The organism is Tsuneonella litorea (assembly GCF_025154015.1).
GTDB classification, from domain to species: domain Bacteria; phylum Pseudomonadota; class Alphaproteobacteria; order Sphingomonadales; family Sphingomonadaceae; genus Tsuneonella; species Tsuneonella litorea.
The window spans coordinates 113,151-169,668 of sequence record NZ_JAOAMV010000003.1; the positions used below are offsets into that span (position 1 = coordinate 113,151).

Below are 56,518 nucleotides of genomic sequence, written 5' to 3' on the forward strand. Positions count from 1 at the left end.
GCCAGCCGGGGCATCCCCTTGCCGTCCCATTCCGCCATGTTGCACCGGGCGCATTCGCGCCTGTCGGCACGCCAGATCACCTTCCCGTTCCGGTCCTGGACGTAATCGACGAGCGTTGGCTGGTGCATTCGCCCGAAATTGGCGAGCGTGGCGTAGGCGTTGACCATCCGCTGCACGGTCGTGTCGCCGGCGCCGAGGGCGAAGGCGGGATAGTTCTCGTACTTGCCGATGCCGAGCCTTTCGAAGGTCTGGGTCACGTTCGGCATCCCGGCATCCATCGCGATGTGGACCGTCATCAGGTTGCGGCTCTGCTCGAGTCCCCAGCGCATGGTGTGCACGCCGCCGCCGCCGCCGCCGAAGTTGCGGAAGCATTTTTCCCCCAGCGCGGCGCCCTGGTAGAAACAGTAGGCCTGGTCGGGAACCTCGGTCGCGGGCGTCATTCCCTGATCGAGCCCGGTGGCGTAGACGAACGGCTTGATCGTCGAGCCGGGCTGGCGCAGCGCCTGGGTCGCGCGGTTGAAATCGGACAGGCGACTGTCGAACCCGCCCTGCATGGCAAGCACCCGGCCGGTCGCCGGCTCTTCGACGAGGAAGCCGCCGGACACTTCGGGCACGGTGCGCACGACATAGCCGTTGCCGCTGGGCGCGACCGCGATGACGTGTCCGGCCTTCAGGCCGTCTGGAAGGCCCGACAGCGGCGCGGTCTCGCCGCTCGAAAACCCGATCGTCGCATCAGATCCCGCGCGCCGGGTCACCACGCCGACCCGCCAGTCCCTGTAATTGATGCCGAGCGGCGATGCGGCAAGCTGGGACTGCCAGGTATCGTCGGACACGTCGATCGTCGCGAGCGGCCCGGCCCATCCCTTGCCCGAGCTGTAGCGCAGGATTCCGCCGCGCAGCGCGTCTCGCGCGGCTTCCTGGAGCTTCGGATCGAGCGAGGTGCGGACCCAGAGGCCGCCGGCGTAGACGCTGTTCCGGCCGTCCTCGGCGGTTTCCCCGAACTTGTCGATCAGTTCGCGCCGCACTTCCTCGAGAAAGTACCCGGCGTCGACCGAGGGGACCATCGAGCGCGACGGCTTGAGCCCGAGTGGGCGGGCCTTGGCGGCTGCCCCCTGTGCCGGGGTGATGAAGTCGTTCCTGACCATCTGGTCGAGCACGAAGTTGCGGCGCTCGATCGCCATCGCTTCGTTCTTCTTGCGGCCGTACCGCTCGGGCGCCTTGGGCAGGATCGCGAGGAACGCCATCTCGTGCAGGTCAAGCTCGCCCACGTCCTTGTCGAAGTAGGCCCTGCTGGCAGCCTGGACCCCGAAGCTGCGCCGCCCCAGCGGTATCTCGTTGAGATAGAGCTCGAGGATCTGCGGCTTGGTCAGCACGCCCTCGATCCGCCGCGCGAGGATCATTTCCTTGAGCTTGCGGGTGATCGAGTATTCGTCCCCGAGGAGGATGTTCTTCGCGACCTGCTGGGTGATCGTCGACCCGCCCACCGCGCGCTCGCCGGAACCGAATTTCGTCGCGTAATCGATCGCGGCGCCGATCGTGCCGGTGATGTCGACGCCGCCGTGGGTGAAGAAAGTCTTGTCCTCGGCGGCGAGGAACGCCTCGATCAGTTCCTTCGGAAAATCCGCGTACTGGAGCTGGACCCGGCGTTCGCGGGCATAGGAATGCACGATCTCGCCATCGCTGCCGCGCACCATCGTCGGCAGCGGCGGCTGGTAATCGACCAGTGTTTCGGCATCGGGGAGACCGCTCGACAGCACGGCCCACCCCGCCACGAACACCAGCAGCCCGGCAGCGCCGAGACTGGAGAGCCAGCGAAACCAGCGCTTCGCCTGCCAGTTTTCGCGGAACCATGCCGCGATGCCGTGCGCATCGCGGCGGATGCGATACCGGAAATGCTCGAGTGTGGTCGTGTCGGCCATGATCGCCGGGGCCTTAGCACGGCGATTCCGCGGCGCGCCAGTGGCTTGCTCAGCCGGTGGCGGAGACCCGCGCGAAGTAGATGCGGATTGCCCGCCCGAGCACCTGTGCGAACTGTTCCCTACCCTCCGGAGAGGCCATTCGCGCGGCTTCGCCCGGGTCAGTGATGAACCCCGCCTCGTAAAGCACGCTCGGCACGTCCGGCGCGCGCAGCACCGCAAGCGATGCCGAGCGACGTGGCTGCGGGTGAAAGCGAAGGGTGCCCTGCCCCTCGCGGGCGATAAGGCGGGCGAATTCGGCGCTGTCGGCCTGCGTTCGGCGCTGCGCCAGCTCGACGAGAATCGTGCTGACGTTGTCGGTCTTGTCGCCGAGCGTGACGCCGTTCACGGTGTCCGCGCTGTTCTCGCGCGCAGCAAAGCGGGCCGCCGCCTCGCTCGACGCTGCGTCCGACAGGGTATAGATGCTCGCCCCGGTCACGCCGTCCACGTCGCCCGATGAATCGGCGTGGATCGACAGGAACAGGTCCGCGCCCAGCGCCCGGGCCATCGCGAACCGCTCTCCCAGGACGAGGAAGCGGTCATCTTCCCGCGTCAGCGCAACGCGGATACCGCCCTTGCGAACCAGCTCGTCGCGCAGCGCGTCCGCAAGGCCCAGCACGAGATCCTTTTCGCGCATTCCGCCTGCGCTCGCGCCGGGATCGTGTCCGCCATGGCCCGCGTCGATGACGACCAGCGGGCGCGATTTGTCCTGGGGGCCGTAGATGCGCGGCAGGTCGGCCTGCTCCCCGGTCGCCGGCAGTTCGAAGCGCAGCACGTAGTTGCGGCCGAGCACCGGCACCGGCAGTGTCAACCCGAACGCGAACAGGCCTCCGATGAGGATCATCGGCGCGAGGAACACCAGCCACAGTTGCGTGCGCAGCGACATCGACGCGAATGGTTAGGGACATGTCGCGCAAGCGCAATATGGTTGCTAGGCGAAACCCACGGTGCTAGCGTCCAAACAACCGGATAATCCGGACTTAAGCCGCCCGGCCGCGCCCCTTGCGCAGCCACCGGCCGTCCGGCCCGGCCTTCTTTTTTGCGGGATATTCTTTCCCGCCGAATACCAGGTTGATGCAAGCGATGAGCCTCCCCTCCCCGCAGATACCGTTGCCGCCCGAAGGCGGTCGACGGGCCGTGGCGGGCCGGGCCGCGCATTCGCAGCGCACGCGCATCCTTGCAGACACATCACCCCGGCCTGCCGCCTTCCAGCGCGCAGGCCGGTCCGCATTTGCCGACGGATCTCACTCTTCCGCCGGCGCATCACCAACAGTTCGCGCGCGCCTTTACCCTGCCGGCCCAGGCCGGCCCGGAACGGCGTGCGCACGGAGAATAATTCATGGCAACGCGCATGCTCATCGACGCGCGCCACCCGGAAGAAACCCGGGTTGCGGTACTGCAAGGTAACCGGATCGAGGAATTCGATTTCGAATCTGCCGAACACAAGCAGATCAAGGGCAACATCTATCTGGCGAAAGTGACGCGGGTCGAACCGTCGCTTCAGGCGGCGTTCGTCGACTTCGGCGGCAATCGCCACGGCTTCCTCGCCTTCAGCGAGATCCACCCCGACTACTACCAGATCCCCAAGGAAGACCGGGAGCGGCTGCTCGCCGAGGAGGCCGAGGCCGCCGAGGAAGAAGCCAAGCTTCGTGCCGAGGAGGAAGAGGAAGGCCACGCCCCCGGCGACGAATACGACGCCGAGGACGAAACCGGCGAATCCTTCGTCGAGGAGATCGCCGAGGACGGGGTCGAGGAAATCGACACCAGCGAGAAGGACGACGTCGCCACGATCGAGGACGGTCAGGTCGAGAACGGCGAGGACCAGTCCGACGAGGCCGAATCCGACGAGGACGAGGACGAGCAGCCGCGCGGCCGCGGCCGGGGCCGCCGCCAGGGCAAGGGCGCTGCCCGCAGCCGGGCCAAGGAAGTCGACGAAGTGCGCGCCAAGCGCATGGCGCTGCGCCGCCGCTACAAGATCCAGGACGTCATCCAGCGCCGCCAGGTGCTGCTGGTGCAGGTCGTCAAGGAGGAGCGCGGCAACAAGGGCGCAGCGCTGACGACCTACCTCAGCCTCGCGGGCCGCTACTGCGTGCTCATGCCGAATTCGAGCCATGGCGGCGGCATCAGCCGCAAGATCAGCTCGGCCGCCGACCGCAAGCGCCTGAAGTCCATCGTCAGCGACCTGTCGCTGCCCAAGTCGATGGGCCTGATCGTGCGCACCGCAGGCCTTTCCCGGACCAAGCCGGAGATCAAGCGCGACTTCGACTACCTCGCCCGCCTGTGGGACGAGATCCGCGAGAATACGCTGAAATCGACCGCGCCCGCGCTGATCCACTCGGACAGCGACCTCATCAAGCGCGCGATCCGCGACATCTACAACAAGGAGATCGAGGAAGTCGTCGTCGAGGGCGAGGCCGGCTACAAGTCGGCCAAGGAGTTCATGAAGCTCCTCATGCCGAGCCATGCGCGCCGGGTGAAGGCCTATTCCGACCCTGTCCCCCTCTTCCAGCGCTACGGCGCTGAGGACCAGCTGCGTGCGATGTACGACCCCATGGTCCAGCTCAAGAGCGGCGGCTACCTCGTGATCAACCCGACCGAGGCGCTGGTGTCGATCGACATCAACTCGGGCCGCTCGACCAAGGAACACGGGATCGAGCAGACCGCGCTTGCCACCAACCTCGAGGCGGCGCGTGAGATCGCCCGGCAGCTGCGCCTGCGCGACATGGCCGGCCTCGTCGTGATCGACTTCATCGACATGGAGTACAACTCCAACATCCGTAAGGTCGAGAAGGCGATGAAGGAGGCGCTCAAGAACGACCGGGCGCGCATCCAGGTCGGCCGCATCTCGGGCTTCGGCCTGATGGAGATGAGCCGCCAGCGCCTGCGCACCGGCGTGCTCGAGGCGACCACTCGCGAATGCCCGCACTGCGACGGCACCGGGCTCGTGCGCACCGCGTCTTCCGCCGGCCTTTCGGCGCTGCGCCTGATCGAGGACGAGGCCGCCAAGGGCAAGGGCACGGTCATCACCCTCTATGCGTCGACCGAAGCTGCGGTGTACCTGCTCAATTCCAAGCGCGCCGACCTCGCCGAGATCGAGGATCGCTACGGGGTTCGTGTCGAAGTCCTGCCCGAGGGCGAGGACGAAGGCGCGAAGATGCGGGTCGCGAGCAGCGGCCCGCGCCCGACGAGCGCGCCCAAGTTCGAACCGATCGTCGACGATGCCGATGACGAACCGATCGAGGACGATCTCGAAGAAGACGATGACGAGACCGAGGACGAGCCCCGCGCCGCACGCGGCCGGCGCGACAACGATGACGATCGCGGCGGGCGCAAGCGGCGCCGCCGGCGCGGTGGTCGCAATCGCCGGGATCGCGACGATGGCGAAGGCGCGTCCGACACGGAAGCGGGCGATGACGGGAGCGGCACGGGCGACGATCGCGACGGCGCACCGACCGACGAAGACGACGAGAACCGGCCGAAGAAGCGCCGCCGCCGGGGCGGACGTCGCCGGCGCGGCCGCGGCAAGGGCGACGGCGAAGGTACGGTGACGCAAAGCGAGGCCAATGAGCTCGAGGAAACCGTCGGCGAGCCGGTCGACGAGAGCATCTCCGTCGTTGCGGGTCCCGAAGATACGCCGCAGACCGCAGAAGCGGCCGCGGACGAGGCGCCGGCCAAGCCGAAGCGCACCCGCAAGAAAAAGGCGGAAACCCCGGCACCCGCTGACGCCGGGTCCTCCGAGGCCGAACCGGCCGTCGCCGAGGCCCCTGCCAAGCCCAAGCGCACCCGCAAGAAGAAGGCCGATGTCGATGCGGACACGCCGGCCGGGGACGATGCCGCGGTCGCCGTCGAAGCCCCCGAAGGGGATAAGCCAGCCAAGCCGAAGCGCAGCCGCGCCAAGAAGGCCAGGACCGAAGACGAGGCGAGCGCCGAGCCGGTGACGGATCCCGCTGCCGAGCCGCTTGCCGCGAACGATGCCGCCGATGACGAGGCCAAGCCCGCCAAGCGCGGCGGGTGGTGGCAGCGCACCTTCGGCGAGTAGGCTCAGCTGGACCCAGGCGTGAAAAACCCGCCGCCGGCCCACCCGAAGCAGGGGTGGTCGGCGGCGGCCGTCGCTATCTGCCGGTCAATTCAGGCTGGTCAGAGCGCGGACTTGCGCGCTAGCCCCCATTCCATCCAGCCCAGGATCCTGGGCGTCCTGGGCAGGTAGCCCCTGCCGAGCGGTTCGACCGCCAGCCCGCCCGCGCGCAGGGCGGCGCCGACCTGGCGCGTCAGGTGGCACCCGCCCGCGATCGCCGTCCACAGCGGTTCGACCCGCCCTTGCCAACGCGCCACCGCGGCATCCGGTGCGCGGCCGTGTTCGAGAAAGAGCAGCTTCCCCCCCGGTTTGAGAACCCGCCGCATCTCGGCGATCGCCTGCGCCTGGTCGGCAACCGAACACATCGTGAAAGTGCACACGACCGTGTCGAAACTCGAAGCCGGAAACGGGATGTCTTCGGCGACGCCCTGGCGTATGTCGGCCGACCACCCTCTCTCGCGCGCCGATCGGCGGGCGCCTTCGAGCAATGGCTCGCTGGGGTCGAACCCGGCGAATGCGGTCACGCGGCCGGCATCGTAGAAACGCTGGTTCAGGCCGCCTCCACAGCCAACCTCCAGCACGCTTCCTTCGGCAAGCGGGACGACCTCGGCCCGCAACCGCGCAATCGGCTCCTGCCCGCAGGCCAGCGTGACGAGCCGCGGCATCACGTAACTGTCGTACCAGCTGCGCAGCCCCATCGGGCCTCCGTGATCACGTGCGACCGCCGCCGCATCGTAACGCTGGCGCGGACGCAGGCAATCGGGCAAACGCGCGCACCGTGACGTCGCCCATCGCCACCCTCGTGCTTGCCGGATCGCGCCCGGGCCCCGATCCGCTGCTTGCGGGTACCGCCCTGCCGAGCAAGGCCCTGCTACCCGTCGGGGGCAAGCCGATGCTGGCGCACGTCCTCGGTGCGCTCGATGCATCGCCAGCGATCGGCACCGTGACTGTGGTGGCGCAGGATACCGCCCCGCTCGCGGCGAACGCGGCGATCGCCGCGGTGGCTGATGGTGTTCGGTGGCACGATTCGGCCGGATCGATCGCCGATGCAGTGGCTCAGGCGCTTGAACGCACCGACGGCGCACTGTTCGTCACCACCGCCGACAATGTCCTCCTCACGCCTGGCATCCTCGAGCAGTTTCTTGCCGATGGCGCGCGCGCTGACGTTGCGGTGGGCCTCGTCGAGCGGCGTCTGGCGGAAAGCGCTGGGCACTCGACTCAACGCACCTGGCTCAAGTTTCGCGGCGGGGCATGGTCGGGCGCAAACCTGTTCCGCCTGGGCGGTTCGCAGGTCGTGCCCCTGGTCGAATTCTGGCGCGCGCTCGAACAGGATCGCAAGAAAGGCCGCAAGCTGATCGGCGCATTCGGACCCGGTCTTCTGCTGGGCGCGGCATTGCGGCTGATCTCGATCCACGATTTTGCCGACCGGGTGGCGGCGCGTTTCGGCCTGTCAGGAAAAGTGGTCGCGCTCGATGCGGCCGAAGCCTGCATCGACGCCGACAAGCCGGCCGACATCCCGGTGATCGAGGCGATCCTCGCGCGTCGTCAGGCCGAGGCGAGCGCCTCGTCGACCGCCGCCAGCGCGAGCGACAGTTCTTCGTCATAGGGCATCGTCGCGTCGAGATCGACGATCCGCGCGCCGTTGAACTTCAACAAAGGAACGGTCTCGACCTTGCGTTCGATCAGTGCACGCACGTGGTCGGGCTTGCGCGCCATCACGGTGTCGACGTCGACATTGAGCCGGATCACGAGCGTGGGCACCCATATCGCCATCCCGGCATAGAGCGCCCGCTCGCGCTGCTGCATTTCCGCGATCGACGGATTGGGCGCTCGGGCGGCCATGATCGGGCCGTCGTGAAGGCCCGGCACCTCGAGCTGCGGATAGCGGTCGGTGACGATGGTCACGCCATTTCGCCGCTTCTCGAGCAGCGCATCGAACCGCGCCCGCCGCTTGCGCGAGCGGCGCATCGCGTAGCGCGCGGCGAGGATGCCGGGGATCGTGTCCTCGGGGTCGCGCAGCCGATCGGCGATGCCTTCCAGAAAACGCTGGAGCGGAGCACCGACGAGCGGCCAGCGCCCGATGGCCCTGCCCTGTTCGCCCGATCCCAGTCCGAGATAGCCCATCTCGGCAGGGCGGTCCCTGGCAACGTGCTCCAGGATGTCGGCGGCGAGCGTCGACTTGCCCGATCCGTCGCTGCCGACCACCGCGATCAGCGGGGCGAGCGTCTCTTCCAAGGGCAGTCTGCCCGCCATGAAGCTCAGCTCAGTTCCTTGAAGAACCCGATCATCTTGAGCCCGCCGATGATGAACCGGATCACCACCAGCGCGCCGTAGGCCAGGACCCACGGGCCGGTCAGTGCTTCGAGGTCGAAACCGGTACGCGCCCACCAGGTGAGGAACACGCCGGTCGCCAGCAGGAAAAGCTTGTTCTGTTCGCGCCAGATCATGCGCTTCCACCAGAAGGGGTATTTCGGGCTGACCCAGCCGTGCAGCCGCGGAAGCAGCGAGGGAACGTCCTTCGCCCATTCGGCGTGGGGAGCGCCGAACTTCTCGCGCAGGAACTCCTCCTCGTAGGTCGAGATCCGTTCGTAGACGAGAACCGCGATCAGGAACACGAGCGCGCCGAACACCCAGCTGCCCGACAGCATCGCGAGGCCCGTGAAGTTGACGATGCGACCGACGTAGAGCGGGTTGCGCACGAGGCTGTAGGGGCCGGTCGTGTTGAGCTCGCTCGCCTCGGCGGCGACCTTGGCGCGGCCCGAGGTGCCGAGCGCGGCCCAGCCGCTGGTGAACACCCGGATCAGCGCGCCGGCGCTGGCGACGGCCAGCGAAATCCAGAACCACGCGCGGTCGCCCGCATCGCTTGCAAACGGCCCCATGTCGCGGGTCACGAAGGCGATCAGCGTCGCGATCGCGATCACGATGTAGATGTAGGTGCCGCGAATGAAGAACAGGCGCTTGCCGCTGCCGGCGAGTTCGTGCTGGTACATGGGAAATCAGGTCTCGCATGGAGCGCCCGGCAAGCGGGCGGCGGGCGTGAATCCGCGCGCCCTTAGCGGGCGGGCGGGCACCGCGTCAATGGACCGGGGTTCCGGGGGGCACGAGCCGGAGATGGCGAGACATCTTGCCGAGCGATGCGCGGTCATCGAGCGGCAGGGCGATGCGGAGCGACGTCCAGATCGAAGCCAGCGCGATGACAACGATCGTCGGGATGGCGATCTCGTCCGGCAGTGCGGTCGCGATCTCGGCGACGACCCCGCCGAGCACCGCCACCGCCAGCACCTTCGCGGCGACGAAGGGAAACCGGCGGTCGAACGGATGCAGGCGCTCTGTAAAGAGAAGCTGCACCAGGGGGATGGTCGCCATCACCACGAAACCGACTGCCATCGCGAGGGTGATGCCGGTGAGCGGGTCGAGCGGCCCGATCACCTCGCGCCCGACGAGCACCGCCACGACGACCCCGAATAGGCTCGCGGTGATCTGGTGCTTGTAATGGGCGATGACCTGGAGCACCGGGAGCGAGATGCCGAGCGTCGCCTCGAACGCCCGCCCGAACACCAGGATCACGACCGCCGCCTGAGCGACGTCTGCCTGTTTCCCGAACAGGCTGAGGATCGAGTAACGCCCGCCGGCGATGACCGCGGCAAGCGGGAATGCGATCGCCACGATCACCCGCACGGCATAGCTGTAGATCGCGTTCACCTGTGCACGGTCGGTTCGCTCCGCGCTCGCAGTGAGCGGCGCCATGACATAGACGAAGGCGATGCGCACGAGCTGGACGACGCTCGACAGCTTGCGGGCGATGGTGAACAGGCCCGATGCGCGCGCGCCGGCCGCTCCGGGCAGCAACTGGTTCAGGATGAGCGCGGGCGAATCGCTGAAAATGCGCGCGACGATGTTCGACGGGAGGATCGAAAGCCCGGCCCAGAACGTGTGCCGCGCACACTCCCCCCACCACTCGCCCCGGAACAGCAGGTCCAGCCGGTAGTACCGGCGCAGCAGCCGGATGCAGAGGGCGGCCGTGACGATCAGCGACAGGATATGCGCGACGAACAGCCCGAAAAGCCCGTACCCCGCCAGGAAAAACAGGCTGGCGAGGCCGAGCCGGATGATCTGCTCCCAGACGATCCGCAGCCGGATTTCGGCCCCGAAGACCATCCGCGCACGCAGGGCCGAGGTCGCGATCTCGACGAAGGCCCAGAGCGGCAACGTCCATACGAAAGTGCGCACGGCGGGAACGAGCAGGTGCTCGTCCTCGACCGCCACATTCAGCATGGGAGCCAGGACCGGCGCGTAGAGCCATATCAGCGCCGCGACGACGACGCAGGGCCCCACCCCGAACAGCAGCGCGGTGCGCAGCGCCTCGGCGGCTTCCGCATCGGTCGCCGACTTGGGCACGGTGCGCTGCATGGCCGACGTCATGCCGAGGTCGAAGACGTTCTCGATGAGGTTCACCGTCGCCCACATCACGGCGTACATCCCGTAACCGGCGAGCCCGAACATGAGGACGTAGAGCGGCTGCGCGACGATCTCGACCACCGCTCCCATCCGCGCGAGTATCGTCGAGCCCAGCCCACGCGCGACGCGGCGGCTGTCGACAGTCTCGGCGACGGTTTCGGAAGGGCTGGCGCTCTGGCTCATTCGCAGCGCGCCCCTAGTGGCAAATCCATGGCAAGGGAAGCGCCGCCGGAGGGCCAGCGGCGGTTGCCGGCGGGCGTGGGCCCTTGCCCTCGCCCCGCGAGGCGCTAGATGGGGTGCACGTATCCGTTTCGGGACCTCGAGCGCCATGGCCACTTTCACCCTTCCGAAGAACTCGAAGATCACCGGCAAGGGCCGCCATCACACCGCGGACGGTGCGGGCCGCGTTCGCAAGTTCAAGATATACCGCTTCGACCCCGACAGCGGCGAGAACCCGCGCTACGACACGTTCGAGATCGATCTCGACGATTGCGGGCCGATGGTCCTCGACGCGCTGATCAAGATCAAGAACGAGATCGATCCCACGCTGACCTTCCGCCGGTCGTGCCGCGAGGGCATCTGCGGCAGCTGCGCGATGAACATGGACGGCAAGAACGGCCTTGCCTGCACCACCGCGATCGAGGACCTTAAGGGCGAAGTACGGATCACCCCGCTTCCCGCGATGGACGTGATCAAGGATCTCGTGCCCGACTTCAGCCACTTCTATGCGCAGTACGCCAGCATCCGCCCCTGGTTGCAGACCGTGAGCCCCACCCCGAGCGGCAAGGAGCGGCTCCAGACCCCCGAGCAGCGCGAGAAGCTTGACGGCCTCTACGAGTGCATCCTGTGCGCTTGCTGCTCGACCGCGTGCCCGAGCTACTGGTGGAACTCGGACAAGTTCCTGGGTCCGGCGATCCTGCTCCAGGCCTACCGCTGGCTCGCCGACAGCCGCGACGAGATGACCGGCGAGCGGCTCGACGCGCTCGAGGACCCTTTCCGCCTCTATCGCTGCCACACGATCATGAACTGCGCGAACGTGTGCCCCAAGGGTCTGAGCCCGGCCAAGGCGATCGCCGAGATCAAGAAGATGGAAGCCGAACGGCACATCTGACGCGTGGCGCACATTTGATGGCACTGCGCGACGAGGTATTCGAGCACGGTCCCGATCCGGAGAACCCGGGTTGGCGGAACTGGAACCTGAAGGACCAGACGCTGTTCAACGGGGCGGTGATGGGCAAGCTCGTCACCCGGATCGACGACGACGGACGCAGCCGCTTGCGGATGTTTCCCGAGCGGCGGCACGAGAACCTGCAGGGCATGATTCACGGGGCGGTCACCCTGTCGCTCATCGACATTTCGCTTTTCACCACGATGCACACGATCGGGACGGGTAACGCAGGGCCGTCGGTGACGATCGAGCTCTCCACCCAGTTCGTCGGTGCTGGCGACCCGCGCCGGCCGCTCGACGCGGTGTGCCAGATCGTCCGCGAGACGGGCAGCCTGGTATTCGTGCGCGGAGAGGTCGTGCAGGAGGACGACGCGGTCGCCTCGTTCTCGGGCATCGTGCGCAAGATGAAGCCGCGCCAGGCCCCCAAAACCCAGCCGTGAGCGGCTTGTTCGCCCGATACGAACGGCTCATCGCGGCGGGGGAACTCAGGCCGGACCCCGACCAGCGCCGTGCCGCCCAGCGACTCGCGCAGCTCGAAAGGGAGCTCGAGGCCGAGAAGCCCGGCGGGCTGTTCTCGCAGTGGTTCGCCCGCAAGGATGCGTCCCCCCGCGGGGTCTACATGTGGGGCGGCGTGGGCCGCGGCAAGTCGATGCTGATGGACCTGTTCGTCGATACGCTGGCGATCCCCGAGAAGCGCCGGGTCCACTTCCACGCCTTCATGCTCGAGGTCGACGCCATGATCCGCGAGGAGCGCGCGCGCGAGGCAGGCGACCCGATCGCCCCGGTGGCCGCGCGGATCGCGCGCGACGTGCGCTGCCTCGCGTTCGACGAGATGGTCGTCAACAATACCGCCGACGCGGCGATCATGGCCCGCCTGTTCACTGCGCTGATCGTCGACGAACGGGTGACCGTCGTCACCACCAGCAACCGGCCGCCCCGCGACCTCTACAAGGACGGCCTCAACCGCTCGCTGTTCCTGCCCTTCATCGCGCTGGTCGAGGACCGGCTCGACGTCGTTCCGCTCGACGGGCCGGTCGATTACCGGCTCGACCGGCTGGCGGGTATCGCGACCTGGCACAGCCCGATCGGCGCCGATGCCACCGCGCAGGTGCGCGAAGCGTTCTTCCGCCTGACCGACTACGCGCCCGAAGACGCCGCCAACGTGCCGAGCGGGGAGCTCGCCCTCGGCGGCGGGCGGACCCTCCACGTGCCCAAGAGCCTCAAGGGCGTCGCCGTCTTCAGCTTCAAGCGGCTGTGCGGCGAGAACCGCGGCGCGGCGGATTACCTCGCCATTGCGCGCGCCTACCACACGGTGATCCTGGTCGGCGTTCCCAAGATGGGTCCAGACAACCGCAACGAGGCGATCCGCTTCACCAAGCTGATCGATGCACTCTACGAGAACAACGTGAAGCTGTTCGTGACCGCTGCGGCCCGGCCGGATGCGCTCTACACCCGGGGCGACGGCGCGTTCGAGTTCGCCCGCACGGTCAGCCGGCTCGAAGAGATGCAGAGCGCAGACTACATGGCGCACGGTCACGGCGTAGAGGGTTGAACCCCAGCCCGAATGCCCCACATCTCGTACATTCCGGCGGCAACACCCCGCCGAGGCAGGCACGTTTCATGATCGATATCCGCACGCGCGAAAGTCTCGCGCATCGCAACCACGGGTGGCTCGACACCCGCTTCCATTTCAGCTTCGCCGACTACCATGACCCCGACCGGATGGGCTGGGGTCACCTGCGCGTGTGGAACGACGACCATATCGCGGCGCGCAGCGGGTTTCCGCCCCACCCCCATCGCGACATGGAGATCGTCACCTTCGTTCATTCGGGTGCGATCAGCCACCAGGATTCGCTCGGCAACCGCGGACGCACCGAGGCCGGCGATGTCCAGGTCATGAGCGCCGGCACCGGTATCACCCACGCCGAGTACAACCTCGAGGACGAAGCCACGACGCTGTTCCAGCTGTGGATCATCCCCGACCGCGCGGGCGAGCGCCCGAGCTGGGGCACGCGCGCGTTCCCGCGCGCCGACCGGTCGGGCGAATGGACCGTGCTGGCGAGCGGCACGCCCGAGGCCGACGACGCGCTTCCCATACGCGCCGATGCCAGGGTGATGGCGGCCACGCTCATGGCGGGGGAAAGCCTGCGCTTCGAGGCCGATCCCGCGCGTCATCAGTACCTCGTCGCGGTCGATGGCCGATACCGGGTGAACGGCCGGGAAGCGGCCGCGCGCGACGGGGTGGCGATTACCGGCGAGGAGGCGATCGAAGTCGAAGCGATCGAGGATGCCGAACTCGTCCTCGTCGATTCGCGCTGATCTGCGGCGCTAGGCGATCTTGAGCGCCGCCAGCGAGCGGTCGAGCATGAGCAACTGCCAGAGCAGCCTTGAATGGTCGGAGCGCCCGGAAATGTGCGCTTCGGCAAGCGCGGCGATCCGCTCGCCGTCGAACCAGCCGGTGCGCGCAAGCGTGGCGCCGCACCCGATCCCGCGCGCCTCGCTCGCGAGCGGGCCGCGCAACCACTGGGCGATCGGCGTCACGAAGCCCTGCTTGGGCCGATAGAGCACGCCGTGCGGCAGGTACCGTTCCATCGCGTGCTTGAGCAGCCACTTGCCCTGCCCTCCCCGGATTCGCATCCGATCCGGGAGCGCGGCGGCGAATTCCACGAGGCGGTGGTCGAGCAGCGGCTCGCGCGCCTCGAGGCTGACCGCCATGCTGGTCCGGTCGACCTTCGTCAGGATGTCGCCGGGCAGCCAGAACGCGAGGTCGGCATACTGCGCGCGGTCGAGCCCCGAGCGCGCGGGCGCCGAGCGCATGAGGTCGACCAGCGGCTGCTCCGCGCGATATTCGCCCAGCTCGCGCCGCATCGCTTCGCTGTAGAGCCCGGCACGCAGTTCGGGCGGGCTTATCGCCAGCGCGCGCGCATAACCTTCCTCGCCGCTTTGGGAGAGCGACATCAGGGTCGTCTTCGCCCGCAACGGGCGCGGCGCCCAGTCGGCCTTCGGCCATAGCGACCCCAGCGGTCCGAGGACCCGCCTGCGGACGCTCTGGGGAACGAGCGACCGCGCGCGTTCCTCCACCGCGTGGAACCGCTGTCGGCGGTATCCGGCGAAAGCCTCGTCGGCGCCGTCGCCCGACAGCGCGACGGTCACCGTCTCGCGCGCGAGTTGGGACACGCGCCAGGTCGGCAGCGCCGAGGCATCGGCGAACGGCTCGTCGAACATCGCCGCCAGCCGCCCGATCTCGGCGAAGTCGTTGCTGGCAACAATCCGCTCGCGGTGGTCGGTGTCGAAGCGTTCGGCGACCTCGCGCGCGTAACTCGTCTCGTCGAGCGCGGCCGTGTCGAACCCGATCGAGCAGGTGCGCACGGGATCCCGCGCGCTTTCGGCCATCAGCGCGACGACGGACGAACTGTCGACCCCGCCCGACAGGAACGCGCCGAGCGGCACGTCGGCCACCATCCGGCTCGTCACCGCCTCGCGCAGCCGGAACAGGAGCTCTGCCTCAAGGTCGGCGGCACTCTCGCGGCGGCGCTCGGCAAAGCTCACGTCCCACCAGCGCACCGGCGCGGCCGGGGGCGCGTCGTGCTTCAGAAGCTGGTAGTGCCCGGCGGCTAGCTTGCCGACGCCCTTCAGCATCGACCGGTGGTCGGGCACGTAACCCCAGGCGAGGTAATCCTCGACCGCCAGGGGATCGACCTCGCGCCGCAGCAGCGGGTGCGCGAGCAGGCCCTTCAGTTCGGACGCGAAGGCGAGGCTCCCGTCGCTCAGCAGCGCCGTGTAGAGCGGCTTCACCCCGAGCCGGTCGCGCGCGAGGAACAGCGCGCGCCTGCCAAGATCGTAGAGCGCGAAGGCGAACATTCCGTGCAGGCGGGACAGGCAGTCAGGACCCCATTTCTGCCACGCGGCGAGTATCGTCTCGGTATCGCCGTCGGTGCGAAACCGCGCGCCAGAACTCTCAAGTTCGCGCCGCAACTCCCTGAAATTATATATCTCGCCGTTGAACACGATCATCGCACCGCCATCGGCGCTGGCCATCGGCTGCGGCGAGCCGGCAAGATCGATGATCGACAGCCGCCTGTGCCCGAGAGCGACCCCCGGAGCGGCCCACACGCCCTCGCCATCCGGCCCGCGGTGCGCGAGCGCGTCGGTCATCGCCCGGACCCGCGCCGGATCGACCGGCTTGGGCGTGCCGCAATGGAATATCCCCGCAATCCCGCACATCGGCGGTGTGCCTAGACCACGAGGCCGAGCGCGGCAAAGCCGATTGCGAGCACCGCGAAGGCAGCGAACGCGACATGCGGCGCGGCGGCGAAGCGTTCGAGGCGCACCAGCGGATGCGCGGCCACTTCGTCAGCGGACATACCCGCATCGGCCGGGTCGCGATCGAAGTGCCGCCACGCGGCACCCATGACCGCGGCGATGACAAGGGCGAAGAAGACCCAGCCGTAGACAATGTGATCGAAGCCTCCGGCCCGCTCGGCCCCGACCCATTGCGCGACGTAGATCGTCCCCCAGGCCCGCAAGCCGTTGGCGACAATCGAGACGACTGCCGCGCACGCGACCAACACGATGCGCGGTCGCCAGCGGCGAAAGCCGGTCCACGCGGCAAGGGTCGTCAGCGCAACCATCGCGACGAGGAACTTCACCCCCGAACATTCCTCGGCGACGAGGAACCGGCCGCCAGGCGTGTCGATCGTCAGCCCGTCGATCACCGCAGGCACCCCCGACAGGTGCGTGACCGCCACGGCCAGTTGCGCAGTCACGTGCTGGAGCGGGGGGATGATCTCGTCGCCGAACGGGACGAGGGAGCCGGCGAACAGCAGCGGGAAGGCGAGGATCAGCGCCGCACGCAGCCCAAGCAACGCGACCACCGTGCCCTGAAACGCCATGATGACCCCGCCCTGCGCGACCAGGTTCACTTCCGCGCCGCGCCCGGCGAGGCATACGCACAGGCCCACGGCCAACCATACAAGACCCGGCACCCAGGTGCGCGGGACGATCTTCGCCAGCTCCTCGCGCCGCAGCCACACCAGCCAGGCGAGGATCGGCGGCACCAGCAGGACGTGATTGTAGGTATCGATATCCCACCACTGGTGCGCCATCTCGCGCCATTCGGGAAAGGTCAGCCCGAACAGCACCCCCCAGGCCGCTGCGAGCCGGGTCAGCGCATCACCCCAAGCCGAAGCCGGAGCGCGCGCGGGGGAAGCGGCCAGCTCAGGCTGCATCGCGCGCCGCCCCGGCCGTGGCAAGCAATCCGGCGAGCGGTGCGAGAGCGGCTTCCCAGCTTTTCTCTTCGACGACGAAACGGCGAGCGGCGGACCCCATGGCGCGCGCACCCTCGCCGTCGGCCAGCAGCGCAAGAACCGCTCGGGCGAGTCCCCGATCATCTCCCGCAATCGCGTAGTGCCTGCCCTCGACGCCGCCGATTCCGGTGGCGGCCTCGCCCGTCAGGACGACGGGCCGTGCCATCGCCATTGCCTCGAGAACCTTGTTCTGCACGCCGCGCGCGATCGCGAGCGGCACGAGCGCGGCGTCGGCGGCGGCGAGAAACGGGCGCACGTCAGGCACTTCGCCCCACACCCGGGTGCCGTTAACGCCCTCGAGCGCGCGCACGTCCGCGGTCGGCGCCCGGCCGACGACGTGGAAGCGCGCTTGCGGATGGCGGTCGCGTACCAGCGGCATCATCAAACGCGCCGCGCGGACCGCCGCGGCGATGTTGGGCGGGTAATCCATCTGCCCGGTGAAGACGAGATGAGGGCCCGCTTCGGACGCAAGCGCGGGATGCGGCCGCGCAGCGTCGGGGTCGAAGTATGCGGTGTCGATCCCGTTGCCGACCGCGCTGATTCTGGCTTCCGGCAGACCCACGCGCGCGCGCAGCAGGTCGGCTTCATTCTCGCTGACCAGCAGCGTCGCACCCGCCCGGGCCGCGAGCCGCGCTTCCTCGGCCGCCAGGAGCCGCCCTTCGCGCGCATCGATCCACCCGCGCGCGCCGCCGCGCTCGCGGGCGTAGGCTTCGAACTTGGCGGAATCGACGTCGCACAGGTCGACGATCACCCGCCCCGCGAAGTCGTCGGGGACATATTGCCCCATCTGGCCCGAGAAGACGAAGATCGTGTCGATAGGGCGCTCGGCGATCGTTCGGGCGATCCAGCGCCGCAGGTCCGGGCTGTCGAACGCCGTCAGGCTCACCGGCTTGCCGACCAGCATCGCGCGCACGCCCGCCAGCGGCAGGTTCAGCGGCCGCCGCGCGAGGCAGTGCGTCGTCGCGACTTCGGCCAGCAAGGGCTCGGCGGCGAAATCGCCGGCGCTCTCGCCCAGCGTCGCGACGTGGACGGGGCCAAGCGCGGCCAGTGCCCTCAGCAGATGGTGCGAGCGAATCTTGTCGCCGCGATCGGGCGGAAACGGGATCCGGTGCGCGATGAACAGAGTCTCTCCCATCACGCGAGGCCCCGCGCGATCGGCGGACCGAGGCGATTGGCCAGACCGAGCGGCAACCGCTTCCACAGCGCGATCTTCGCCGAATAGGCATCGCTCGTCGGGTCGACGTCGCGCGCCTCGCTGTCTGCCGCCGACCATGTGGCATAGGCAAGCGGCCGCGGTTCGAACCCCCAGTTCTTCTTGTAGGCAAACGCACCGCTGCCGGTCTTCGAGCGGCCGAAGTCGAAGGTGACGCAACCGCGCCCGCGGGCGTGACGCATCAGCTCGAAATACATCCGCTCGTTGGCTCGGGAAGCGCGCGCAGCGAAGGTGCCGCCGCCCCAGTACGGCATGACCGCGCCGGCGTGATAGAGACTCAGCACGCTGGCGACCGGAGCGCCGCCCAGGCGCAGCGTCAGGACGTCGCTCTCCAGCGCGTCGAGCACGGCATCGAACAGGCTGCGCGGAAATACCGGAGTGCCGAGGTTGCGCACGCTTTCGGCATAGACCGCGTAGTGCGCGGCCCGGTCGCCTTCCGACGTCCCGATCTCGACCGTGAAGTCCGTCGCCAGACCTTTGCGCACTTCGGCGCGTTGCTTGCGCGGGATGGCAAGCAGCTGTGCCTCGTCGTCGCCGGCGAGGGGGCCTGAAAATCCCGCGTGGCTGTCGCGTCGCACCGTCCAGCCCGCCGGTGCCGTGCCGCCGCGCAATTCGACCGAAGCGCACGAGCGCCGCAGGGCCAGCTCGCTCGCCGCCGAACAAAGACGACGGGCGGTTGCGGGCCGCAATGCCAGCGGTCCCCCGCCGACCGCGAACCCGCTCGACACCAGCGCGCGGGGAAACAGCGGGGAATGCACCTCGGTCAGCGGCAGCCAGCCAGTGGGGACGCCGTTGTCCAAGGCGATGAGGCCCATCGCCCGCTGACCCGTCCCCCGCTCGACCGCGTGCAGCCAGGCGGGCCGATGGAACGGCGTACCGCCCATCTCCCTCACGAACCGTTCGATGCGGGATACCTCGCCCGGATCACCGAGATCGGCGAGTGCCACCTTTTCGGCCGCATGGGCGAATGGCGCGTTCATGCCGCCAGGCTCGTCGCGCGGCTCGCCTCCCTGTGGGCGACCATGTCCATCCGGCCCCACTCGAATTCGTGAACCAGCGCGCGCAGCTTGCCGGCCATCTTGTCGAGGTTGGTATAGTGCCGCAGCTTCGACCGCATCGGCGCACCGGGCACACGGGGCTGTTCGGGATCGACTTCCCACGGGTGGAAATAGAACACCGCGGGGCGGCGTTCGGTGCGGTTGACCTGGCGGATCGCCCAGCGGCTGAAGGCATAGGGCAAAACGCGGAAGAACCCGCCCCCGCCCGCCGCGACGCGCTTTCCGCCGAGCATCGCGGTCGTCACCGGAAGCTCGATCAGCGGGCTCCAGGCAAGCGGCTGAAACGCGAAGCGCGGGGCCTCGCGCCAACCGTAGTGGTCGTGCGCGACCGGGGCGACCGACGAGCTGTAGGCATAACCCTGCTCGGCCAGTTCCATGTACACCCACGGCGTGCGCTGGTCGATCGAAAAGCTCGGCGCGCGGTAGCCGGTGACCTGCGTGCCGGTCACGTCTTCGAGCACCTTGCGCGCCCGGGCGATGTCTTCGCCGAAGCTCTTGCGATCCAGCGTGTGGACGCGCGCGTGATCCCAGCCATGGCTGGCGATCTCGTGACCCGCATCGGCGATCCGCCGCATCAGCTCGGGATTTCTCTGGGCAACCCAGCCGAGAGTGAAGAAGGTCGCCCTGGCATCGGCCTCGGCGAACAGGTCGAGCACGCGCAGCACGTTGTCGGCGACCCTGAGCGGCAACCGCTCCCAGCTGTCGCGCGCGATCACGTTCTCGAACGCGCCGACCTGGAACCAGTCCTCGACGTCGACCGAGAGGCCGTTGACGATCTTGCGTGAAGGGACGGTCAGCACCGCCATGTCGGCAGCTCTCCCGTCAGGCCGCGGCGCGCGGCGTTTCGCCCTCGAACCAGTCGATCAGCAGGGTAAGGACCTGACGTACCGCCTCGTCCTGCTCGGCGACGCGGGCCTCGAGCGCGGCAAGGCGCCGCTTCCAGTCCTCATCCCCGACGCTGGCGGCCGGCCGCGACTTGGCGAGGTCGGCAATCGCCTTCTGCAACTCCGCGATGCGTTCGTCGCGCTCGGCGAGCAGCGCCTCGACCTTCTTCCGCGGCGCGGGAGGCGGAGCGAATGCGTGCTTGACCGGCCCTGGCGCGGGTGCCGCCTCGATCTTCGGCAGCGGCTTGGGCGCAGCCATCGGGAAGGTGCTCTCGTCCTGCATCTCCTTGCGGATCGAGGACAGCATCGCCGCGTCGAGCCGCGTGCGCTGCTCGACGGCCCCGAGCAGCAGAAGCCGGCTCATCATCTGGTTGACCCTGCGCGGAATGCCGCCGGTCGCTTCGTGGAGGTCGGCGAACACGCGCTGGTCGATGGCCGGGTTGCCGGTCCAGCCGACGCACTTGAGGCGGTGGGTGACGTAGGGTTCGATTTCCTCGCGGTCCATCGCCTCCAGGTGGTGCGCGGCGATGACCCGCTGGCGCAGCTGTTCGAGCTGGTCGTGCTCGGCGAGCACCTGCTTGAATTCGGGCTGGCCGAGCAGCAGCGTCTGAAGCAGCGGGTGCGCGCCAAGCTGGAAGTTCGACAGCATCCGCAATTCCTCGAGCGCCTCGACGCTGAGGTTCTGCGATTCGTCGACCACCAGCAGGCAGCGGCGGCCGGCGCGCGCCTCGTCCTGCAGGAAGCCCTCGATCGCGGCGAGCGCTGCCGCCTTGTCGCTGCCGCCCAGTTCGATCCCGAAGGCCTGCGCCGCCGAGAGCACCATTTCCTCGCCGTCGAGGTTGCTGGTGACGATCTGCCCGACGGTCAGCTGGCTCGGATCGATCTTGCGCATCAGGTGCGCCACGAGGGTCGACTTGCCCGCCCCCACTTCGCCGGTAATGACGATGAACCCCTCGCCCTGCGCAAGGCCGTAGCCGAGGTAGCTCAACGCCTTGCGATGCGTGTTGCTCTCGAAATAGAAGTTCGGATCGGGCGTCAGCTGGAATGGCCGGGCCGTAAGACCGTAGAAATCGTCGAACATCGTCTTCTCTCGTTTTCCGTTCCGGTCGTCGTCAGAAATCGTAACGCAGGCCGAGCAGCGCGGCCGCGGTGGCGAGGTCCTGTCCGGCGGCATCGCTGTCGAAGCGGTCGACGCTGACCGCGGCGTTGGCCGAAAGCCCTTCGACCAGGTACCGGCGGTAGGCCGCAGCCGCGCCCAGCACGGTCGCGTCGCCGGCGCCCGCGAACCCGCTCCTGAGCCACTGGACGCGCGAATTGACGGTGAAGCTGTCGCGCGGACCGAGCTGGCCTGTGAGATAGCTGGCGATCCAGTAGCTTTCGTCCACCACCCCGTTGGCGGCGGCCAGCACGGTGCCGGGCGCGCCGATGAACTTGCGCCGATCGTATCCCGCGCCAATCCCGCCGGTCATGCGGCCCAGCCGCTGCGAGACGCTCGCCTGCACGCCCCGCCCGCGGAACACGGCGGAGCGCACCGAGCCGAGCACGCCGGTGAGGCAGTTGCCTCCCTCGAGGCTGCTGACACATCCCTGCAGATCGCCGGTGACCGGGTTGCGGATCGCGGCGAAATCGGTTGGCAGCGCGGCCAGCGCATTGGTCAGCTGGCCGCCGAAGCCGGTGATCCCGTCGTAGACCGACAGGTTCACCGACGTCCGGCTGTCGGGCGCCCAGGCAAAGCTGCCGTAATAGGTCGTGGAATCGTAGCGCCGGCCGACGTGTGCCTCGGCCGCGGTGCGGCTCGAGGGGCGCCAGACGACGCCGACATCCCAGATCAGTCCCGAGACGTCGTAGGCAAGGCGGCGCGGGGATGACGTGTCGGTAACGAAGCGGCCGTCGGCGCCGATGACCGGGTTGCCGGCCCCGTCGCGCACCGCGTCGCGGTTCGATATCTCGACGTCCTCGTAGCCGAGCCCCCCGACCACCGCGAGGCTCGGGCCGAGCGGCACGGTCACATCGCTCCGCCAGTGCAGGTCCCGTACCCGGCTGTCGAGGTTGGTGGTGTCTTCCTGGTAGAAACCGGCACCGACCCCGATGCCGACCGGCAGCGGCGCGCCGGGACGCAGACCGGCGTGGACATTGGCGCTCTGCACCACGCTTTCGTCGAACACGTCGATCCGCGGCGCGCCCGGCGCCGCGACGATCGCATCGGGGGCTTCAGCGCGGGCATAGCCGACCCGGTAGTTTGCGTTGATTTCGGCCTCGCCCGCGCTGGTGTGCAGCGTCGGCCCGGCATAGGCCGAATAGATCCGGCTTTCCGAAGGGCCGCGGTAGGCCGAAACCGCGCTGCCGCCGCCGCTGGCATCGACCCGCGTGCGGGTAGCGAGTGCGCCGGCCTCGACCGTGAGGGCCTGGGGAACGACCGCGGCGTACCCCCGCGCAATGCCGCTCAAGGTCGCGCTGTCGGACACCCGGTCGCCATACCCGAACGTGCGTTCGTAGCGGACCGAGGCGGCCACGCCGTTGTTGCGGCCCTGTACGCTCGCATCGACCCCGACGGCTACCTGCGAATAAGTAACGGTGTCGTCGCCCGGAGAAAGTTCGGCGGCGAACACCTGGTTCGCCTCGATGTACGGATCGACGCGCGCGCTCTGGCGGTCTCCGCCTTCGCGGGGTGCTTTCGCGTGAGCAGGCATCGCGGCAATAGCCACGGCGCTCGCGAGCAGAATGGATATGCGTTTCATGGGTTTATCCCCCGTACCCATAGTACGTCCCGAACCTTCGGCCGCTGGGGCTGAAGTGCGCCGCGTTGAGCAGGAGCTTGATGTCGGGACAGGCGCCGAGCAGCTGCACGGCATCTTCGAGCGCGCTCCGCCCGGTCCGGTCGGCCCGGCACACGAGCAGCGCCTGCCCCACGTGCTTGGCGAGTTCGGCGGCCGGCGAGGCAGCCAGCGCCGGCGGGCTGTCGAACACGACCATCCGGTTCGGCGCGCCGCGCGTCAGGCGGTCGAGCACCTGGGCGGTGCGCGCGCTGGCGAGGAACTCGCTGTCGGCGTTGCTCTGTTCTCCGGCAGCCAGCACGAACAGGCCGGGAATGTCGGTGGCAAGGACGAGGTCCTCGACCGCCAGCGACGGATCGGCCAGCGCGTCCATCAGCCCGCGCCCCTTGGGCAGGCCGAGCGTCGAGAGCACCGACGGCTTGGCGAAATCGGCATCCACGAGCAGGACTTCCCCGTCACGCTCGCCCGCCATCGCGATCGCCAGGTTCACCGCGCAGAATGTCTTGCCCTCGCCGGGGTGCGGCGAAGAGACGAGCACGCGGCGCGCGGACGGATCGGCTGCGGCCTTTGCGGCGGCAATAACCTGCCGCTTGACGATGCGGAACTCCTCCAGCAGCGCGGTCGCCCCGTCTTCGGGCACGATCATCCCGCTGTCGGCCAGCTTCGCGCGGTCGATTGCGTGACGCGGCCCGCCGAAACGGACCGGCTGGTCGATCACAGGCGAAGGCGCCCGCGCCGGCGATACGACGGGCAACGGCGCATCGTGCCCGGCCTCGGGCTCGACCGGGCCGGTCTGCGGTTCGGTGGCGACCGGCGCTTCGGGCTTGACCGCCCTTGCGCGCTTCATCGCCGGTTCTTCGAGCCGTGCCGGCATTTTTGCCGGGCGAAAGGGCGTCAACCCGAAAATCCCGCTGGCGCGTTCGAGCAGCGAGCCGGAACCGGCGCCGGATGCTTCGTCGTCAGGCTTGCCGGGAAGCGGGATCTTGGTCTGTTCGGTCATCTCGCTCGTCCCCTCACGCGACCATGCCGCGCTGGACGAACTCGATCCCCAGCAGCACCACGAACAGTCCGGCGAGCGCCCCGCTGCCGGCGTAGAACATCTTCATCCGCTTCGCCCGCAGCGCCCTGGCACCGTCCGACAGCGTTTCCGAAATCGTCCCGAGCACCGGCAAGTCGAGCGCGCGTTCGAGCGCCGCCGCGGTGGCGAAGGTCGACCTGACCTGGGTCAGTCCAAACGCGGTGCCGATCCCCGCGGCAATGCCGGCGAGCAGCACGCCGAACAGCAGCAGCGGGCGGTTCGGCGAAGCCGGCTGGCGCGGCGTGGTGGGCGGGTCGACGACGTCGAACTTGAAGCTCGACCGCTCGCTTTCGACCTGTCCGCGCAGACGCATCTCCTCGCGGTCCTGCAGGAGCTCGTCGTATTTCTTCTTGAGCACGTCGTAATCGCGGCTGATCCGGTTCGCCTCGGCGGATACCGCCGGCTCGCTGGCCTGGTCGGCCATCGCGCCGCTGATCTCCGACTGGAGCGCCGCCTTGCGGGCGAGCAGCGCCTGCACGTTGGCCTCGCGCTCCGCCTTGATCGAGACGAGCGAGCTGTAGGCGGGGTTCGGCGCGCCGGCCGCGACGTTCGCCCCGCCGTTCTTCTGCAGCAGCGCAATCTGGCGCTTCAGCGCGACGACGTCGGGATGGCTGTCGGTAAGGCCGCGCGCCTGCATCGCCGCCAGCTGGCCCTGCGCCTGGCTCAGGGCGCTGCCGTCACCCGGACCGGCGAGCGTACGCGGGGTACCGGCGAGCTGGCCGCTGATCGCGGCGAGCGCGCTCTGCGCGGCGGCGAGGTCGGCCTCAACCCCGCGCAGTTCCTGCCGGGTCCCCGACAGCCGGCCGGCGATCGCGGTCGATCCGCCGACGAGCTCGGGGTGCTCGGCCTCGAACTGCGAGAGCTTGGCCTCAGCCGCTTCGAGCTCGACCTTCCGCTCCTCGAGCTGCTGGTCGAGGAACACCACCGTGTCGGCCACTTCGCCGCGGTTGCCGGCGATGTTCTCCTCGCGGAATATATCGATCAGCTTCTGGACCACGCTCTGCGCGAGCTTGGCGTTTTCCGCATCGGAGAACTTGCGCTGGCCTACCGTCGCGGTGATCGTGAACAGGTTGTCCTCGACGCTCTCGACCTTCACGTCCTCGGCCAGCGAGGCGACCGCCTTGTCCATCTCGCGCTGGCTGGCGATGTTGCGTCCCAGGTCGGTCCCGCGGATCACCTTTTCCAGGTTGACCGCGCCCGCGAGCGTCTTCTTGACCCGCTGGATCTCGTCCGCGCCGCCGTTGGCGATCTTGAGCTGGTCGGACAACACGTCGTCGAGCTGGACGTAGATGCGGGCTTTCGATTCGTAGGCGTTAGGGATCATCGCCACCGCGATCCACCCGAGCAGGCAGACGCCCCACGCCACGCCGAGCACCAGCCAGCGCCGGTACCAGGCAGAGTGCGCGGCCGCGCGCAGTTCCTCGAAGACCTCGTTCATGTGCGGTCAGGCCTCTTCAGAACATGCTTTCGGGGATGATGATCACGTCGCCCGGCTGAAGCATGACGTTTGCCTCGCTCGCGCCGCGCTTGAGCAGGTCGCCGAGGCGCAGGCCGTATTCCTTCTGGCGGCCCGCCTGCTTGTCGAAGCGGATCAGCTTGGCCTTGTTGCCCGCGGCGAATTCACTGAGCCCGCCGACAGCGATCATCGCGTCGAGAACGGTCATGTTTGCGCGGTAGGGAATGCTCGCGGGCTTCTCGGTCGCGCCGACGATGCGCACCTGCTGGCTGAAGGTGCCCGCGAAATTGGTCACGATCACGCTGACGATCGGATCCTCGATGTACTGCGACAGCTGGAGGCGGATGTCTTCCGACAGCATCGCGGGGGTCTTGCCCACGGCGGGCATGTCGCTGACCAGCGGCGTGGTGATGCGACCGTCGGGGCGAACCTGGATCTTCTCCGCGCTGAGTTCCGGATTGCGCCAGACGCTGACGGTCAGTTCGTCGAGCGGCCCGATCACGTAATCCTCGCCCGGCCCTTCCTGCATCGCGACGAACGATGCGGGCGGCAACTGGTTGCCGCCGCCTGTCGCGCACCCGCCGAGCGCGAGCGCGGCAAGCATGGTGCCGGCAAGAAGGCGTGGGGAAATGGATTCCAGCATCGATGCATCCTCGAATTCGTGTCGCGCAGCCGCGGTGCATCGTCCGGGAGCGACCCGGTGCACCGCACGAGCGCAGGTACCGGCGGCCTGTGTCGCCGAAATTGGTGAACATACCGTTAGGTTTGAGAGGCCTTGCGAGGGCCGGTCCCGGATCGGGACAGCGCGCGCGTAAAGGTTAAATCAGCAACTCGCGCGCCGGTCCCTGACCCAGGAAGCTGGCGGGCGAAGCGCTGGCGCCATACGCCCCGGCGCAGAACACCGCCACGAGATCGCCCACTTCGGCGCGGGGCAGCATGGCCTTGTCGGCCAGTCGGTCGAGCGGGGTGCAAAGGCAACCGACGACGTTCGCTTCCTCGTTAGCCTCTTCACCGAACCGCGTGGCGATCGCGACCGGGTAGTTCCGGCGCACGACGGTGCCGAAATTGCCCGACGCGGCGAGCTGGTGGTGCAGGCCGCCGTCGGTGACGAGATAGGTCTCGCCGTGGCTGTCCTTCCGGTCGACGATTTCGCACAGGTACACCCCGGCTTCCCCGACGAGGTAGCGGCCCAGTTCGATGCACAGCTGAGTGCCAGCAAGCGTGTCGGGAAGCGCCGCGAACCGCTCGGCCAGCCGCTTGCCGACCAGCGCGAGGTCGACCGGCGTGTCGCCTGCGAAGTAGGGAATGCCGAGGCCCCCGCCCATGTTGAGCCTGGGAAGCGTCCCCTGCCCGATCGCGCGCGCCAGCCGGTCGGCAAGGTCGAGCACGTTGCCCTGCGTCTCGGCGATCGCTTCGGCGTCGAGGGCCTGGCTGCCGGTGAATATTTGCAGTCCCCGCCAGTCGGCCCCGGCAGCAATCATCGCGCGCGCCAGTGCCGGCACGCGTTCGGCATCGATCCCGAACGGCTTGGCGCCCCCGCCCATCTTCATGCCCGATCCGCGCAGTTCGAAATCGGGATTGACCCGGATCGCGATGCGCGGCTGCCTGCCCAGCCGCTCGCCGATCGAAAGGGCGCGGCGCGCTTCGTTCTCGCTTTCGCAGTTGAGGGTGACGCCCGCTTCGATCGCGGCCTCCAGTTCGCGGTCGCGCTTGCCCGGCCCGGCAAAGCTGACCAGCGCGGGATCGATGCCTGCTTCGGTCACGAGGGCAAGTTCACCGCCCGAAGCGATGTCGAAGCCATCGGCAAGACCCGCCATGTGCTCGAGAACCGGGCGCCACGCATTGGCTTTCACCGCGTAGTGGATCGCCAGCCGGTCGGGCATCGCGGCGCGAAGATCGGCCATGCGGTCGTCCATGTGCCGCCTCGAATAGACGAACAGCGGGGTGCCGCCCGCCTCGGCCACGAGTTCGCGCGCCGTCCTGCCCCCGATGGCGAGTTGGCCGTCCTTCGCCGCGTAGCCGTCCGGTATCGGTCCGAGCGGCTTCATCCGGCCATCTCCGCGGCAAGCGCGTTGCGGTCGAGCTTGCCGTTCGGGTTGCGCGGCATCGCGGCATAGGACCGGATGATGCGGGGGAGCATGAAGTTCGGCAGCAATGCGGCGAGCGCCTTGCGCAGGGCGTCTTCGTCAAACGCGCCGACCGGGCGCACGGCGAGGCATACCGCCTGTCCCAGCCGCTCGTCGGGCACGCCGATTGCGACCGCTTCAGCGGCCAGGCCGGTGGCGATCGCGGCGTCTTCGACCTCCTGCGGGCTGATGCGGTTGCCCGCGCTCTTAATCATCGCGTCGCGCCGGCCGACGAAATAGAGCAGCCCGTCGGCCGCGCGGCGCACGCGGTCGCCGGACCAGACCGCCATGCCGCCGTACCGGGACGCTTCGGGCGCGGGCCGAAATCGCTCGGCGGTGCGCGCTTCGTCCTGCCAGTAGCCCAAGGCCACGAGCGGCCCGGCATGGACCAGCTCGCCCTCCACGCCGTCGCCAGCGACCGTGCCGTCGTCGGCGATCACCAGGATCTCCGCGAACGGTATCGCCTTGCCCATCGAGGTCGGGTGGCTGTCGACCAGCGCCGGGTCGAGATAAGTCGAGCGGAACGCCTCGGTCAGGCCGTACATCGGGAACAGGCGCGCCTGCGGAAAAATCCGCCGCAGCGCACGCACCAGCGGCTCGGTCAGCGCGCCGCCGCTGTTGGTCAGGCGGCGCATCGAAGCGACGGCGTCTTCGGGCCAGTCGATCTCCGCGAGCTGGACCCACAGCGGCGGCACCGCCGCCAGTGTCGTGACCCCGTGGCGGGCACACGCCTTCACCACGTCGCGCGGCACGAGGTAATCGAGCGGCACCACGCAGCCGCCCGCATACCATGTGCTCAGCAGCTGGTTCTGCCCGTAATCGAAGCTCAAGGGCAGCACCGCGAGCGTGACGTCGTCCGCCGCCATCCCGAGGTAGTGCGCCACGCTGACCGCACCGAGCCACATGTTGGCGTGGCTCAGCACCACGCCCTTGGGCTTGCCGGTCGAGCCGCTGGTATAGAGGATCGCGGCAATGTCGTCGGGGTCGTGATCCGATGGACCGAGGGGGTCGCACCCCCGCGACGCTTCGAGCAGGTCCTCTTCCGCCAGCACCCCGCAGCCGGCCGGCGCGTCGCCGTCCTCGAGGCTCGCGAGCCGCGCCTTCGTGCCCACCAGCAGCACCGCGCCACTATCGGCCAGGATGTGCGCGACCTGGAGGCGCTTCAGCAGCGGGTTGATCGGCACGTGGACCATTCCCGCCCGGGCGCAGGCGAGCGGCAGCAGGCAGGTCGCCTCGCCCTTCGCCGCCCAGCTCGCGATCCGGTCGCCGGGCGCGGCGCGTCCCGCCAGCCAGGCGGCGATCTGCCCGACACGGGTTCTTAAGTCCTGATGGGTAAGCGTGCCCCCGCGCAAGACCAGCGCCGGCGCTTCGCCCTCGCCCCGTTCGGCGAGATGATCGAGCGGCCGGGGCCGGGGATCGGGCGCGAGGGACATGGTTACTCCGAAGGGCGAAATGGCGTCGAGCGCGGTCAGCTATCACGGCACGGTTAACGTCTTGCAAGCCGCCGTTGCGGATTGCGGACCGTTCGACCGCGCCGAATGGTTCGCGCTGCTTGCAGAGGCGGGGCAGGAACCGCTGGTCGCGCAGGCGGGCGACGTCTCGCTCATGCTGACCCTGGCCAACGGCCGGATCGAGCCACTGCGCAACTGGTACGCGTTCACGTGGCGGCCGCATGGCGACAATCCGGTGCTGCTCGCGGCGATCGCGCAGGCGCTGCGCAGCCGCGCGCACCGCGTCACGCTGTGGCCCGTTCCCGACGAAGACGGCAGCGCCACGCGGCTTTCCCAAGCATTCCGTACAGCGGGTTGGCGCGTTTCGGTCGAGCATTGCGACCGCAACCACGTGCTCGCGGTCAGTGGGCGCAGCTTCGCCGAATACTGGGCCGGCCGGCCTGGCCCGATGCGCACCACGCTCAAGCGCAAGGCGAAAAAGGTGTCGGTGTCGATCCACGACCGGTTCGATACCGCCGCCTGGGCCGACTACGAGTCGATCTATGCCGAAAGCTGGAAACCCGAAGAAGGCGATCCGGTACTCCTGCGCCGCTTTGCCGAGGCCGAGGGCGCGACGGGCCGTATCCGGCTCGGCGTGGCCCATGCGCCCGATGGCGAGCCCGTCGCGGCGCAGTTCTGGACGGTGGAGAACGGCACCGCGTACATCCACAAGCTGGCCCACCGCGAGAGCGCGAGGCCGCTTTCGGCCGGAACGACGCTGAGCGCGGCGCTGTTCGAGCGGGTGATCGATCGCGACCGGGTGGACCTTATCGACTTCGGAACCGGCGACGACGCCTACAAGCGGGACTGGATGGAGATCGACCGACCGCGGTATCGGATCGACTGCCTCGACCCGCGCCAGCCGCGCGCCTGGCCGGCACTCGCCAAGCGTATGCTTGCGCGCGCAATGCGCGGTCGCTAGGGCGCAGCCCGCGATTTCGTTAGGGGGAACAGCCCGGATGACCGAAGGCCACCATCTCGCGCCGAGCCGCAGCGCGATCGACGCGCAGCTGCGCGCGATCCTGGGCGACGTGCTGGGCCTCGATGCGGAGCGCGTCGCCGGCTTCGACAGCGACACCGGTCTGTTCGGCCACCTCCCCGAACTGGATTCGATGGCGGTCGCCGGCCTTCTCACCGAAATGGAAGATCGCCTCGACATCGTCATCGACGACGATGACGTCGACGGCGAAATGCTCGAAACCTACGGCGGCCTGCTGGCCTTCGCCGAGGGCAAAGCCGCCGCCGCGTGACCCCGTTCGAACTCGTCGACTGGCCGTGCCCCGCCCCCGGCGGCGGCACGCGCGAAGAAATGGCGCTGGCGTTCGACAAGCGCCGCGAGAACCGGCTGCTCGTGCTGCCCGCGTGGTTCGACGAGGCGAACAAGCTGCGCCGCCTGACGGTCGAGGTCATGCGCCGGCTCGATCTGGCGGGCATCGATTGCGTCCTGCCCGACCTGCCCGGCTGCAACGAGAGCACGGCAAAGCTCGCAGACCAGACGCTGGCAAGCTGGCGCACGGCCGCCGCCGCGGCGACTGAACACTTCGCCGCCACGCACGTGCTGACGGTGCGCGCGGGCGCATTGCTCGCGCCCGAGGGACTTCCCGGTTGGCGCTACGCCCCTGTTGGCGGCCGGCCGGTCCTGAGGGCCATGCTGCGCGCGCGCACGATCGCGGCGAAGGAGGCGGGCCGGAGCGAGCGGACGGAGGACCTGCAGGCGATGGCCCGCAGCGAGGGAATCGAGCTTGCCGGGTGGCATGTGGGGGCAGAAATGTTCCGCGAACTCGAAGGCGCAGAAGCGCCGCCCGGCTTGGCCGAGATCGAGCAGGCGGCGCTCGGCGGTCCCGCCCTCTGGCTGCGCGCCGAACCGGACGAGGATGCGGCGCAAGCCGATGCCCTCGCCGCCATGGTCGCAATCGGGATGGCCGGGGCATGAGCCGGCTCCAGCTCACCTTCAACTGCGAGGGCACGACCCTCGCCGGTACGCTCGACACCGCACCGGGTACGAGCGGCCTGCTGATCGTGAGCGGCGGCAACGAGGTGCGCAGCGGGGCCTTTTCGGGGCAGGCGGCCTTGGCAGCCCGGATAGCCCGCAAGGGTTTCCCCGTGTTCCGCTTCGACCGGCGCGGGGTCGGCGACAGCGGAGGCGAAAACCGCGGCTTTCGCAAGAGCCGCAAGGACATCGAGGCCGCGCTCGCGGCGTTTCGCGCGATCGCGCCCACCGTCGACCGGGTGGTCGGGTTCGGCAACTGCGATGCCGCCAGCGCGCTGATGCTGACCGAAGGCGCGGGGTTCGATGCGCTCGTCCTGTCGAACCCGTGGACGATCGAGGAAACGGGCACGGTGCCACCCCCGGCCGCGGTGCGCGCGCGCTACGCCGACAAGCTCAGGAACCCCAGAGAAGTGCTGCGGCTTTTCAGCGGGGGGGTGAACCTTGGCAAGCTGGCACGCGGAATCGTGCAGGCTGCCCGGCCCGGCGCACCCCGGTCGACGCTCGCAAGGGAAATCGCCGCGGGGCTCGCCGCGTTCCAAGGCCCGGCAAGGATCGTCCTGGCAAGCGCCGACCGCACCGCGCAGGCGTTCGAGGCCGGTTGGCCGCAGGAGGACGAACGCGTCGTGCGGTGTGCCGGAGCCACCCACGCCTGGGTCGAACCCGATGCGAAGGTCTTTCTCGAAGGCGAACTGCTGGCGATGCTGCGCGGCGCCTGACGGTCAGTCCCGCACGAACAGGCTCGCCAGCTCTACGTGGGTCGACCAGCGGAACTGGCCCACAGGGCGCAGCTCTGCCAGCCGGAAGCCCGCGTCGGCGAGCGTCCGCGCGTCCTTGGCCCAGCTCGACGGATTGCAGCTGACATAGACCACGCGGCCCACCCCGCTCGCGGCGATCCGGGCGACCTGCTCGCGCGCACCGGCCCGTGGCGGATCCAGCAGAACCGCGTCGAAGGCATCGATCTCGCCCGGCTGCAGCGGATTGCGAAAGAGGTCGCGGTGGTGGGCCGACACGCGCCCCGCGTACCGGGCGGCGGCCGCCCGACAGGCGAGATGCGCGTTACGCGCCGCTTCGTAAGTGGCGACCGGCCCGTCGAGGGCGAAGGCGAACGTGCCGAGGCCGGCGAACAGGTCGGCGACCGGGCCGCTTCCCGCCAGCCATTCGCGGGCCGCGCCGACGAGCGTCGCTTCACCGTCGCCGGTCGCCTGCAGGAACGCGCCCGGCGGCAGCGCGACGGGCGTGCCGCCCAGCGTCACGGTGACAGGTTCGGGTTCCCACACCGGTTCAGGCCCATAGCCCAGGTCGACTGTCAGGCGGGCGAGGCGGTGTTCATGCGCGAATCCAAGCGCCGCCTCGGTCGCCTGCAATCCCTCCATCGCGTACCCCTTGAGCCCGCAATCGACGCCCTGGTCGGCGAGCGTCAGCTCGACATCGACCGCCCAGCGGCCCTTCTGCGCTCCCAGCATCCGCCGCAGCGGCGCGACGAGGGCGAACAACTCGGGCCGCAGGACATCGCATTCCGCAAGGTCGACGATCCGGTGCGAACCGGCCTCGCGGAAGCCCAGAACGATCTTGCCGCCCGCCGGTTGCGCATGAAGTGTCGCGCGTCGGCGGCTGCGCGGCGGCGAGAGGTGCGTTTCGCCCAGTACGCCGGATTCGAGGTCCTGCGAACGCGCGGCGTGAAGCACGCGGTCGCGCACGAACGCCGCCAGCACCGTCTCGTCGAGGTGCTGGAGCTGGCAGCCGCCACACGGTCCGAAGTGGCGGCACGGCGGTGGGACGCGGTGCGGTCCCGGCTGCAACGTGCCGTCAGGCAGCACGACGTCACCCGGCGCGGCGAGCGCGACGTGGCGCCCGCTTGCCGTGACGCCGTCTCCCTTTGCGGCGACGCGAACGATTTCTTCGCTTTGGATCACAGGAATCGTGCGTACGCGCTTGATAAACAACGAACAAGGTCATCGGCCGTCAGGTCCGGACCAGCCTCTCGCGCGGCTTGGGCATGAAGCCACACGGCCTCACCGCCCGCCGCGAACGGCGCGCGGCCGGTGGCAAGGCGGCTCACCGCCAGCCCCGCCAGCACGTCGCCGGTGCCCGCGCTGGCAAGCCAGCTGGGGGCGGCGGGAAAGAACGCGCGCCGCCCGTCAGCCGCCGCGAGCACGGTGTCAGGGCCTTTCGCCAGCACCGTCAGGCCGGTCACCGCGGCGAGCGCGCGGGCGCGTTCGAGCTTGCCCTCCGCCGTGACGCCAAAGCAAGCGCACAGCCGCGACAGCTCGCCTTCGTGCGGGGTCAGGAGAAGGCGCGAGGGATCGACCCCCTCGAGCAGGTCGTCGTCGAGCAGGTGCAACGCATCGGCATCGAGCACGGTTGGCGTTCCTGCCCCGAGCACCGCCCCCAGCCGCTCGCGTGCCGCCTCGTCCCGACCGAGGCCGGGTCCGACCAGAAGGGCCGACCAGCGCGGATCGCCCAGTGCGCTCGAAAGATCGCTGTCGTCCACGACCAACGCCGCAGGCGCGGCCGGATGCGAGTGCGCCGAGAGCAGCCTCACGTAACCCGCTCCGCCCCGCATCGCCGCGGTGGCCGCGAGCATCGCGGCACCCGGCATCGCGCCCGCCACCACCCCTGCCAGGCCGCGGGTGTACTTGTGCGCGCCCCGTGCGGGCGAGGCGAAGCTCGGGCGGGGAAATACCGCCGCGGCGCTTTCGACCTGCTGCACGCCGATCTCGACCAGCCGGGTTTCCCCAATCCGGTCGAGCGCGGGCATGAGGAAATGGGCGGGCTTCCACGCGCCGAGCGCTAGCGTCAGGTCGTACCGTTGCACGTTGCCGAGCAGAGCCCCGCCGTCGGTCGCGACTCCGCTCGGCAGGTCAATCGCGACGGTGAAGGCATGATGCGCGGCGAGCTCTGCCAGAAGCAGCGCGTGCTCAGGCGACAGGGGCCGCGTCAGCCCCGATCCGAACAGGCAGTCGACCAACACGCCGCCGTGAATCCTATCGCCCGAAGTCGCGACGCGGCCCTGCCAGCGCGCGCGCGCGTTGCGGGCGGCGTCGGTCTTCGGCTCGATCGGGGCGACCACGCCCACCTCGATGCCGCGCGCGCGGAGCGTTTCAGCGATGACGTAGCCGTCGCCGCCGTTGTTGCCGGGGCCGCAGAGCACGGTTACCGGGCGCCCTGCCGCCACGCGCCAGATCCATTCCGCCGCGCCGCGCCCTGCGCGCAGCATGAGCGCGTCGACCGAGACGCCGTGCGCGATCAGCGCCTCTTCGGCCGCGCGCATCTGCGCGGCGGTAAGGACCTGCTCACCGGGCCGCATCGATGTCCGCCGGGAAGCGATAGCGGTCGGAGCCGACGGTCACCTGGAGGATCGGAGGATCAACCTCGAACGCATTGACGGCATCGTCCGCCCCGGCGATCGCGACCATGCCGTGCCGGTCGGGCGCGATGCGAAACCGGCGAAACTTGCCATCGCCATGGCGAACGACGAATTCGCTGCCCTCTTCGCCCTGCACGCGCTCGACGAGGCAATCAGGAGAGAACCGGCTCCCTTCCCCGAGCGCGCATTCGATGCGGGTCGCACCCTCTGCCGCCTGCGACTGGGTGGCACCGCGACCGCACGCCGCCAGGGCGAGCAGGATCGCCACGACCGCGAGGCGCATCAGCGGCGCAGCCGGCTCACGTCGCGGACCGCGCCGCGCGCGGCGCTGGTGGTCATCGCGGCATAGGCCTGCAGGGCGGGTGATACCGCGCGCGGACGCGGCCTTGCCGGATACCAGCCTTTCTCGTCCTGCGCGGCGCGGCGACGGGCGAGTTCGTCGTCGGGCACGACCAGCTGGATCGAGCGGTTCGGGATGTCCATCTCGATCCAGTCGCCGTCCTGCACCAGCCCGATCGTTCCCCCCTCGGCCGCCTCGGGGCTGGCGTGCCCGATCGAGAGGCCGCTGGTGCCGCCCGAGAAGCGCCCGTCGGTGACCAGCGCGCAGGCAGCGCCGAGGCCCTTCGACTTGAGGTAGCTGGTCGGGTAGAGCATTTCCTGCATCCCCGGCCCCCCGCGCGGCCCCTCGTACCGGATCACCACCACGTCGCCGGACACGACCTGATCGGTCAGGATCGCCGCGACTGCCGCGTCCTGGCTTTCGTACACCTTTGCCGGGCCGCCGAAGGTGAGGATGCTCTCGTCCACGCCCGCGGTCTTGACGATGCAGCCATCCTTGGCGAGGTTGCCGAACAGCACCGCGAGGCCGCCGTCCTGGCTGAAGGCGTGATGCGTGCTGCGGATCACGCCGCCGCTGCGGTCGGTATCGAGATCGTCCCATCGCTCGCTCTGGCTGAAGGCGGTCTGCGTCGGCACACCGCCCGGCGCCGCGCGATAGAAATCCTGTACCGCCGGGCTGTTCGTCAGCCGCACGTCCCAGTCGGCAAGGGCATCGCCCATCGTCGGCGAATGCACGGTGGGCAGCGCGGTGTGAAGCAGCCCGCCGCGGTCGAGTTCGCCGAGTATCGCCATGATCCCGCCGGCGCGGTGAACGTCCTCCATGTGGACGTCGCTCTTGGCCGGGGCGACCTTGCACAGGCAGGGAACCTTGCGGCTGAGGCGATCGATGTCCTGCATCGTGAAGTCCACGCCGGCTTCGTGCGCGGCTGCGAGCAGGTGGAGCACGGTGTTGGTCGATCCGCCCATCGCTATGTCGAGGCTCATCGCGTTCTCGAACGCCTCGAACGAAGCGACTGAGCGCGGCAGCACGCTGTCGTCGTCCTCGCCGTAATACCGGCGGCAGAGCTCGACCACGAGGCGCCCCGCGCGCTCGAACAGGCCCTGCCGGTCGGCATGAGTGGCGAGAACCGAGCCGTTGCCGGGCAGCGAGAGGCCGAGCGCCTCTGTCAGGCAGTTCATCGAATTGGCGGTGAACATGCCCGAACAGCTGCCGCAAGTCGGGCACGCGGCGCGCTCGATGTCGGACACTTCCTCGTCGCTGAAGCTCTCGTCTGCGGCGGCGACCATCGCATCGACGAGGTCGAGCGCAACTTGCTTGCCCTTCACGACGACCTTGCCCGCTTCCATCGGTCCACCGCTCACGAACACGGCGGGAATGTTGATCCGCAGCGCCGCCATCAGCATGCCGGGGGTGATCTTGTCGCAGTTCGAGATGCACACCATCGCGTCGGCGCAGTGCGCATTGACCATGTATTCCACGCTGTCGGCGATCAGTTCGCGGCTGGGGAGCGAGTAGAGCATCCCGTCGTGCCCCATCGCGATGCCATCGTCGACCGCTATCGTGTTGAACTCCTTGGCAACCCCGCCTGCCGCCTCGATCTGGCGGGCGACCAGTTGGCCCAGGTCCTTCAAGTGGACATGTCCGGGGACAAACTGTGTAAAGCTGTTCACGACCGCGACGATCGGCTTGCCGAAATCGCCGTCCTTCATGCCGGTCGCGCGCCACAGGCCGCGGGCTCCGGCCATGTTGCGGCCGTGTGTGGTCGTGCGGGATCGTAAGTTCGGCATCGGAAAGGTCCTTGGCTATCGGGGCCCGGTTAGGCCAGGCGCCGCGCGAACCCCAACGGCTTTTCCTTAGGCCGCCTCAAGCATGAGTGCCACCCGGCCGGCGATATCGGCGATCATCGACGCCCAGCGTGCCTGCCCCGCTTCGGTGACGATCTGGTCCTGCCGCACCTCGATCGCGAGGTAATGCCGCCCGTGCGCCTCGGCGTGGCGGTTCATCGTCGCGTTGAGCTCCTTGCCCGAGTAGGGCTGGTTGTCGCCGACGGTCAGTCCCTGTTCGCCGAACAGCCGGATTGCGTGGCGCGCGGGCAGGTCGTCGGTGTTGTAGAGCAGCGCGACCTCCCACGGTCGTTCCTCGACCTTGCTTGCAAGAGCGGGCGTAAAGCTATGCAAGGAAATGATAAGTCCGGGATCAGACTCATCCAGCCAATCAGCCAGCGCGTGGTGGTAGGGACGGTGGAAGCGATCAAGCCGCGCTTCGACATCGGCGCCGATATTGCCGGGGATCAGGTGTCCGTCGCTGGTCGTGGGAACGACCGCGGGATTGTCCTCTTCCCGGTGGAGATCGCAGACGAGCCGGCTGACGCAGGCGAGATGCGCTGGCACGCCGTGGCGACGGGCCATGCGTTCGGCGACGCCTTCCACGCCGATGTCGAGCGCGACGTGTTCGCCCAGCAGTTTGTTTTCGATGCCGAGTTCGATATCGTCGGGAACGAAGTTGGAAGCATGGTCGGCAACGACCACCAGCCCCTTCTTGCGCGGCTCGGGTCCCACGTGCCGCCACGGCTGCCACTCGGTGATCAAGGACGCAGGCTCCCGCACATCTGCCACCAGTCGGGATGGTCGGCCGCCAGGCGCGCGGCGGCTTCGCGCAAGGCGTCCACGGACGAGTAGAGCGCGAAGCACGTCGCGCCCGAACCCGACATACGGGCGAGCGTGGCGCCGGTTCCACGCAAGGCGTCGAGAACCGCGGTAATCTGCGGCACGAGCGCGATTGCCGGGGCTTCGAGGTCGTTTCGACCCTCTGCAGCGATGTTCGAGGCTGGCCCCTCGGGCAATGGCCCGCCGTCCCGTCCATCCCATCCTGCAAAGACCGGCCCGGTGGCGAGCGGCACGCGCGGGTTCACGAGCAGGACAGGCGCGCCCTCCAGGTCGTTGTCTACGCTTGACAATTCGATGCCGGTTCCGTGGCCGAGGCACATCCGGCTTTCAACGCAGGCAGGCACGTCGGCGCCCAGCGATGCGGCGCGTTCGCGCCAGTCGCCGGGCAGCCCGTGCAACGCTTCGACGATCCGGAACACCGCCGCTGCGTCCGCCGACCCGCCGCCGAGCCCCGCCGCTACCGGCAGGTTCTTCTCGAGGGCGATCGCCAGTCCGCCCGGACGAGGCAACTTGCCGAGCGCCTTGGCCGCGATATTGCCAAGCGGATCAGTCAGCTGCGGAGCAAACTCGCCGGACACTGTAAGCTCGTCCCGCGCCGCCGCGCGCGCGGTCAGCGCGTCCCCCGCATCGACGAACGCGAACAGCGTCTCGAGCTCGTGATACCCGTCATCCCGCCGCCGCCGGACGTGCAGCGCGAGGTTGATCTTGGCATAGGCGGTTTCGCGCACCGGCGCGGAATCACATATTCGGATAATTCGGCCCGCCGCCGCCTTCGGGCGTGGTCCAGTTGATGTTCTGGTTGGGGTCCTTGATGTCGCAGGTCTTGCAGTGGACGCAGTTCTGCGAATTGATCTGGTACTTCGGCGCGCCGGTGTCCTCGTCTACCAGCCATTCGTAGACGCCCGCCGGGCAGTAGAACTGCGAGGGGCCGCCGTAGACGCCCAGCTCGCTGCGCTTCTGCAGTTCCATGTCCTTGACCTTGAGGTGGACCGGCTGGTCCTCGGCATGGTTGGTGTAACTGAAGGCGACGCTGGTCAGCCGGTCGAAGCTGATCTTGCCGTCGGGCTTGGGGTACTCGATCCTGGGATAGAGATCGGCGCGCCCCGTCAGTTCGTAGTCAGGCTCGTGCTTGAAGGCGGGCAGGATCGGCATCTTGAGATAGCGCAGCCACATGTCGAGGCCCGCCACGATCGTGCCGAAGTCTCCGCCGAATTTGGCGACCGCCGGCTGCGCGTTCTGGACGAGCTTCAGTTCGTCCGCGATCCAGCTGCCGCGCACCGCTGCGTCGTAGTCCAGCAGCGCGGTCTTCTCCTCGCCGCGTCCGATCGCGGCGGCGATGGCCTCGGCGGCGAGCATCCCGCTTTTCATCGCGGTGTGGCTGCCCTTGATGCGCGGCACGTTGACGAAGCCCGCCGCGCAGCCGATCAGCGCGCCGCCGGGGAAGGCGAGTTTCGGCACCGACTGCCAGCCGCCCTCGTTGATAGCGCGCGCGCCATAGGCCACGCGCTTGCCGCCTTCGAGGTATTCGCGGATCGCCGGGTGCTGCTTCCAGCGCTGGAATTCCTGGAATGGGCTGACCCACGGGTTCCGGTAATCGAGCGCGGTGACGAACCCCAGCGCCACCTGGCCGTTCGCCTGGTGGTAGAGAAACCCGCCGCCCCAGCTCTCGCTTTCCGAGAGCGGCCATCCCTGCGTGTGGATCACCCGGCCCGGCACGTGCTTGTCCGGGTCGATGTCCCAAAGCTCCTTGACGCCCAGGCCGTAGACCTGCGGCTGGCAATCGGCCTCGAGGTCGAACTTCGCCTTCATCTGCTTGGTGAGATTGCCGCGCGCCCCTTCGGCGAAGAGCGTGTACTTGGCGTGGATCTCCATCCCCGGCTGGTAGTCGGGCTTGTGCGATCCATCTGCCGCAACACCCATGTCCTGCGTGATGACGCCGGCGACGCTGCCCTCGCCGTCCAGCAAGACCTCTGCGGCGGGGAAGCCGGGGAAGACCATCACGCCCAGCGCCTCGGCCTGCTCGGCGAGCCAGCGGCACATGTTGCCGAGCGACCCGGTATAGCAGCCGTCGTTGGACATGAACGGTGGCATCATCAGGTGCGGGAGGCTGGTCTTGCCCTTTTTTGAGAGGACCCAGTGCCAGTTGTCGGTAACCGGGGTCGCCGCCATCGGGCAACCCTGGTCCCGCCATTCGGGGATCAGCTCGTCGAGCGCCCTGGGATCGACCACCGCGCCCGAGAGGATGTGGGCACCGATCTCGCTGCCCTTTTCGAGCACGACCACTTCGAGGCTGTCGTTGAGCTGCTTGAGACGGATGGCCGCGGCCAGGCCCGCCGGCCCTCCCCCGACGATAACCACGTCGCACGGCATCGATTCGCGTTCGCTCATTGCCTGGTCGGCTCCCCGTTAAAGTTCCGGACCGGCTTGATTGCAGCCGCGGGTGAGGTCAAGACCCATATCCCGTGCAGCGCCCCGCCCCCTCCCCGCTTGAAGCCGACATCGCCGCGACGCTCGACTGGTGGCGCGAGGCAGGGGTCGACGCGCTATTCGGCGACGAGCCTGTCGGCTGGCTGGCCGATCCCGCCGCGGCCGAAGAGCCCGCCCGGCGGGCGCGAACGGTCCCCGACAGGCCAAAGCCGGTCGCCCCGTCCGAGCCGAAGATCGGCGGCCCCCGCAGCGCCTGGCCGCAGGATCTCGAGACGTTCCGGCAGTGGTGGCTGGCGGAACCCTCGCTCGACGAAGGCGGCCTCGCCCCGCGGGTGGCACCTGTCGGATTGGCGGGTGCGGAGCTGATGATCCTCGTCGCGATGCCCGAGGAGGCCGACCGCGAGACGCTGCTGTCAGGCCCCCACGGCAAGTTACTGGACGGGTTCCTCAACGCCGCAGGACTTCCCGCCGAAAAGGTCTACCGCGCGGCCGTTCTCCCGCGTCATACGCCGCTTGCCGACTGGGAGCAGATCGAGCGCCAAGGCATGGGAGACGTGCTCGCCAATCACGTTGCGCTTGCCCGGCCGAAAAGGCTGATTGCGTTCGGACGCAACATCCTGCCGTTTTGCGGGCACGATCCGGCGCAAGGCGCTCAAAAGTTACAGACCTTTAACCATGAAGGCGGCAGGATACCCGCGCTGTTCGAAGCGGGGCTCGAACGGCTGCTCGGCAATTGGCAGCTACGGGCCCGGTTCTGGCGGCGCTGGCTGGACTGGACGGACACCGACGCATGGCGCGACGCGCAAGGTTAGCTCTTTTCATTGCGAGCGCGCTCGCCTGCGTTTCCGCGACCCCGGCCCTCGCCAATTCGAGCGCGGCCGAATATTTCCGCAACCGCGCCACCAGCACCAACGTCCCCGAGCTGCTGAGCCAGTCCGAGCGGGACTGGTACAAGTCGCTGTTTTCGGCGATCGACGCCAAGGACTGGTCGCGGGTGGATGCGATGTTCGCCGAACGGCCCGACGGCCCGCTGCACCAGGTCGCGCGCGCACAGTACTACCTCGACGCGGCGAGCCCCAAGGTCGAGCTGCCAGCGATCGAGGCATGGCTGTCGCAGGGCACCCAGCTGCCGATGGCGCAGCAGATGGCGAATCTTGGCCTCAAGCGCGGGCTGGCGGCGATGCCCAGCCTGCCGCAGGAGCAGCGCCTCGTACCGCAGGGCTATGCGCCCCGCCGCGTGCTTCCCTCGTCGGTCGATGACGGATCGATGCCGGCAGAGATCAAGTCGGCCATCCTCGACCGGATCAAGAACGACGATCCAGGCGGCGCGCGGATATTGCTCGACGGCGTCGACGCGTCGCTGTCGACGGCCGCTCGCGCCGAGTGGCGGCAGCGCGTGGCATGGAGCTACTACATCGAGAACCAGGACGCCGCCGCGCTGGCGATGGCCGAGACCGTTCGCGACGGCGGGAGCGGCGCCTGGGTCGGCGAAGGCGACTGGACCGCGGGGCTCGCGGCGTGGCGCCTGGACGATTGCGCGGGCGCGGCCAGCGCCTTCCAGCGCGCGGCGGGATCGGCGCAGAACCCCGAACTCGCCGCGGCGGCCTATTACTGGGCCAGCCGCGCGCTCGTCCGCTGCCGCCAGCCCGAACGTGCCGCAGAGCAGCTGCGCGGCGCGGCGCGAATGGACGAGACGCTGTACGGAATGCTCGCGCGCGAAGCGCTTGGCCAGGAGCTGCCAGGGGGCAAGCGGACCGCCGATTTCGACCTTGCCGACTGGCAGCGCCTGCGCGGGTCGCCCAACGTGCGCACCGCGGTCGCGCTTTCGGAAATCGGGCGCGACGCGCTCGCCGACGAGGTGCTGCGGCACGAGGCCAGGATCGGCCCGGCGCAGGAATACGATGCGCTCTCGCGCCTCGCGCGCGAACTCGGCCTGCCATCGACCCAGTTGTGGATGGCGGCCAACGCGCCGCGCGGCGCGCAGGCGGAAACCGCCCTGCGCTATCCCGCCCCCCGCTGGCAGCCGGTGGGCGGCTGGCAGGTCGATCCCGCGCTCGCTTTCGCGCACACGCTGCAGGAATCGCGATTCCAGGTGAATGCTGTCAGCCCGGCACAGGCCCGGGGCCTGATGCAGATCACCCCGATCACCGTGCGCCAGCACGCGCCGCGCCTGAACATGAGCGCAAGCTACGTGAACCTGGCCGACCCGGCGACCAACCTCGCCTTCGGCCAGCAGAACCTGGCGATGCTGCGCGACAGCTCCGCGACCGGCGGCCTCCTGCCCAAGATCATGGCCGCATACAACGCCGGCCTCTCGCCGGTGACCCGCTGGAATACCGAGATCAACGACCAGGGCGATCCGCTGCTTTACATGGAGAGCATCCCTTACTGGGAAACCCGCGGATACGTTTCGATCGTGATGCGCAACTACTGGATGTACGAGCGGCAGGCAGGCGCCGGATCGGACAGCCGGCTGGCGCTGGCGCAGGGTCTCTGGCCGACCTTCCCCGAGCTGTCCGGCAGCAAGGGCGTGCGGGTCACGCGGCGCTAGATGGCGATCGATCCCGAGCGAACCTTCCGGCCGGTCAACATCGCGCTGCTGACGGTTTCGGACACCCGCACAACGGCCGACGACACAAGCGGCGATATCCTCGCAGACCGGATCCGCGATGCCGGCCACAACCTCGTCGCCCGTGCGATCGAGAGGGACGACGCGGCAGCGCTCGCCACGCGGCTCGAGACCTGGATCGACGATCCGCAGGTCGATGTCGTCGTGACCACCGGCGGGACCGGCCTGACCGGCCGCGACGTGACGCCCGAAGCACTCGACCGGGTGAAGGACAAGGACATCCCCGGTTTCGGCGAACTGTTCCGCTGGCTGAGCTACAAGTCGATCGGGACCAGCACCGTGCAGAGCCGCGCCATGGCGGTCGTCGCACGCGGGACCTACGTCTTTGCCCTGCCCGGCTCGAACGGGGCGGTTAAGGACGGCTGGGACGGCATTCTTGCCGAGCAGCTCGACAGCCGCAATCGCCCCTGCAACTTCGTCGAGCTGATGCCGCGGCTGCGCGAGACGTAGCCCTTACATCGCTGCGATGTTCCGTGTATGTTCTCACGCATGGAGCGCCGACTCGAACCTGAGATCGCCGGTCGCGGCGCGCAAGGATCGCGGGTGTCGACGCGCTTCGGGCTGGCGGAGCGCGAGGTCGACGGCGACTGGCGCGATTACATGGAACAGCTTGATGGCCCGCCGGTAAAGCTTCGCACCGTCGTTACCGAGGAACGTCCGAAGACGATCCTCAGCTTCAACACATCGCCCGACATCGGTTTCGACCGGTCGGTCAATGCCTATCGCGGGTGCGAGCACGGCTGCGTCTATTGCTTCGCTCGGCCCACCCACGCCTTTCACGATCTGTCGCCCGGCCTCGATTTCGAGACCCGGCTGTTCGCCAAGCCCGATGCGGCGCGGCTGCTGCGCGAGACGCTCGCCAGGCCGCGCTACCGGCCGCGGCCGATCGCGATGGGGACCAACACCGATCCCTACCAGCCGATCGAGCGGCGATACCGGATCACCCGGCAGGTTCTCGAGGTGTGCCTCGATGCGCGGCATCCGGTGACGATCACCACCAAGTCCGACCGCGTGCTCGACGATCTCGACCTGCTCGTCGAACTGGCCGGGCGCAGGCTCGTCGCCGTCAGCGTGTCGGTCACCAGTCTCGATCCCAGGCTCTCCGGCAAGCTCGAGCCGAGGGCGGCGGCGCCCGCAAAGCGGCTCGCCGCGCTCGGCAGGCTGGTCGAAGCGGGCATCCCCGCACACTGCTCGGTAGCGCCGGTCATCCCGGCGATCACCGACGGCTTCATGGAGGAGATCGTCGCGCGGGTTGCCGCGCTGGGCGTCCGTTCGGCGGGCTGGATACCGCTGCGGCTCCCGCACGAGGTCGCACCGCTGTTCCGCGAATGGCTCTCCGTCCATTTTCCCGAGCGCGGGGACAAGGTGATGAGCATCGTCCGCTCGATCCGCGGCGGTCGCGACAACGATCCCGACTTCTTCACCCGCATGAAACCGTCGGGCGTCTGGGCCGACCTGTTTCGCGCCCGCTTCGCGCTCGCCTGCAGACGCGCCGGCATCGTCAAGGCGCGGTTCGAGCTCGATTGCACGAAGTTTCGCCCGCCCGAGACCGATGGGCAGATGCGGCTGCTCTAGGGCTCGCGGATCATTCCCAGCGACTCGTAAAAGGCGATCGCCGGTAAGTTGCCCGCGCGGACTTTCAGGCGCAGCGCCTCAAAACCGTTCCGACGGAACGCGTCGAACACGTGCATCATCAGGGCCGTGCCAAGCCCGCGCCGCCGCCAGTCGCTTGCGACGGCGAAGTCCTTGAGGAAGGCGCTGCTCCAGCACTGAGCAAGGGCGACCGGCTGGTCCGCGTCGCCAAGCACGACGAACGTGTAATCCGCGGCATATTCGGCGTCGTTCCGCAGACGCTGCCACCAGTCATCGAAATCGGGCACCGCGCCCTGCCCTTCCGAATATGCCCGCCTCAGCAGCCGATGACACGGTGCGGGATGGCGGTCTTCGTCGAAAACGACGATCCGCACGCCTGCGGGCCATTCCGGCAAGCCCGGATCGCGGCGGAGTGACTTGAGGAAGGGGATCGCGCGTTCGCTGTTCACCCAGGCCTGATGCACCGCGCACAAGCGCAGCGCCACCCATGCTAGGAAAAAACGGGACAGGCGCGGCACCGGCCTGCGCCTGCCCCGGTACCCTTACATCCCGTCGACGGCCTTGCTGACGAGGATGTTGACCGCGACGCGGCGGTTCTGCGCCTTGCCGTACGCGGTCGAGTTGTCGGCCAGCGGATCGGCCTCGGCCATGCCGGTCGGTGTCAGCATACGATAGGGCTTCCAGCCGCACTGCTGCTGGAGGTAGTTGACCACCCGACTCGCGCGCTTTTCGCTCAGCGCCTGGTTGATCTCGTACCCGCCGGTCGAATCGGTGTAGCCGACGACGAGAAGCAGGGCGTTGTCCATCGCCTGGGCCTGGTTCGCCGCCTGGCACAGGTCGGCCTGCGCCTCGGGCGACAGGTTGTACTTGCCGGTGTCGAAGAACACGTTCGTCGTGCCCTTGACGTTGTAGTTGTCGATGTCGGCGACGCGGCTGCGCAGCGCCTCGGTCGCGGCGGTCTGCTCGGCGAACCCTTGCGCGGTGCCGCGGCTGATCATCGCGGCGGTCTTGTAGTCGCCCTTCTTGAACTTGACCGCACTGGCGACGAGCCCGCCGCCCCATTGCACCGTCTTCACGCTCACCGGCAGGCCGTTCAGCAGGGCGTCGGACCCCAGCTTGGTGCTGCCCAGGCCCAGGAAGCCTCCGGCGCCCTTGACCTCGGTCGCGGCACTGATGCCGATCACGGTCTTCTCGCCCGTTTCGCCGGTGACCTGGAACCGGTCGCCCTTGCGCGCGGAAATGAAGCCATCGACCTCTGGGCCTTCGGGCAGGCCGGAGAGATCGGCCGGAGGGGTGCCGTAGACGGTCAGCCCGTCATCGCCGTAAGCCGTCGGTTGCGCATCCTGCGCGGCGATGCCGCTGGCCATCGGCAGCGCGAGGCTCGCGAGCAGCAACGGCAAGGCGCTCTTCCTGGACAATGCGTTCATGGTGTACTCCTTGATCGTTCCGAGCCGGCCGTCGGCGACAGTCTCCCCGCCCGCCGCTGGCGACACGCGGCCGGCGTTCCAACCCCCAACATATGCGAACGCCGGACAGGAGTTGGTCAACCTGCCCGGCGCGGCGGTTCGGTTGTTAGCTGCCGCATTTCTGCCACATGAACACCAGGACCGATCGATGCGAGTCGCGCGGCGGCTTGGGCCCGCAGCACGGCGAACCGAGCCGCGACGACGGGACGGGCTCAATCCGCGGTGAGGTCGCGCTGCATGTAGAGCGTGTCGAGTACCCTGCCGAACTTGCGCCCGACCTTGCGCATCCGGCCGGCCTCCACGAAGCCTGCCTTGGCGTGCAGCGCGACGCTGGCCGGCTCTGCCCCACCGATCACGGCGATGATCTGTTCGAACCCGTAATCGCGCGCGGCATCGACAAGAGCGGACATCAGCGCGGAGCCGACCCCCTTCCCTGTCCAGCCTCCGTCGACGTAAATGCTGTCCTCGCAGGTGCGCGCGTAGGCCGGCCGGTCGCGGAACTGGCTGACATAGGCGTAACCCACGACGGTATCCTCCGCGGCAGCGACGAGAAAGGGCCAGCCGCGCGAGGCGATCGCGCCGATCTTCTCTTTCCAGAACTCCGCGGGCGGCGGATCGACGTCGAAGCTGGCCGTGCCGGTTCGAACGTGATGCGCGTAGATGGCCGCGATGGCCTCCGCGTCGGCCGGGCTGGCTGGGCGGATCGCCGGCGGCTGCACGCGCGTCAGGCGGCGGTGAGGAACATGTCCTCGTCGAGCGCCATCATCGCCTCGCTTCCCGCCTCGATCTTGCGCCTGAGCGCGCCCGCGTCAGGGCCGAAACGTTCGAAGAAATAGCCCGCCGTCGTCAGCTTGGCTTCGTAGAAAGCCTTGTCGTCGCCGCCCTGCTCCAGCCGCGCGGCCGCGACCCGCGCCATCCGCACCCACATCCACCCCAGCGAGACGATACCCATGATCGTCATGTAGTGGTGCGCGCCGGCGCCGAGGTTATTCGGATTGGCCATCGCGTTCTGCATGAACCACATCGTTGCCGCCTTCTGCTCGCCGACGACTTTCGCAAGCGCCTCGCCCAGCGGCTTCAGGTCGCCTTCGGCAGCGGCCGCCTCGTCGTCGACGAGCTTGAAGAACGCCTGGATCGCCGCGCCGCCCTTGCTGGCGAGCTTCCGGCCGCACAGGTCCATCGCCTGGATGCCGTTGGTGCCTTCGTAGATCTGCGCGATGCGCGCATCGCGCACGAACTGCTCCATGCCCCATTCGGCGATATAGCCGTGGCCGCCGAACACCTGCTGCATCTGCACCGCGGTGTCGAAGCCCTTGTCGGTGCCATAGCCCTTGATCACCGGGGTCAGCAGGCCCAGCAGGTCATCGGCAAGCGTGCGCTCTTCCTCGGTCTGCGCCTTGTGGGTCAGGTCGACCTGCAGCGCGGCATAAAGGTACAGCGCGCGCATCCCTTCGGTGAATGCCTTGGCATCCATCAGCATCCGCCGCACGTCGGGGTGGACGATGATGCTGTCCGCCTTCTGCTCTGGTTCGGCGGGGCCAGTCAGCGCGCGCCCCTGGCGCCGGTCGCGAGCATAGGCGACGGCATTCTGGTACGCCACCTCGGCCTGGGCGAGGCCCTGGATGCCGACGCCGAGCCGCGCGGCGTTCATCATCACGAACATCGCTGCGAGGCCCTTCATCTCCTCGCCGACCAGCCAGCCCTTCGCCCCGTCGTAGTTCATCACGCAGGTCGAATTGCCGTGGATGCCCATCTTGTGCTCGAGCGAGCCGCACTGGACCGCGTTACGGTCCCCGAGCGTGCCGTCGTCGTTGACGAGGACCTTGGGCACCACGAACAGGCTGATCCCCTTGCTGCTGTCGGGCGCGCCCGGGGTCTTGGCGAGGACGAGGTGGATGATGTTCTCGGTCAGGTCGTGTTCGCCGGCCGAGATGAAGATCTTGGTCCCGGTGATCGCGTAGCTTCCATCGCCCTGCGGCTCCGCCTTGGTGCGGATCAGGCCGAGGTCGGTGCCGCACTGGGGCTCGGTCAGGTTCATCGTACCCAGCCACTTGTTGGCGATCATGTTCGGCAGGTAGCGCTGCTTCAGCTCGTCGCTGCCGAACGCCAGCAGCGCGCTGACCGCGCCGTTGGTGAGCCCCGGGTACATCCCGAACGAATGGTTCGCAGTGGATGCGAACTCCTCGAGCACGAAACCGAGTACGTGGGGCATGTCCTGCCCGCCATAGGCCGCGGGCGAAGACAGGGTCGACCAGCCGGCTTCGACATACTGATCGAATGCGGCCTTGAACCCCGTGGGCGTCGTCACCGATCCGTCGGGATGGCGCGTGCAGCCTTCGCTGTCGCCGACCTGGTTGAGCGGCTGCAGCACCTCCGCGCAGAACTTGCCGCACTCGTCGATGACGGCATCGACGATGTCGGTCGTGGCGCTCTCGAAACCGGGCAGGTTGCCGTAGCTGGCGAGGTCGAGCACCTCGTTGACGACGAACTTCGTGTCCCGGGTCGGGGCGGTGTAAGTGGGCATCGTCAGTCCTCGCTGGTTTCGTCGACCACGCGTTCGACGTGGGCGATGAATTCGGTGAGCTCGGCGATCGCCGAGTCGAGGTCGTCGCGCTGGCGCTTCATCTTGGCGACGTGTGCGCGGCACTTCTCGATCGTCACCCGGCGCTGCTCCGCGCGGTTGTCGCCGAGATCGTAGAGATCGATCATCTCGCGGATCTCGCCAAGGCTGAACCCGACGTTCTTGGCGCGCATGATCCACGCCAGCCGCGCGCGGTCACGCTTCGAATAGATGCGCGCCAGGCCCACCCGGCGCGGGGCGATCAGCCCCTCGTCCTCGTAGAAACGCAAGGCACGGGCAGTGCAGCCGAATTCCTCGGTAAGGTCGGAAATCGAGAATTGTTCGCGCGCGAGCAGGTCCGGGCGATCGAGATGCGCACCGCCGTGTTCGGAAGGCGCGGCGGAGGTCTTGCGGTCGGGTGCGGCCATGCGTGCCGGATAGCCGCCTCTTTACGTTTGCGTCAAGTATTGACGGGCCGGAGAACGTCACCCGCCAACTCGCGGTAGAAGCAGCTCGGCGCCCCGGTGTGACAGGCCGGCCCCGCCGCGCGACATTCGAGGACCAGCGCGTCCTGGTCGCAATCGACCAGGATCCGCTCGACGGCAAGGGTGTTGCCGGATGTCTCGCCTTTCATCCAGAGCCGGGCCCGCGATCGCGAGTGGAAATGGGCAAGCCCGGTTTCCCGCGTCTTCGCGAGCGCCTCAGCGTCCATGTGCGCCAGCATCAGGATCGCCCCGGTGTCCGCATCGGTCACGATGGCGGTCAGCAGGCCCGCTGCATCGAACTTAGGGGTGAACGGCGCGCGGTGCGCTTCGGACGGTATGTCAGAGGTTTGTTGCACGATAACAACAGACCTCTTCCAAAATCGGCGGCCTGGCAAGATGTCCCTTTGATGAATCCTGCAACAATGAGACACATCGCCTCGCAGCCCGCATGGGCCGCAAACCGGAACGCCGGTGCCGATAGAGCGCCAGGTTCAGGGACCGCCACCGGATGCACCGCGCCCGTTTGAGGGAACGGAGCGCGACTTCCGGAGGGCAGACGATTGAGGGATCGGACCAAGGCTGCCCAAGGGGGTGGCGGCCGGACGTCCAAAGAATTTCGTCACGGTGCGCCCGGGGTTTCGGCCCCGGGCGTTTCGTTTGTGGGCCTGATCCTCGTGCGCCCGTGCCTTACGCCTCGTCGATCACCCGGGCGAAGCACGCCACCACGACCTTGCTCGCCCCTGCACGCTTGAGCGCGCGCACGCAGGCGTCGCTGGTCGCCCCGCTGGTCAGGACGTCGTCGACGAGGATGACCTGCGCGCCTTCGATCGCGTGCCGCCGCCGCCCCGTGACCGCGATTGCCCCCGCCAGCGTGCGCGCCCGGGCCTTCCGGCCGAGCCCGCCGAGCGCGGGCGTGCGCCGTATCCTCTTGAGCGCGTCCACGTGCAGCCGCGCGCCCGCCAGCCGCGCGATCTCGCGCGCGAGCAGGGCCGCCTGGTTGTATCCGCGCGCCCAGAGCCGCCAGCGGTGCAGCGGAACCGGAACGACGATCCACTCCCCTTCGAGTTGGGGTAGCCGGGCCGCGATCAGCCGGGCGAGCATCGGGGCGAGCGCGATGCGGCGACCGTGCTTGAACGCCAGCACCAGCTTGCGCGAGCCCTCGCCGTAGAGGGTCCCTGCGGCGATCCCGTCGTGCCGCGGGGGGCGGGCGAGGCAAGGCGCACAGACTGCGCCTTCGCCGACCTGCGCCTCGCCGAACGGGCGCTGGCACTTCGCGCACGAGGGTTCGCCGGGGATGACGAGCGCGCTCCAGCATGCCGCGCACAGGCCGGTTTGCGCGCCGATCGCACCGCCGCAAAGCGGACAGCGTGGCGGGAAGACGAGGTCCACCAGCGGCGCCAGCCCCTGGCGAAAGGTTGCGGCAACGCTCACCCTTGCCACCGCCGCGGCGCGGGAGCAGGGACGCGCGCATGGCGAGCAACCTGCCCCCCGCGATCTTCAGCGCTGCGCGCAAGTTCGCGCGCGCGCGGCGGGCGCGGATGCTCCAGCGGCGGGGCGATGCGGCGGACTGGTTGCCCGTGGCGCTGGTCGAGGACGCGCTGGAGCGGATCGAGTTCATGCGCCTCGCGCCGGATCGCGCGCTGGTCATCGGCGCAGGCGGCGACGAACTGGGCCGCGTTCTCGAGCGCAAGGGCGCGCGGGTGACTGTGGCGGAACCCGGCGCGATCGACCTCGAGGCGCCCTACCCCGCCGGCGGATACGGGCTGATCGTGAGCCTGGGCGCACTCGACACCGTAAACGACCTGCCCGGTGCGCTGATCCACCAGCGCGTGGCGCTCGGCGAAGGCGGAGTGATGATCGCCAGCATGGTCGGCGCCGGCAGCCTTCCGCGGCTGCGATCCGCTCTCCTGGCGGCCGACGGGGAGCGTCCCGCAGCACGGCTGCACCCTGCGGTCGATGCCCGGTCGGGGGCCGGCCTCCTGCAACGCGCGGGTTTCAAGCGACAGGTCGCCGACAGCTGGACGCTGCGCCTGCGTTACGGTTCGCTCGATACCCTGATCGCCGACTTGCGGTCGCAGGGATTGACGAGCGCGCTCTCCGACAGCGCGCCGCCGCTCACCCGCAGCGGGCTCGAGCGCGCGCGCGCGGCATTTCTGGAAGATGCGGACCGCCACGGCAGGGTCGTCGAAACGCTCGAAATCCTGACCATGACCGGCTGGCACGACTAGGCCCTGAGCGCCGCCTGCGCTGCCGCGAGCCGCGCGATCGGCACGCGGTAGGGGCTGGCCGAGACGTAATCGAGGCCGACCTCTTCGCAGAACGCGATCGATGCGGGGTCGCCGCCATGCTCGCCGCAGATGCCAAGCTTGATGTCGGGCCGCGTCGCGCGCCCGCGCTCGGCGGCGATACGGACGAGCTGTCCCACCCCGTCGATGTCGAGGCTGACGAAGGGGTCGCGCGCGAACACGCCCTTGTCGACATAGGCCGACAGGAAACGCCCGGCATCGTCGCGGCTGACCCCGAGCGTGGTCTGCGTCAGGTCGTTGGTTCCGAAGCTGAAGAACCGTGCCTCCTCGGCGATCTCGCCCGCCATCAGCGCGGCGCGCGGCAGTTCGATCATCGTGCCGACGAGGTAGTCGAGGGTGCGGCCCTTCTCCGCAAACACCGCGTCGGCGGTCCGGTTCACCAGCGCGCGCAGGAGCTCCAGCTCGCGGCGGGTGGCGACGAGGGGAATCATCACCTCGGGAATCGGGGCGTCCCCACCCTCGGCAGCGACGTCGCACGCCGCCTCGAAGATCGCGCGCGCCTGCATCTCGTAGATTTCGGGATAGGTGATCCCGAGGCGGCAGCCGCGATGGCCGAGCATCGGGTTGAATTCGTGCAATTCTCCGGCGCGGCGCTTGAGGTGGTCGGCGCCGTAGCCGGTCGCATCGGCAAGCTCTTCGAACTCCGCGTCGGAGTGCGGCAGGAACTCGTGCAGCGGCGGATCGAGCAGGCGAATGGTGCAGGGCAAACCCGTCATCACGCGGAAGATCTCGGCGAAGTCGGCACGCTGTTCGGGCAGCAGGATGCCCAGCGCCTTGCGCCGTCCCGCCTCGTCCTCGGCCAGGATCATCTGGCGCACCGCGCTGATCCGGCGCGCGTCGAAGAACATGTGCTCGGTGCGGCACAGGCCGATTCCCTCGGCTCCGAACTGGACCGCCATGCGGCAGTCGGCCGGCGTCTCGGCGTTGGTGCGCACCTTCATCCGGCGGTGGCGGTCGGCCCATTCCATCAGCGTGCCGAAGTCGCCGACCAGTTCGGGCTCGATCGTCGCGACCTCGCCCGCCATGACCTGCCCGGTCGACCCGTCGAGCGTGATCACGTCGCCCTCGGCAAGCGCGCGGTCCCCGATGCGCAGCGTCCGCGCCTTGACGTCGATCGAGACCGCGCTCGCTCCCGAAACGCATGAGCGCCCCATCCCGCGCGCGACGACGGCGGCATGACTGGTCATCCCGCCGCGCGCGGTCAGGATGCCCTGGGCCGCGTGCATGCCGTGGATGTCCTCGGGGCTCGTCTCGACGCGGACGAGGATGACCTTTTCGCCGCGGGCCACCCATTGCTCCGCCGTATCGGCATCGAGCACGATCTTGCCCGAAGCCGCGCCGGGGCTGGCAGGAAGGCCGGTCGTCAACACGTCGCGCGGGGCATCGGGGTCGAGCGTCGGGTGGAGCAGCTGGTCGAGCGCCATCGGGTCGATCCGCAGGATCGCAGTTTTTTCGTCGATCAGCCCCTCGCCCGCCATGTCGACCGCCATCTTGAGCGCGGCCTTGGCGGTGCGCTTTCCGGTCCGGGTCTGCAGCATCCAGAGTTTCCCGCGCTCGACGGTGAACTCGATGTCCTGCATGTCCCTGTAGTGGCTTTCGAGCAGGTCGAAGACCTGGGCGAGCTCGCCGTAAGCCTCGGGCATCGCCTCTTCCATGCTCAACGGCTTGGCTTTCGCCGCCTCGCGCGCGGCCCGGGTCAGGTACTGCGGAGTGCGGATGCCGGCGACGACATCCTCGCCCTGCGCGTTGACCAGCCATTCGCCGTAATAGGCGCGCTCGCCGGTCGCCGGGTCGCGGGTGAAGGCGACGCCGGTAGCGCTGGTCTCGCCCATGTTGCCGAACACCATCGCCTGGACGTTGACCGCGGTGCCCCAGCCCGCCGGGATGTCGTTCAATCGCCGATAGACCTTGGCCCGGTCGCTGTCCCAGCTGTCGAACACCGCGGCGATCGCGCCCCACAGCTGCTCGGTCACGCCCTGGGGAAAGGGCTTGCCCAGCTCCTTTTCGACGATGTCGCGGTATTCGGCGACGAGCGCCTGCCAGTCCTCGGCCTCCATTTCGGTGTCGTTATAGAGGCCCTTGTCCTCCTTCGCGATCTCGAGCGCTTCCTCGAACAGGCCGTGGTCGAGGCCGAGCACGACGTCGGAATACATCTGGATGAAGCGGCGGTAGCTGTCCCACGCGAAGCGCGGATCGCCCGAAACCTTCGCCAGCCCTTCGACCGTCGCGTCGTTGAGTCCGAGGTTGAGCACGGTATCCATCATTCCGGGCATCGAAACCCGCGCGCCCGAGCGGACCGAGACGAGCAGCGGATCGCCCGCATCGCCGAACCGCTTGCCGACGCTGCGCTCGATATGGCCCATCGCCTCGCCCACCGCGCGGCGCAGCTCGACCGGGAATTCGCCGCCCTCCTCGAGATAACGGACGCATTCCTCGGTGGTGATGGTGAAGCCGGGAGGCACCGGCAGGCCGATCGAGGCCATTTCGGCGAGGTTCGCGCCCTTGCCGCCGACGACGGTCTTGTCCTTGGCCCGGGGGTCGTCGAGCGATGCTCCGCCGCCGAAAGTATAGACCGTCTGGTTCATGTTGGCCCCTGTCTGGCTGAATTTCGCCGGCCCCATGTCACACTTGTCACACAGTCCGAGCGAAGAAAATCTACCCCTCGATACGGCTGAAATCGGCCACCCGGTGGACCGCGTCGCGGAACCGGGCGAGGAGGTCGAGCCGGCCTGCGCGTTTCGCAGGGTCGGCATCGTTCACGGTCACGCTGTCAAAGAACGCATCGATCGGCGCGCGCAGGCTGGCGAGCGCGCCCATCGCAGCGGCGAAATCCTCGGCCTCGACCGCCGCCGCGGCGGTGGGTCCGGCCTTGTCCAGCGCCTCGATGAGCGCCTTTTCGGCCGGCTCGGGCGTGTAGGAAAGTTCTTTCGCGCGGGCCTGCGCCATCTTGGCGTCGACCACGGCTTTCAGGTCGGGATCGTCGACCAGCGCGAGCGGGTCTTCTTCTCCGGTGCGGGCAATCTCGCCCTCGAGGCCGAGCCAGTCCTCCTTCCTGAGGATGTTGGCCGCGCGCTTGTACCCGGCCAGCAGGTTCGCGCCGTCGTCGGTCTTCATGAACTCCTGCAATGCCTTCACACGGGCCAGAAGCCGCACGAGGTCGTCTTCGTTCCCGAGCGCGAAGACGGCGTCGATCAGGTCGTGGCGGACGCCCGCCTCGCGCTGCTGGACCTTGAGCCGGTCGGCGAAGAAGTCGAGGAGATCACCTTCCGCAATCGGCAGCCGCAGCCCGTTCTCCTGGACAATGCGAATGACGCCCAGCGCCGCGCGGCGAAGCGCGAACGGGTCCTTCGACCCCGTTGGCTTTTCGTCGATCGCGAAGAAGCTGCGGAGCGTATCCAGCTTGTCCGCCAGGCTCACCGCCACGGTAACCGGTGCGGTGGGGACTTCGTCGCCCTGCCCGACCGGCTTGTAGTGATCGCGGATGGCGTCGGCGACGGCATCGGGCAGGCCCTCGGCGCGGGCGTAGTAGCCGCCCATCAGGCCCTGCAGCTCGGGAAATTCGCCGACCATCTCGGTGACGAGGTCCGCCTTGGCAAGCTGCGCGGCCTGTTCGGCCTGATCGGGGTCGGCGCCGTTGACCACGCCTTTCTCGACCAGCCAGCGGGCGAGCCTGGCCACCCGCTCGACCTTGTCGGCCACGGTGCCGAGTTTCTCGTGGAAGGTGATCCGCTCGAGCTTTTTCGCGTGGCTTTCCAGCGAAGTCTTCCGGTCCTGTTCCCAGAAGAAGCGCGCATCGGACAGGCGCGCGGCGAGGACCTTGCGGTTGCCGTCGACGATCCGCGCGCCGCCGTCGGCCGCCTCGATGTTGGCGGTGCAGACGAACGCGTTGGCGAGCTTTCCGTCCGCATCGTGGCACACGAAATACTTCTGGTTGGTCCGTGCGGTGAGCTGGATCACCTCGGGCGGCACGTCGAGGAACGCCTCGTCGAAGCGGCCGAGCAGCGGCACCGGCCATTCGGTGAGGCCGGCGTTCTCGATCACCAGCCCCTCGTCCTCGACCAGTGTCAGCCCCGCGTCCGCGGCGGCCTTCGCGGCCCCTGCCCGGATCATGTCCTGCCGCTCCGCGTGGTCGACGATCACATGGCAGGCGCGCAGCTTTTCCGCGTAGTCATGGGCGCCGCCGATGGTGATCGGGCCGTCGTGGTGGAAGCGGTGGCCCATCGTGGCATACGTGCTCGCAATCCCGCTCACCGCGCATTGGACGAGGTCCTCGCCGAAAATCGCGACGATGCCCGACAGCGGGCGCACCCAGCGCAGGCTCTCGGTCGAGAGCGACGCCTCGCCCCAGCGCATCGACTTGGGCCACGGGAACGCGCGGACGATCGCCGGGATCGCCTCGGCCAGCACGTCGCGCGTGGCGCGGCCGGGCTTGTCGATCACCGCGAAGTAGGTGTTGCGGCCCTTCACTTCGCGCAGGGTCAGCTGGTCACGGGTGACACCGGCCTTGCGGCAGAAACCGTCGATCGCGGCGTCGGGCGCCCCTTCGGGCGGCCCCTTGGCTTCCTCGCTGACCGCCTCGGTCGCTTGCGGCAGACCCCGTGCAATCAGCGCGAGACGGCGCGGGGTCGACCAGACGGTAATCGCGCCCACTTGCACGCCCGCCGCGTCCATCTCGGCGCGGAACAGTCGTTCGAGATCGGCGCGCGCGCCCGCCTGCATCCGCGCGGGGATTTCCTCGCAGCGCAGTTCGAGCAGGAAGTCCGTGCCGCTCATGCCGACCACTCCGGATATTCCCTTGCCCAGCGATCGGCTTCCTTCGCCATGTAGGCCTCGCAGCTTCCCCGGGCGAGATCGCGCACCTGCGCCATGTAGCTGGCGCGTTCCTGCACGCTGATCACGCCGCGCGCCTGGAGCAGGTTGAACAGGTGGCTCGCCTCGATCGCCTGCTCGTAGGCGGCGATGGGCACCTCGGCATCGAGCGCGTTGCGGCACTCGGCGGCGGCTTTCCGGAACAGGTCGAATAGCGCGTCGGTGTCGGCGACCTCGAAGTTCCACTTCGACATCTGCCGCTCGTTCTCGAGGAACACGTCGCCATACGTGACGCCGCGACCGTCGAAATTGAGGTCGAACACGTTGTCGACGCCCTGGATGTACATCGCGAGGCGCTCGAGCCCGTAGGTCAGCTCGCCCGCGACCGGCTTGCAGTCGAACCCGCCCATCTGCTGGAAATAGGTGAACTGGGTCACCTCCATCCCGTCGCACCAGACCTCCCAGCCCAGCCCCCATGCGCCGAGCGTGGGACTTTCCCAGTCGTCCTCGACGAAGCGGATGTCATGCTTGAGCGGATCGATGCCGATCTCGACCAGCGATTGCAGGTACAGCTCCTGCAGGTTCGCCGGGCTGGGCTTCAGGATCACCTGGTACTGGTAGTAGTGCTGCAGGCGGTTGGGGTTCTCGCCATAGCGGCCGTCGGTAGGTCGGCGGCACGGCTGGACGAAGGCCGCGTTCCACGGCTCGGGTCCCAGCGCGCGCAACGTCGTCGCGGTGTGGAACGTGCCGGCCCCCATCCGCATGTCGTAGGGCTGGAGGATCAGGCAGCCATTGGCGCTCCAGAAATCGTGGAGCGTCAGGATCATGTCCTGGAAGCT

The 56,518-nt window shown here is 68.7% G+C and carries 50 protein-coding genes (2 of these 50 only partly in view); 15 read left to right on the forward strand and 35 right to left on the reverse strand.

Annotation, left to right across the window (positions count from 1 at the left end; translation table 11 throughout):
• A protein-coding gene (locus N0B51_RS07050; RefSeq protein ID WP_259961606.1) for a penicillin-binding protein 1A crosses the window boundary here: on the reverse strand, positions 1-1,919 show its 5' portion. The gene continues 598 nt to the left of window position 1, outside the view; only the first 1,919 of its 2,517 coding nucleotides appear in the window; it begins with the start codon at positions 1,917-1,919; its stop codon lies beyond the left edge, outside the window.
• 49 nt (positions 1,920-1,968) lie between these two features.
• The gene (locus tag N0B51_RS07055; RefSeq protein WP_259961607.1) at positions 1,969-2,841 is read right to left on the reverse strand and encodes an N-acetylmuramoyl-L-alanine amidase family protein; all 873 of its coding nucleotides are present in this window, start codon (positions 2,839-2,841) and stop codon (positions 1,969-1,971) included.
• Positions 2,842-3,294: 453 nt separating this feature from the next.
• Here N0B51_RS07055 and N0B51_RS07060 point away from each other — a divergent pair, with 453 nt between their 5' ends.
• Positions 3,295-5,994, forward strand: a complete 2,700-nt coding sequence (locus N0B51_RS07060; RefSeq protein WP_259961608.1) for an Rne/Rng family ribonuclease — start codon at positions 3,295-3,297, stop codon at positions 5,992-5,994.
• Positions 5,995-6,092: 98 nt separating this feature from the next.
• On the opposite strand, the gene N0B51_RS07065 is transcribed toward N0B51_RS07060, so the two are convergent.
• Entirely contained in the window at positions 6,093-6,728 is a 636-nt protein-coding gene (locus tag N0B51_RS07065; RefSeq protein ID WP_259961609.1) for a class I SAM-dependent methyltransferase, read from the reverse strand.
• Between the two features lie 80 nt (positions 6,729-6,808).
• Between N0B51_RS07065 and N0B51_RS07070 the strand changes: the two genes are divergently transcribed.
• The gene (locus N0B51_RS07070; RefSeq protein WP_259961610.1) at positions 6,809-7,636 is read left to right on the forward strand and encodes a nucleotidyltransferase family protein; all 828 of its coding nucleotides are present in this window, start codon (positions 6,809-6,811) and stop codon (positions 7,634-7,636) included.
• Here N0B51_RS07070 and N0B51_RS07075 read toward each other — a convergent pair.
• From N0B51_RS07075 to N0B51_RS07085, 3 genes are all read right to left on the reverse strand, one after another.
• Complete coding sequence (locus N0B51_RS07075; RefSeq protein ID WP_259961611.1) at positions 7,576-8,283, reverse strand: nucleoside/nucleotide kinase family protein; 708 nt, start codon at positions 8,281-8,283, stop codon at positions 7,576-7,578. The genes N0B51_RS07070 and N0B51_RS07075 overlap by 61 nt on opposite strands.
• Positions 8,284-8,288: 5 nt before the next feature.
• On the reverse strand, positions 8,289-9,020 hold the full coding sequence (locus tag N0B51_RS07080) for a methyltransferase family protein (RefSeq protein ID WP_259961612.1): 732 nt from the start codon (positions 9,018-9,020) through the stop codon (positions 8,289-8,291).
• Between the two features lie 85 nt (positions 9,021-9,105).
• Positions 9,106-10,671, reverse strand: coding sequence for an oligosaccharide flippase family protein (locus N0B51_RS07085; RefSeq protein WP_259961613.1), 1,566 nt, complete (start codon positions 10,669-10,671; stop codon positions 9,106-9,108).
• A gap of 145 nt (positions 10,672-10,816) precedes the next feature.
• Between N0B51_RS07085 and N0B51_RS07090 the strand changes: the two genes are divergently transcribed.
• The 4 genes from N0B51_RS07090 (at position 10,817) to N0B51_RS07105 (ending at position 13,975) form a co-directional block, all read left to right on the forward strand.
• Positions 10,817-11,599: a succinate dehydrogenase iron-sulfur subunit gene (locus N0B51_RS07090; protein WP_259961614.1), complete on the forward strand. Its 783-nt coding sequence runs from the start codon at positions 10,817-10,819 to the stop codon at positions 11,597-11,599.
• 17 nt (positions 11,600-11,616) lie between these two features.
• Positions 11,617-12,096, forward strand: a complete 480-nt coding sequence (locus tag N0B51_RS07095; RefSeq protein WP_259961615.1) for a PaaI family thioesterase — start codon at positions 11,617-11,619, stop codon at positions 12,094-12,096.
• Positions 12,093-13,208 (forward strand): cell division protein ZapE, encoded by a 1,116-nt coding sequence (gene zapE, locus N0B51_RS07100; RefSeq protein ID WP_259961616.1) that lies wholly within the window; start codon positions 12,093-12,095, stop codon positions 13,206-13,208. Before N0B51_RS07095 ends, zapE begins: the two co-directional genes overlap by 4 nt.
• A gap of 68 nt (positions 13,209-13,276) precedes the next feature.
• Positions 13,277-13,975: a pirin family protein gene (locus N0B51_RS07105; RefSeq protein ID WP_259961617.1), complete on the forward strand. Its 699-nt coding sequence runs from the start codon at positions 13,277-13,279 to the stop codon at positions 13,973-13,975.
• Positions 13,976-13,984: 9 nt separating this feature from the next.
• On the opposite strand, the gene N0B51_RS07110 is transcribed toward N0B51_RS07105, so the two are convergent.
• The 12 genes from N0B51_RS07110 to N0B51_RS07165 form a co-directional block, all read right to left on the reverse strand.
• Entirely contained in the window at positions 13,985-15,880 is a 1,896-nt protein-coding gene (locus N0B51_RS07110; protein WP_259961618.1) for an XrtA/PEP-CTERM system amidotransferase, read from the reverse strand.
• Between the two features lie 11 nt (positions 15,881-15,891).
• Complete coding sequence (gene xrtA / locus N0B51_RS07115) at positions 15,892-16,884, reverse strand: exosortase A (RefSeq protein WP_259961619.1); 993 nt, start codon at positions 16,882-16,884, stop codon at positions 15,892-15,894.
• On the reverse strand, positions 16,874-18,097 hold the full coding sequence (locus N0B51_RS07120) for a TIGR03087 family PEP-CTERM/XrtA system glycosyltransferase (RefSeq protein WP_259961620.1): 1,224 nt from the start codon (positions 18,095-18,097) through the stop codon (positions 16,874-16,876). The genes xrtA and N0B51_RS07120 overlap by 11 nt, the downstream gene beginning before the upstream one ends.
• Positions 18,097-19,155, reverse strand: a complete 1,059-nt coding sequence (locus N0B51_RS07125) for a FemAB family XrtA/PEP-CTERM system-associated protein (RefSeq protein ID WP_259961621.1) — start codon at positions 19,153-19,155, stop codon at positions 18,097-18,099. Before N0B51_RS07125 ends, N0B51_RS07120 begins: the two co-directional genes overlap by 1 nt.
• Positions 19,152-20,039, reverse strand: coding sequence for an XrtA system polysaccharide deacetylase (locus N0B51_RS07130; protein WP_259961622.1), 888 nt, complete (start codon positions 20,037-20,039; stop codon positions 19,152-19,154). Before N0B51_RS07130 ends, N0B51_RS07125 begins: the two co-directional genes overlap by 4 nt.
• 16 nt (positions 20,040-20,055) lie before the next feature.
• Positions 20,056-21,198, reverse strand: coding sequence for an XrtA/PEP-CTERM system-associated ATPase (locus N0B51_RS07135; protein WP_259961623.1), 1,143 nt, complete (start codon positions 21,196-21,198; stop codon positions 20,056-20,058).
• 31 nt (positions 21,199-21,229) lie between these two features.
• Positions 21,230-22,855 carry a preprotein translocase subunit YajC gene (locus N0B51_RS07140; protein ID WP_259961624.1) on the reverse strand — a complete coding sequence of 542 codons (1,626 nt, stop codon included), beginning with the start codon at positions 22,853-22,855 and terminating at the stop codon, positions 21,230-21,232.
• Between the two features lie 4 nt (positions 22,856-22,859).
• The gene (locus N0B51_RS07145; RefSeq protein WP_259961625.1) at positions 22,860-23,891 is read right to left on the reverse strand and encodes a P-loop NTPase family protein; all 1,032 of its coding nucleotides are present in this window, start codon (positions 23,889-23,891) and stop codon (positions 22,860-22,862) included.
• Positions 23,892-23,904: 13 nt separating this feature from the next.
• Positions 23,905-25,407, reverse strand: a complete 1,503-nt coding sequence (locus N0B51_RS07150) for an XrtA system polysaccharide chain length determinant (protein ID WP_259961626.1) — start codon at positions 25,405-25,407, stop codon at positions 23,905-23,907.
• A 16-nt stretch (positions 25,408-25,423) separates the two neighbouring features.
• Positions 25,424-26,068, reverse strand: coding sequence for an XrtA/PEP-CTERM system exopolysaccharide export protein (locus tag N0B51_RS07155; RefSeq protein WP_259961627.1), 645 nt, complete (start codon positions 26,066-26,068; stop codon positions 25,424-25,426).
• 175 nt (positions 26,069-26,243) lie between these two features.
• Positions 26,244-27,473, reverse strand: a complete 1,230-nt coding sequence (locus N0B51_RS07160) for a pyridoxal-dependent decarboxylase, exosortase A system-associated (RefSeq protein ID WP_259961628.1) — start codon at positions 27,471-27,473, stop codon at positions 26,244-26,246.
• Positions 27,470-28,984, reverse strand: a complete 1,515-nt coding sequence (locus tag N0B51_RS07165; protein ID WP_259961629.1) for an acyl-CoA ligase (AMP-forming), exosortase A system-associated — start codon at positions 28,982-28,984, stop codon at positions 27,470-27,472. The genes N0B51_RS07160 and N0B51_RS07165 overlap by 4 nt, the downstream gene beginning before the upstream one ends.
• Between N0B51_RS07165 and N0B51_RS07170 the strand changes: the two genes are divergently transcribed.
• Genes N0B51_RS07170 through N0B51_RS07185 form a run of 4 tightly spaced genes read left to right on the forward strand, consistent with a single transcriptional unit; the run spans position 28,983 to position 31,747 of the window.
• Positions 28,983-29,963, forward strand: coding sequence for a GNAT family N-acetyltransferase (locus tag N0B51_RS07170; RefSeq protein WP_259961630.1), 981 nt, complete (start codon positions 28,983-28,985; stop codon positions 29,961-29,963). The genes N0B51_RS07165 and N0B51_RS07170 overlap by 2 nt on opposite strands.
• A gap of 37 nt (positions 29,964-30,000) precedes the next feature.
• Complete coding sequence (locus N0B51_RS07175; protein ID WP_259961631.1) at positions 30,001-30,291, forward strand: acyl carrier protein; 291 nt, start codon at positions 30,001-30,003, stop codon at positions 30,289-30,291.
• The gene (locus N0B51_RS07180) at positions 30,288-30,974 is read left to right on the forward strand and encodes an alpha/beta hydrolase family protein (protein ID WP_375545937.1); all 687 of its coding nucleotides are present in this window, start codon (positions 30,288-30,290) and stop codon (positions 30,972-30,974) included. The genes N0B51_RS07175 and N0B51_RS07180 overlap by 4 nt, the downstream gene beginning before the upstream one ends.
• On the forward strand, positions 30,971-31,747 hold the full coding sequence (locus N0B51_RS07185) for a hydrolase 1, exosortase A system-associated (RefSeq protein WP_259961632.1): 777 nt from the start codon (positions 30,971-30,973) through the stop codon (positions 31,745-31,747). The genes N0B51_RS07180 and N0B51_RS07185 overlap by 4 nt, the downstream gene beginning before the upstream one ends.
• 3 nt (positions 31,748-31,750) lie before the next feature.
• On the opposite strand, the gene N0B51_RS07190 is transcribed toward N0B51_RS07185, so the two are convergent.
• The 7 genes from N0B51_RS07190 to N0B51_RS07220 form a co-directional block, all read right to left on the reverse strand.
• Positions 31,751-32,944, reverse strand: coding sequence for a class I SAM-dependent RNA methyltransferase (locus N0B51_RS07190; RefSeq protein ID WP_259961633.1), 1,194 nt, complete (start codon positions 32,942-32,944; stop codon positions 31,751-31,753).
• Positions 32,941-34,338 (reverse strand): NAD(P)H-hydrate epimerase, encoded by a 1,398-nt coding sequence (locus tag N0B51_RS07195; protein ID WP_259961634.1) that lies wholly within the window; start codon positions 34,336-34,338, stop codon positions 32,941-32,943. The genes N0B51_RS07190 and N0B51_RS07195 overlap by 4 nt, the downstream gene beginning before the upstream one ends.
• Positions 34,325-34,681 carry a hypothetical protein gene (locus tag N0B51_RS07200; RefSeq protein WP_259961635.1) on the reverse strand — a complete coding sequence of 119 codons (357 nt, stop codon included), beginning with the start codon at positions 34,679-34,681 and terminating at the stop codon, positions 34,325-34,327. The genes N0B51_RS07195 and N0B51_RS07200 overlap by 14 nt, the downstream gene beginning before the upstream one ends.
• Complete coding sequence (gene ilvD / locus N0B51_RS07205) at positions 34,681-36,525, reverse strand: dihydroxy-acid dehydratase (protein ID WP_259961636.1); 1,845 nt, start codon at positions 36,523-36,525, stop codon at positions 34,681-34,683. The genes N0B51_RS07200 and ilvD overlap by 1 nt, the downstream gene beginning before the upstream one ends.
• 66 nt (positions 36,526-36,591) lie before the next feature.
• Positions 36,592-37,326 carry an N-formylglutamate amidohydrolase gene (locus N0B51_RS07210; RefSeq protein ID WP_375545938.1) on the reverse strand — a complete coding sequence of 245 codons (735 nt, stop codon included), beginning with the start codon at positions 37,324-37,326 and terminating at the stop codon, positions 36,592-36,594.
• A complete protein-coding gene (locus tag N0B51_RS07215) occupies positions 37,323-38,132 on the reverse strand; it encodes a 4-(cytidine 5'-diphospho)-2-C-methyl-D-erythritol kinase (protein WP_259961637.1) in 810 nt (269 codons plus the stop codon). Before N0B51_RS07215 ends, N0B51_RS07210 begins: the two co-directional genes overlap by 4 nt.
• Before the next feature lie 10 nt (positions 38,133-38,142).
• Complete coding sequence (locus N0B51_RS07220) at positions 38,143-39,792, reverse strand: electron transfer flavoprotein-ubiquinone oxidoreductase (protein ID WP_259961638.1); 1,650 nt, start codon at positions 39,790-39,792, stop codon at positions 38,143-38,145.
• A gap of 74 nt (positions 39,793-39,866) precedes the next feature.
• Between N0B51_RS07220 and N0B51_RS07225 the strand changes: the two genes are divergently transcribed.
• Genes N0B51_RS07225 through N0B51_RS07240 form a run of 4 tightly spaced genes read left to right on the forward strand, consistent with a single transcriptional unit; the run spans position 39,867 to position 44,035 of the window.
• On the forward strand, positions 39,867-40,643 hold the full coding sequence (locus N0B51_RS07225) for a uracil-DNA glycosylase family protein (protein ID WP_259961640.1): 777 nt from the start codon (positions 39,867-39,869) through the stop codon (positions 40,641-40,643).
• Positions 40,622-42,382, forward strand: coding sequence for a lytic transglycosylase domain-containing protein (locus N0B51_RS07230; RefSeq protein ID WP_259961641.1), 1,761 nt, complete (start codon positions 40,622-40,624; stop codon positions 42,380-42,382). Before N0B51_RS07225 ends, N0B51_RS07230 begins: the two co-directional genes overlap by 22 nt.
• Entirely contained in the window at positions 42,383-42,910 is a 528-nt protein-coding gene (gene moaB, locus N0B51_RS07235) for a molybdenum cofactor biosynthesis protein B (protein WP_259961642.1), read from the forward strand.
• A gap of 27 nt (positions 42,911-42,937) precedes the next feature.
• Complete coding sequence (locus tag N0B51_RS07240) at positions 42,938-44,035, forward strand: PA0069 family radical SAM protein (RefSeq protein ID WP_375545939.1); 1,098 nt, start codon at positions 42,938-42,940, stop codon at positions 44,033-44,035.
• Here the strand turns inward: N0B51_RS07240 and N0B51_RS07245 are convergent.
• The 7 genes from N0B51_RS07245 to N0B51_RS07275 form a co-directional block, all read right to left on the reverse strand.
• The gene (locus N0B51_RS07245) at positions 44,032-44,571 is read right to left on the reverse strand and encodes a GNAT family N-acetyltransferase (RefSeq protein WP_259961644.1); all 540 of its coding nucleotides are present in this window, start codon (positions 44,569-44,571) and stop codon (positions 44,032-44,034) included. The genes N0B51_RS07240 and N0B51_RS07245 overlap by 4 nt on opposite strands.
• A gap of 24 nt (positions 44,572-44,595) precedes the next feature.
• Positions 44,596-45,480: an OmpA family protein gene (locus tag N0B51_RS07250; RefSeq protein WP_259961645.1), complete on the reverse strand. Its 885-nt coding sequence runs from the start codon at positions 45,478-45,480 to the stop codon at positions 44,596-44,598.
• A gap of 251 nt (positions 45,481-45,731) precedes the next feature.
• Positions 45,732-46,238, reverse strand: coding sequence for a GNAT family N-acetyltransferase (locus N0B51_RS07255; RefSeq protein ID WP_259961646.1), 507 nt, complete (start codon positions 46,236-46,238; stop codon positions 45,732-45,734).
• A 5-nt stretch (positions 46,239-46,243) separates the two neighbouring features.
• Positions 46,244-48,043, reverse strand: a complete 1,800-nt coding sequence (locus N0B51_RS07260) for an acyl-CoA dehydrogenase C-terminal domain-containing protein (RefSeq protein ID WP_259961647.1) — start codon at positions 48,041-48,043, stop codon at positions 46,244-46,246.
• Between the two features lie 2 nt (positions 48,044-48,045).
• Positions 48,046-48,507: a MerR family transcriptional regulator gene (locus N0B51_RS07265; protein WP_259961648.1), complete on the reverse strand. Its 462-nt coding sequence runs from the start codon at positions 48,505-48,507 to the stop codon at positions 48,046-48,048.
• Between the two features lie 32 nt (positions 48,508-48,539).
• Positions 48,540-48,920: a phosphoribosyl-AMP cyclohydrolase gene (gene hisI / locus N0B51_RS07270; RefSeq protein WP_259961649.1), complete on the reverse strand. Its 381-nt coding sequence runs from the start codon at positions 48,918-48,920 to the stop codon at positions 48,540-48,542.
• 331 nt (positions 48,921-49,251) lie between these two features.
• Positions 49,252-49,995: a ComF family protein gene (locus tag N0B51_RS07275; RefSeq protein WP_259961650.1), complete on the reverse strand. Its 744-nt coding sequence runs from the start codon at positions 49,993-49,995 to the stop codon at positions 49,252-49,254.
• Positions 49,996-50,033: 38 nt separating this feature from the next.
• On the opposite strand from N0B51_RS07275, the gene N0B51_RS07280 reads away from it, so the two are divergent.
• On the forward strand, positions 50,034-50,792 hold the full coding sequence (locus N0B51_RS07280) for a methyltransferase domain-containing protein (protein WP_259961651.1): 759 nt from the start codon (positions 50,034-50,036) through the stop codon (positions 50,790-50,792).
• On the opposite strand, the gene ppdK is transcribed toward N0B51_RS07280, so the two are convergent.
• From ppdK to N0B51_RS07295, 3 genes are all read right to left on the reverse strand, one after another.
• Positions 50,789-53,455 carry a pyruvate, phosphate dikinase gene (gene ppdK / locus N0B51_RS07285; protein WP_259961652.1) on the reverse strand — a complete coding sequence of 889 codons (2,667 nt, stop codon included), beginning with the start codon at positions 53,453-53,455 and terminating at the stop codon, positions 50,789-50,791. The genes N0B51_RS07280 and ppdK overlap by 4 nt on opposite strands.
• 70 nt (positions 53,456-53,525) lie before the next feature.
• Positions 53,526-55,643 carry a glycine--tRNA ligase subunit beta gene (glyS, locus tag N0B51_RS07290; protein WP_259961653.1) on the reverse strand — a complete coding sequence of 706 codons (2,118 nt, stop codon included), beginning with the start codon at positions 55,641-55,643 and terminating at the stop codon, positions 53,526-53,528.
• Positions 55,640-56,518, reverse strand: the 3' portion of a protein-coding gene (locus tag N0B51_RS07295; protein WP_259961654.1) for a glycine--tRNA ligase subunit alpha. 36 nt of this gene lie beyond the right edge of the window; only the last 879 of its 915 coding nucleotides appear in the window; its start codon lies beyond the right edge, outside the window — the gene reads right to left on this strand; the stop codon is at positions 55,640-55,642. Before N0B51_RS07295 ends, glyS begins: the two co-directional genes overlap by 4 nt.

Excerpts from the sequence above, each read along its gene's own strand:
- N0B51_RS07055 (WP_259961607.1), bottom strand. The coding sequence starts at position 2,841 with ATGTCGCTGCGCACGCAACTGTGGCTGGTGTTCCTCGCGCCGATGATC.
- N0B51_RS07060 (WP_259961608.1), top strand. The coding sequence starts at position 3,295 with ATGGCAACGCGCATGCTCATCGACGCGCGCCACCCGGAAGAAACCCGG.
- N0B51_RS07065 (WP_259961609.1), bottom strand. The coding sequence starts at position 6,728 with ATGGGGCTGCGCAGCTGGTACGACAGTTACGTGATGCCGCGGCTCGTC.
- N0B51_RS07075 (WP_259961611.1), bottom strand. The coding sequence starts at position 8,283 with ATGGCGGGCAGACTGCCCTTGGAAGAGACGCTCGCCCCGCTGATCGCG.
- N0B51_RS07080 (WP_259961612.1), bottom strand. The coding sequence starts at position 9,020 with ATGTACCAGCACGAACTCGCCGGCAGCGGCAAGCGCCTGTTCTTCATT.
- N0B51_RS07085 (WP_259961613.1), bottom strand. The coding sequence starts at position 10,671 with ATGAGCCAGAGCGCCAGCCCTTCCGAAACCGTCGCCGAGACTGTCGAC.
- N0B51_RS07090 (WP_259961614.1), top strand. The coding sequence starts at position 10,817 with ATGGCCACTTTCACCCTTCCGAAGAACTCGAAGATCACCGGCAAGGGC.
- N0B51_RS07095 (WP_259961615.1), top strand. The coding sequence starts at position 11,617 with ATGGCACTGCGCGACGAGGTATTCGAGCACGGTCCCGATCCGGAGAAC.
- N0B51_RS07105 (WP_259961617.1), top strand. The coding sequence starts at position 13,277 with ATGATCGATATCCGCACGCGCGAAAGTCTCGCGCATCGCAACCACGGG.
- N0B51_RS07110 (WP_259961618.1), bottom strand. The coding sequence starts at position 15,880 with ATGTGCGGGATTGCGGGGATATTCCATTGCGGCACGCCCAAGCCGGTC.
- xrtA (WP_259961619.1), bottom strand. The coding sequence starts at position 16,884 with ATGCAGCCTGAGCTGGCCGCTTCCCCCGCGCGCGCTCCGGCTTCGGCT.
- N0B51_RS07120 (WP_259961620.1), bottom strand. The coding sequence starts at position 18,097 with ATGGGAGAGACTCTGTTCATCGCGCACCGGATCCCGTTTCCGCCCGAT.
- N0B51_RS07125 (WP_259961621.1), bottom strand. The coding sequence starts at position 19,155 with ATGAACGCGCCATTCGCCCATGCGGCCGAAAAGGTGGCACTCGCCGAT.
- N0B51_RS07130 (WP_259961622.1), bottom strand. The coding sequence starts at position 20,039 with ATGGCGGTGCTGACCGTCCCTTCACGCAAGATCGTCAACGGCCTCTCG.
- N0B51_RS07135 (WP_259961623.1), bottom strand. The coding sequence starts at position 21,198 with ATGTTCGACGATTTCTACGGTCTTACGGCCCGGCCATTCCAGCTGACG.
- N0B51_RS07140 (WP_259961624.1), bottom strand. The coding sequence starts at position 22,855 with ATGAAACGCATATCCATTCTGCTCGCGAGCGCCGTGGCTATTGCCGCG.
- N0B51_RS07145 (WP_259961625.1), bottom strand. The coding sequence starts at position 23,891 with ATGACCGAACAGACCAAGATCCCGCTTCCCGGCAAGCCTGACGACGAA.
- N0B51_RS07150 (WP_259961626.1), bottom strand. The coding sequence starts at position 25,407 with ATGAACGAGGTCTTCGAGGAACTGCGCGCGGCCGCGCACTCTGCCTGG.
- N0B51_RS07155 (WP_259961627.1), bottom strand. The coding sequence starts at position 26,068 with ATGCTGGAATCCATTTCCCCACGCCTTCTTGCCGGCACCATGCTTGCC.
- N0B51_RS07160 (WP_259961628.1), bottom strand. The coding sequence starts at position 27,473 with ATGAAGCCGCTCGGACCGATACCGGACGGCTACGCGGCGAAGGACGGC.
- N0B51_RS07170 (WP_259961630.1), top strand. The coding sequence starts at position 28,983 with ATGGTTACTCCGAAGGGCGAAATGGCGTCGAGCGCGGTCAGCTATCAC.
- N0B51_RS07165 (WP_259961629.1), bottom strand. The coding sequence starts at position 28,984 with ATGTCCCTCGCGCCCGATCCCCGGCCCCGGCCGCTCGATCATCTCGCC.
- N0B51_RS07175 (WP_259961631.1), top strand. The coding sequence starts at position 30,001 with ATGACCGAAGGCCACCATCTCGCGCCGAGCCGCAGCGCGATCGACGCG.
- N0B51_RS07185 (WP_259961632.1), top strand. The coding sequence starts at position 30,971 with ATGAGCCGGCTCCAGCTCACCTTCAACTGCGAGGGCACGACCCTCGCC.
- N0B51_RS07195 (WP_259961634.1), bottom strand. The coding sequence starts at position 34,338 with ATGCGGCCCGGTGAGCAGGTCCTTACCGCCGCGCAGATGCGCGCGGCC.
- N0B51_RS07200 (WP_259961635.1), bottom strand. The coding sequence starts at position 34,681 with ATGCGCCTCGCGGTCGTGGCGATCCTGCTCGCCCTGGCGGCGTGCGGT.
- ilvD (WP_259961636.1), bottom strand. The coding sequence starts at position 36,525 with ATGCCGAACTTACGATCCCGCACGACCACACACGGCCGCAACATGGCC.
- N0B51_RS07220 (WP_259961638.1), bottom strand. The coding sequence starts at position 39,792 with ATGAGCGAACGCGAATCGATGCCGTGCGACGTGGTTATCGTCGGGGGA.
- N0B51_RS07230 (WP_259961641.1), top strand. The coding sequence starts at position 40,622 with ATGGCGCGACGCGCAAGGTTAGCTCTTTTCATTGCGAGCGCGCTCGCC.
- moaB (WP_259961642.1), top strand. The coding sequence starts at position 42,383 with ATGGCGATCGATCCCGAGCGAACCTTCCGGCCGGTCAACATCGCGCTG.
- N0B51_RS07240 (WP_375545939.1), top strand. The coding sequence starts at position 42,938 with ATGTTCTCACGCATGGAGCGCCGACTCGAACCTGAGATCGCCGGTCGC.
- N0B51_RS07250 (WP_259961645.1), bottom strand. The coding sequence starts at position 45,480 with ATGAACGCATTGTCCAGGAAGAGCGCCTTGCCGTTGCTGCTCGCGAGC.
- N0B51_RS07260 (WP_259961647.1), bottom strand. The coding sequence starts at position 48,043 with ATGCCCACTTACACCGCCCCGACCCGGGACACGAAGTTCGTCGTCAAC.
- N0B51_RS07265 (WP_259961648.1), bottom strand. The coding sequence starts at position 48,507 with ATGGCCGCACCCGACCGCAAGACCTCCGCCGCGCCTTCCGAACACGGC.
- N0B51_RS07280 (WP_259961651.1), top strand. The coding sequence starts at position 50,034 with ATGGCGAGCAACCTGCCCCCCGCGATCTTCAGCGCTGCGCGCAAGTTC.
- ppdK (WP_259961652.1), bottom strand. The coding sequence starts at position 53,455 with ATGAACCAGACGGTCTATACTTTCGGCGGCGGAGCATCGCTCGACGAC.
- glyS (WP_259961653.1), bottom strand. The coding sequence starts at position 55,643 with ATGAGCGGCACGGACTTCCTGCTCGAACTGCGCTGCGAGGAAATCCCC.